Below are 57,671 nucleotides of genomic sequence, written 5' to 3'. Positions count from 1 at the left end.
ACGGATGGATTCTTGGGGTCAGGCTCTATTTTCTTGCGCAGGCGGCTCACCTGATTGTCGATGCTTCTGTCGAAAATATCAGCCGTTCTCCCAACGGTCAGATCGAGAAGCTGTTCGCGGCTCAACACGAGGCCGGGACGTTCGAGAAAGACCTTGAGCAGCCGGAACTCTGCCGTGCTTAGCGGAATGCCGACGCCGTCATCTCCGGAAAGCTCCTGCCTGCCCATATTGACGCGCCAATGCCCGACGCGCACCACCTTCGCCTTCTTCAGCGTTTCCAGCTGCTGCTGTGGCACGCTGTTGACACGGCGCAATACCGCCCTGATCCTCGCCAACAGCTCACGCGGATTGAACGGCTTCACGATATAATCGTCGGCGCCAAGCTCGAGACCGATGATACGGTCGGTATCCTCCGTCATGGCGGTTAGAAATATGATGGGAATATCCGTCGTCGCGCGCAAATGTCGGCAGACGGAAAGGCCGTCCTCGCCCGGCATCATCACGTCCAGAACGACGAGATCGACACCGTTGCGCTCCAGAATCCGCCGGAGAGCCAGCCCGCTATCCGCCACGCTCACCCGGTAGCCCTGCTGCTCAAGATACTGGCCGACCAGGTCTCTTATGTCTGCGTGGTCGTCGACAACGGCGATATGTGCTGCTTTTTGCATTTTGGGTCTGGTCCAGAATAATGCCCTAGTTTACCGAAGCCCAATCCAGCCCGCATCGAAAAAAGTGTATCAAAGTTTCACAGCGGCCGATGAGTTGCAGCGGGTGAATGCTGAATGTCGGTGCGCTCTTAATTTGCACGTCAGTTGTCGTAAAAATATATCGCAGGCCGAGCGTTTCACATCAAATTGTCGCGGCTTTGTCGCAAGGACGAAACCCTTGCGAGGGACGGGAAAACAAGGGTAATCCGCAGATCGGGCCATGACGAAGGCCACAAACCGCCGCTGTGACGCTCGCTTTCTATTTATTCGCCGACTGCGCGCTTACACATCAGATCCGTTTGCGCTCAAAGCGCGATATCCCCATCGCTCGGTGACATGCATTTACATCTTCGGCACAAAGCTGCGACATGCGCCACCTATTCTATACCTCGAAATTCACTCGCCTGGTCGGCGATATCGCGCCCCACTGGAGGATATGGAATTGGCCATCGAGCTTTCGCAAATCGCAATTTTACGCCGGGTGCTGGAAGCGTTCTGCTCCCGCCACGATCTGACATTTTCCGATCGCCCCGCGATTATCGCCGCGCGGGAACTGATGAAATTTGCCGACGAAGGGGAGAACGATCCGGATGTTCTGGAGGAACGCTTGAACGACGTCATGCAGGCGTCCCATCAACGCCAGCCGCCCTTCCAACGAACTGCGGCAATTGGTTAGCACTCGATGGACAAAGGCTCCTTGGAAAAAGAAAGAAGGCGTATGCAACTCTCCCGCCGCACCGTGCTCACCTCAATGGTCGCCGCAGCGACAGTGCCCAGATGGTCCCTGGCTGGGCAAGGGCGCAGGATTCTCGTCGCTCATTACTCCTACATGGGCCACACGAAATCCGTCGCCGAGACGCTAAGCACCGTGGTTGGCGGCGAACTTTTCGAAATCCAGATGGCAGCACCCTACCCCCTTGATCTCGAGCGTATGGCAACGCAGGCAAGGTCCGAACTGGAAACCGGCAAGCTGCCGCCGCTGCTCGGCAAACTCCCGGACATGTCGAACTATGATCTTGTTCTGGTCGGAGGGCCGGTATGGTGGAACACGATCGCGCCGCCGGTGATGCGCTTCCTTGAGGAAACCGATTTCAAAGGGCGGAACGTTGCTGCCTTTGCAGCATATGCATTGGCGCCTGCCCACTACGAACGAAATTTCGCCGCACAGGCCCGCAATGCATCTGTTCTTCCGGGGCTGATGGTCAGTGAATTCGACATCTCGGAGCGACAAGCCGACGGTGCAATATCCTCCTGGGTACGTCAGGTCATGTCCGGACGAGGTCCACAGGCCCTGTAGCGGCAATTAGGCTGCCGCCATCGATCGCGGCGGCCGTCGCCAGACGTCAAACGACGGCACATGGTCGGCTCCTTGACCCTATCGCCAGGCATGCTGTGCACGATTGCTGCCCTTCGCTGCCGCACACTGATCCATGCAATTCGCCTGAAATCTCCGCACGACTAGCATCGATCCCTACTCAAGATCCCTCACATTAAATCTCAGCACCTGGAAATGAACGAGCATCTCGGTCAGTGCATGACGCTCTCTGCTCGGGACGCAAATCCTCAAAGAGCCTGGGTCGGAATCCCATGAAAATCATGCTGCAAAACCGGTAGTTTACGAAAATAATTTACATAATAAGCCGTCCATAAACGAAAAGCCGTTGACAAGGGTCGATGTCATGTCGTTATTAAGAAAAAAAATTACATTACTTAATGTCAACGGGTGAACAGAGCAGCAGCAGGCCTTTTCAAAAAGCGACCGGGGCTGATTGCTGCCGATATTCGATCACATGAGCTGGCGGATCCCGCCGCGACGTGCAGGCAGCGGCTTCGCCCAGGCGAACCGCAAATGCGTTGAACCTGATTTCTGAGCGGATGAAAACCGCTCGGAGGCATGCTGATTGACAAGAGCGACGGCCCACAAGGGCGGCTGACAAAAAAGGGGACGATGATGAAAAGCGCATTCGTTTTGATCACATTGGCGATGCTTGCCGGTACCAGCAATCAGGCAATCGCTCAGTCGTCGGACGGCGTTTTGACCGTCGCCACCATCGGTGAACTGCCAACCCTCGACGCCATGCAGACGCCGACCGATATCGTATTGACAGTCGATCAGCATATTTTCGAGACGCTCTACACCTACGACGGCCAGTGGAAGTCCGTTCCGCTGCTTGCCGCCGGTATGCCAACGATCTCGGATGATGGCCTTACCTATCGCATTCCGCTACGCGAAGGCGTGAAATTCCACGACGGAAGCGATTTTGGCTCGAAGGATGTGGTTGCCTCGCTGAAGCGCTGGATGAATGTCAATTCCAAGGGCAAGCAGGTTGCCACCATCGTCGACAGCCTGACTGCGGATGGCGATCACGCCGTCGTCTTCAAGCTGAAGTCGCGCTATGCACCGCTGCTGGCCACCCTTTCGCAATCTTCGATCATCATGCCTGCGTCCAAGGTGGCCGATACGCTTACCGATTTCATCGGCACCGGTCCTTATATGCTCAAGGAGCGCAAGCCGGATCAGTATACGCAGCTCGTGCGCTTCGACGGCTACAAGTCGCCCGATGGCGAGCCGAACAACTATGCGGGCAAGCGCGAAGCAATCGCCAAGGAAATCCGCTTCGTGCCGGTGCCGGACGCCAATACGCGCGTCGAAGGCCTGATCTCGGGACAGTTCGATTTTGCCGACTCGCTGCCCGTCAGCGCCTATGACCGCATCGAAAAGAGCGGCAACGCCAAGCCCGTCATCTTCCAGGATGCCGGCTGGGTATCGCTCAACATGAACATGAAGCAGGGCCTGCTCGTCAAGAAGCCGCTTCGCCAGGCGGTACAGGCGGCGCTGAACTCCTCCGACATGATGCTGGCCGCCTTCAACGATCAGCGCTTCTTCAGCGTCGATGGCGCCTTCTTCCCGAAAGGCTCGTTCTGGCACACCGAGGACGGCGTCGTGCGCTACGGCGAAGGCGATCCCGACACGGCGGCAAAGCTGTTGAAAGAAGGCGGGTATGACGGCACCCCGATCCGGCTTCTGACCAGCCGCCAGTATGAATTTCACTACAAGATCGGCGAAGTCGCCAAGGCCTATCTGGAAGCTGCAGGCTTCAAGGTCGACATGCAGGTCGTCGATTGGGCGACATTGACCACCCGCCGGGCCGATCCGAAAGAATGGGATATCTTCATCACCCATTCCAATTTCCCCGGCGATCCGACGACGATCAACACGATTACCGACAGCTATCCGGGCTGGTATGTCTCCGACCAGAAGACCAAGGCCGTCTCGGCCTACATGGACGCAACGAGCGACGATGCCAAACAGAAGGCCTGGACCGGCATTCAGACCGTCATCTACGACGATGCTCCGCTCTACAAGGTCGGCAACTTCAACGCACTTTCGGGCATTTCCGCCACGGTCACCGGCTATACGCCGACCTATTGGCCGCACTTCTGGAATGTCTCCCCGAAGAAATAAGGCTTGAAGCATATGGCAAAGATCGCCCAGGCGCTTTTGAGACGTCTCGGAGGCATGGTGATCGTGCTCGCGCTTGTCGTGACGGTCGTCTTCATCATCGTCCGGGTGACCCCGGGCGATCCGGCAGCCGTCATGCTCGGAGCCGACGCCACACCGCAGGACATCGCACAGCTGCGAGCCAAGATGGGGCTCGATGCGCCGCTGCTCGTTCAATATGGCCAGTTCGTGCTGGGTCTGCTGAAGGGCGACCTTGGGCAATCGATCTTTCTCAACCAACCGGTGACGCAGGCACTGGCGGCACGCGCGGAACCGACATTTTTCCTGACGCTGTTCTCAATTCTGATTGCCACGGCAATCGCGCTTCCCGTCGGGATCATCTCGGCGGTCAAACGGGGGACATTCTTCGATCAGGTCGTCGTCGTGCTCACCATGGTGGCTGCAAGCGTTCCGAGCTTCTGGCTTGGCCTGATGCTCATTCAGATCCTCGCCGTTGGGCAGGGGTGGTTTCCGGCCTCGGGTTACGGCGGCCCGGACACGGCCTTCCTTGAGCGCCTGCATCACCTCATTCTCCCGGCCATCACGCTTGGGGTCGTCAATTCGGCGATGATCACCCGCTTTACGCGGGCCGCCATGCTCGACGTGCTCGGCGACGACTATGTGCGCACAGCGCGTGCAAAAGGCGCCAGCGAACGCCGCGTAATCCTGAAGCATGCGCTCAAGAACGCGATGATCCCGATCATCACCGTTATCGGCCTTTCCGTTGCCATGCTGGTCGCCGGCGCCGTTGTAACGGAAACCGTCTTCGGCCTGCCAGGCGTCGGCAATCTGGTCGTCTCCGCTGTTCTGCGCCGCGATTACCCGGTGATCCAGGGCGCCCTATTGGTGGTTGCGGCCATCTATGTCCTCATCAATTTCATTGTCGACATGCTCTATATTCTCGTCGATCCGAGGGTGCGCCTATGACATCAGGCTCTCTCACCCTACCCTTCGCATCGAGCCTGCGGCGTCTCTTCGGCAACCGCGCGATGCTGTTCGGCGCGATCATCCTGCTTGTCGTTGTCCTTGCAGCCATCTTCGCGCCGTGGATCGCGCCCTACGCACCGAACAAGCTCTCGATCATCAACAAGCTGAAACCGCCATCGGCGGCCCACATCTTCGGCACGGATGAATTCGGACGCGACATCTTCTCGCGCGCAATTTATGCTGGACGAATCTCGCTGCTGGTCAGCCTGGGTGTCGTCGGCATTTCCACCGCGCTCGGTGTGTTTCTCGGTGTCATTGCCGGGTATTTTCGCAAGCTCGATGCGCCGATCTCACGCCTGCTCGATGCGATGATGTCCTTTCCCGATATTCTGCTTGCCATCGCGCTGGTGGCAGCCCTCGGCCCATCGCTTGTCACCGTCATCCTGGCACTTGGCATTACCTATGCGCCGCGCCTGGCCCGCATCGTTCGCGGCTCGACGCTAGTCCTGAGGGAAATGCCCTATATCGAGGCTGCCATCTCCATGGGCTTGCCAACCTGGCAAATTCTCGGCCGGCACGTCCTTCTCAATCTGGCATCGCCCATCCTTGTGCAGGCGACCTTCGTCTTTGCCTCCGCCATGCTCGCGGAAGCAAGCCTGTCCTTCCTCGGCGTCGGCGTGTCCTCCGACATGCCGACCTGGGGCACGATGCTCGCCGCCGGCCGCGAATTCATGGACAACGCCCCCTGGCTCATGGTTTTCCCCGGTCTTGCCATCGTCTTCTCGGTCCTGTCGCTGCAGTTGCTGGGCGACGGCCTGCGTGATCTTGTCGATCCGCGCCTTGCAAAGGAGAGCTGATCTTGGCTGACACGATCCAACCGGTTCTCTCGATCGAAAATCTGACGACGTCTTTCAAGACAGCCGAAGGCTGGCGCGCAGTCATTCGAAACATCGATTTGCAGGTCTCCGCCGGAGAGACCGTTGCCATTGTCGGCGAATCCGGATCCGGCAAAAGCGTCACCGCACTCTCGACGATGCGCCTGTTGCCGCCGGGAAAGGCAAAATGCGATGGCAAGATCCTGCTTGAAGGCAAGGATCTGCTGGCCGCTTCTGAAGCTGACATGCGCTCCGTGCGCGGCGGCGCGATCGGCATGATCTTTCAAGAGCCGATGACCTCCCTCAACCCGGTCTTCACGATCGGTAACCAGATCGCGGAAGCTCTGGCTCTGCACCAGAACCTCTCATGGAAAGCCGCTGAGGCCGAAGCCCTGCGCCTGATGGAGCGCGTACGCATTCCCGCGGCAAAGACGCGGCTCCACGAATATCCGCACAAGTTTTCCGGCGGCATGCGCCAGCGCGTGATGATCGCCATGGCGCTCGCCTGTCGCCCAAAGCTCCTGATCGCCGACGAACCGACGACAGCGCTCGACGTGACCATTCAGGCCGAAATCCTCCATCTCATTCGCGAGTTGCAGCGCGAGGAGAACATGGCCGTTCTCTTCATCACGCACGACATGGGTGTCGTGGCAGAGGTGGCCGACCGAACCGTTGTGATGTTCCGAGGCGATATGATCGAGACGGGTATCACAAGCGATATTTTCGCGGCGCCGAAGGAAATCTATACGAAGTCGCTTCTGGCCTCGATCCCACGCCTCGGCGCGATGGGCGAGACGGAGGCGCCGAGACGCTTTCCGGAGGTCGATGCAAAGACCGGTGTAGCGACCGAAGGCCGCGCGATGAAGCCGGTCGCGCAGGAGACCGGTCCTATCCTCAAAGTGGACAATCTCGCCGTGCGCTTCGATCTGCCGAATGGTCGCATCCACGCAGTCGAGGATGTCTCCTTCGATCTTCGCGCCGGCGAAACGCTCTCGCTCGTCGGCGAATCCGGCTGCGGAAAATCAACGACCGGGCGCACGATCATGCGCCTCATCGAGGCAACGGCCGGCTCCGTCGTCATCGATGGCAAGGACGTGACCAAGGCGGGCACCCGCGAGCTGCGCGCCATGCGCCGGATGGCGCAGATCATCTTCCAGGACCCCTTCGCCTCGCTCAATCCGCGGATGACGGTCGGGACAGCCATTGCCGAACCAATGCTGTCGCATGGATTGATGGGCCGCAGGCAGGCAAAGGAACGTGTGGCCGAGCTGCTGGACCAGGTGGGATTGTCGTCAGCGGTGGCCAGCCGCTATCCGCATGAATTTTCTGGCGGTCAGCGGCAACGCATTTCCATCGCCCGTGCCCTTGCCCTCAATCCGAGATTCATCATCGCCGACGAGGCTGTCTCGGCCCTCGATGTGTCCGTGAAAGCCCAAGTCTCCAACCTGCTGCTGGATCTGCAGGATAAGCATGGCCTAGCGTATCTCTTCATCTCGCACGATATGGCCGTCGTTGAGCGGATGAGCCACCGCGTTGCCGTGATGTATCTCGGCGAGATCGTCGAAATCGGTCCCCGTGCGGCAATCTTCGACAATCCGCAGCATCCCTATACACGCCGACTGATCTCGGCCGTCCCGATCCCCGACCCGGCCCGACGCGGCATGCAGCAGCAGGCCCAGCGCGAGGAAATCAAAAGCGCGATCCGACCTCATGACTATGTGCCGCCGAAGCGGACCTATGAGGAAGTTTCGCCTGGTCATTTCGTGCAGGATACCGCCGCGAACTGGACGGACAGCACCTCGGCTTAAGCAGCCCGTCACCCATCACTTTTGCCAACGAGCCCCAGGCTCGGATCCGACATCCGTTTGCCGGCTCACCAAATACAACGCAGGGTCTAAAATCTAGCTTCGTGCAAGCCAGAGAAGATAGATCGCATGTATGGGATGGTGTTCTCGCCGTCTCGGGATTTGGGGGCCTACGCTGTCAGCGCACACCTGAGTGCCCACAGCGCAGATCAGGAGACATCGACATGGTGAACAACATCAATTCACTGCGGCTGCATAACACGCAGCTGGCCTTGCGGACGTTGCGCAGCGCGAACGAAACAAATGAAGACACATCACGGACATCGCGCTCTTCGAGCCTGCTCGTCGGCGGTTCGCTTGGGGCGAGCCATGCAAACAACAAACTCAGCGTTCTGCTCGAAGGCCTGTCGCGAACCAACGGCACAACAAAGGCCACCACGCCACAGGCAGCGCCGAAGGTGGCGGATGACGTTACATCGAGCGACTTCATGAAGGCGCTCGCCGCCAAGCTGAAGGCTTCCGTCAATGACCCGGTCAGCGGCCAACAATCAAAAGCGATGCTGGATGCGCTCAACAAGGGAACACTTTCCATATCCGATCCGACCAAGGGTGTCTCGATCGATGGGTGGAACCCTGACGACAAGACCAGCAAGGCCGCCAAACCCGAAAAGATCGAGAAGGACAACTGGAACGACTTCCTGAAGGATCATCTGAAGCGAAGCGACAAGGGCACGTTCGTCAGAACGCCTGACGGAAGTTACCTCGACAAGCCGACAGGACAGAACGCCTTTTTTGGCTCGCTCAACGGCAAATACTACTATGTCACCTGGCCGACGGATACGACGACCACCACCAAGCCCGTATCTGCGTAAGGCAGCGAGGCCGGTCCCCGATCTCACGATCGGGGACCATGTTTTCGTTCACGTGAATGCGGCCGCCCGCCCGCGCAACAAGGAAAGAGCTATTAACAGCCCTGCGCCCGCGGCAACCATGCCGATCAGGAACACGCTGTCATAGCCGGCCCGATCGGCCAGCAATCCCGCCAGCGGACCAGTCAAGCCATAGGCAAGATCCTGAAAGGCAGAATATCCGCCAAGAGCCGTGCCGCGCAGATGCGGCTCCACAAGGCGCACCACTTCCCGCCCCATGGCCGGATAGATCATCGAGCATCCAAGACCCGTCAGGAATGCACCGGCCAGAGCGAGAGCGGGATCGCTCGCACTCCAGATCAGCAACTGCCCGACGGTTTCCACAGCCAGCGATCCGGCCGCGACGGGCAAGCCGCCGACGCGATCGGGCAGATGGCCGAAAAGCAATCGCACCAGGACGAAGCCGACACCGAAAGCTGTCAGGCCCAGGCCGGCATAGCTCCAGCCCCGGCTGAGAAAATACAACGTGAAAAAAGCACCGATCGCCGCAAAGCCAATGCCTTGAAGGCATACGATGGAACCGTGCAGCCACACTTTGCCGATCACGCTCCAGAACGGCGGACGCGCCGCTCCCGGATGGGCGGCGACACCGGGTAGCCGCCAGATAACCAGTAGTCCGAGGAAGGGCAGGAGAGCGCCGATCGCCATGGTGCCGGCAAACCCGAACCGATCCAGTGACACCAACCCAATCGGGCCACCGACGGCAAGAGCGCCGTAGATGGACGCACCGACCAAGGCCAGGACCCTGCCGGAACGCGCAGGACCGACAAAGCCGATACCCCAGGCGATAACACCGACCGCAACCAGACTTTCGCCCAAGCCCAGAAGAAGCCGTCCCCCCAGAAGCAATAGATACGAGGTCCAGGGTGTTTGCACCAGCAAACCAGCAATGAGGGAGGCCAAGGCTCCAGTGACATAGAGGGAAAGACCCCGCATGACGGCGCTCTTGGCACCGCGATGGTCCGACAGACCGCCGGCATAACCGCGCGTCAGTATGGTCGATAAAAATGCGATACCGACACCGAGCCCTGCCCAGCCGTTGCCCAGCCCGAGTTGCCCTGTCACATAGATCGGCACCACCGGCAGCGACATGCCGATACATAGATAAGAAATGAAAAGAATTGCGCTTAGCAGAAGCAGGCGGCCTTGCGCCGGATCGCGTGTCGATTGGAAAGCCATGATGATCTCCAGGCTTTTCGACGGGCGGAGGCACAAAAAAACGCACTCCGACCGACGAGGATCGTTGAGTGCGTTGCATGACGTCAAACGCTTACGGCCAGTTGGACTGGCTACCCCTCCAATAGGCGTTCAACGGCCAGGTGTCAACACGACGAGGCATCGCTCGAACGCGGGTATTCAAGCCCGCATCAAGCTTTCGAGGTAGGCGCAGAACATATCCGCTACGGCATCCGCATAGTCTTCGATGCTGACGGGGTTTTGCGGCGTTTCCGAAAACTGCTTTCCCACCGCGCCGATGGTGGTGGTGATCAGCTCTGCTGCCAGCGCACACTTCGTCTGTGAAACACCGGGCAGCGCCTCCTGTATGAACGCCAGTACGGTGCTGTCTCCCGAGGCACGAGCCTCATGCGCTTCCGGCGCATCGCGATAAAGAGGCGCGGCATCGTTCAGCGCTATGCGCGTGGCGGCCTCCTCGCATTCCGAGCGGATGAAGGCGTGAACGAGAATGCGCAAGCGCTCGAATGGCGGCCGTGAGCGATCCTCAAGGATGCCACGCAGAAGATCCGTCGTCTGCCGCCATTCATCGCTCTGCAATCGAAAAAGGATCGCCGCCTTGTTGGGAAAATACTGATAGACCGAGCCGACGCTGACGCCAGCCCTCTCGGCGACGCGCGCGGTGGTAAACCGTTGAGCTCCCTCTCTGGCCAGAACTTGAGCCGCAGCACTTAAGATGGCGGACACAAGTTCCGTCGAGCGCGCTTGCTGTGGCTTTTTGCGCGAGGAGATCTGTGCTCTTGGATGGTCTGACATGGGCGCGCCCCGCAATCCGGCTGGCAAAGCTGACGAATTAGTCGTATTTTTATCGCTGTGCAAGAATCCATGCTGCCAACAAGACTTGATCGGGCTAAACGCGATAGAGATCATCAACCCTATCTCGCCCTGCGGATGCGAAAGCCTCCAATCCGTCGTTATAGCAAAGATGCGACACTCCGGGCGTCAGCATGACCAAAACTCCGCTAGAAGAGGTGACATCCATGCGAGCAACTCCAGAATCCGGCTCTCTGGTCGATACGTTGTCACGCGCAACCCAAAGTCTGGTGCAGGCGGCGCTGACCGGAGCAAGCGATTCCGAACTTGTCGTTCTCCTCGGCAATACCTTGAACGATGCCGGCCTCGATATCGCGATGATCGAAGTCGCCTGCGATGTGGTCGACGCCGAGCGTGACCTGCATTTCTTTCGTTGGTTTCCAGGCAGCAATGACACCGAGAGCAATTTCACCAATGTCGCCGTCTTCGAGAGTATGTTGCTGACGGGTCAGACAATGCTTCGCCTCGATGCCGAGAGCGGCGGATTGGGTGATATCTCACGTGACGAGGCAACCGATGCCATCGCGTTTGCCAATCATCTTGCGCCTGACGCAACACTCGGATTTTTCGACGATGTGATGAGCCTGTTCGTAACGGAGCGGCCCGGTGGATTTACGGCGGCGGAGATCGATCTGCTGCATCTGGTAACGCCGGTTTTTGCGCTCGCTCTCGGCGCCCGACTGAATGCAGCGGCAGCACGCGTCCTGCTTCAAACCTACCTCGGAGACAATGCGGCAGCCGCGCTGCTGGATGGTCGGGTCAGTCTCGGCGCCGTCGAGCAAATCCGCGCGATCGTTCTTTATTGCGACCTCTATCAGTTCACGGCTCTCACCGAAGCGCTGGATGCACGCTCGTTGATCGACCATCTCAATCTCTTCTTTGAAACTGTCACGCGCCCCGTATCGCAGGCGGGTGGCCAGGTGTCGGGCCATGTCGGCGACGCCGTCGTCATGTTCTTTCCTGTTGCCGATAAAGACAGCGAGCGCTCGTTGTGCGCGGCTGCGGTCAAGGCCGCCTTGGAGGGATTACAGGCATTGGATCAAATCAATGCCATGTCGTCCCGGCGCGATGCGCCGCCGCTGCGAGCTCGCATCGGCATCGATATAGGTGAAGTCGTCCATGGCAATATCGGCTCGGCCGGCCGATTTTCCTTCACGATCATCGGCACACCCGTCAATCGCTCAGCCCGCCTGCAGGCACTGGCAAAGGAGCTGGACGCCGCCATGCTGATGACAGCCGAAATTGCCGAGGCTGCCGGCATGCGGTGTAGCACGTTCGGAAAGCACGCGTTGCGCGGCTTCGAACAGCCTGTCGAAATTGTTGGATTCGGCATATCCGATGATCTGGAATCCGGGCGCTGAGCACCGGCATCCACGCCGCGCCAAAACGCGAACTCCGGCGCATATCGGCTCACCGGGACACGTGCAGTGCGTTCAAGATTCTTTCTTAAATTCAAACAGATAGGCGATCTTCCGATATCGCATCCTCTAACGCGAATAGCGAATATGACGAATTGTTCGTATTTTTCCGTGAGCCCAGGAGCTCGCTTGAAAACGGAGATATTCATGAACACCCTGACGACTGCGCCGCTTGCAGTTTTGCTTGACCGCCTCTTTGAAGAAGCTGACGCAGCATCGCCCGCAACGACACCTTCGGTCGCTGCCTACTGGACCAGCCTTTCGCCTGAGGAGCGGGCGCGTCTGGTGCGCAGCAAGACAGATTATCTCGATTTCTATAGCCGCATGAAAGACATACCTCTGGCAATCTCGAGGGAGACGGGTGCGTTGCTCTATATGCTCGCAAGAAGCACGGCGGCGCGGACGATCGTCGAATTCGGAACCTCGTTCGGAATCTCGGCCCTCTATCTTTCGGCCGCGCTGCGCGACAATGGCGGCGGGCGGCTCATCACGACGGAATTTGAGCCTTCCAAGGTAGCCAAGGCGCGCGCCAATCTGACAGCTGGCGGCCTCATCGACCTCGTGGAAATCCGGGAAGGCGATGCCTTGCAGACCCTGAGCAGGGACCTTCCCCAATCCATTGACCTGCTGCTGCTCGATGGCGCCAAGGCTCTTTATCCCGACATTCTGAAACTGGTCGAGGGCCATCTGAGGCCGGGAGCACTTGTGGTCGCCGACAACGCGGATTTCTGCCCGGAATATCTGGAATGGGTGCGCTCGCCGGGCAGCGGCTACATGTCGACGCCGTTCGCCGAAGACATCGAGCTATCCATGCGGCTTGGCTGAGCGCTGCCACGAACCCAAAAAAGGGACTGTCGAAACACCCGATTCCCCGCGCTCATTTCAAGGCGCGGGGAATCGGCACTATTCCACGACCGGGCCGCACCAGCCGGGTAGATAATCCGCGTCTTTGCTCCTGGCGAGTTTGAGAGCTCCGGCGAGCGCAGCATCAAAATCCCGTTCTATATCTTTCGGCTTCACGCGACGGCGCAGGAAATCCGCCCATAGAAATTCGCTGAACGGCGTTGTGTCCTTGGCGTAACCGCCCACTTGCCGCAATTCGCCGGCCAGAGAGCGATAGGGATCATCGACCAGACCCTTGATGCTTTTGGGAATATCACTGTAGTCGCGCCGCTTTCCCTCTGCATCGAACGGATGCATCCAGTCGCGACAATCCATGACGAACCAGAAGGACTCTCGATCCAGACGGGAGAGATCGGCGACTGTCGTCACCAGCACGTCTTTCACTCCCTCTTCGAGAAGCGCCAGGCAAAGATGGTGATGATCTATGACGTAATAGCGTTGACGAGGGCCGAGAACCGCAGGCACCATGTGATTGCCGAGAAATTCACCGGCCTTGTCGCCATCGGCATCCGCTTTCGTCCTCCACGACTTTCGCTTGGCCTTGACCTCGCGCATGCCAACCGTGATCTGGGTGGGCCTCAATTCTTCAATCTGAACGGGATGCAGGATCGGTTCACGTGCCATGACCATCAGGAGCCCTCGACAGGGTAAAAGTCACGTCAGATTAGCATAACGGATATATGCGACAAGCTTGGTTGCGCGCGCAAAGCGTCGCCTGCCGGCCACCCCACTTCGATCTCGCCCATCACGCGGCTGTGGTGCAAACCACCTCGAACTGGGAGCGCCGGTAAAATGCCAGCATCTCGCGCTCGAAACTCTCCATGGCGCAAACGATCCACGGTTCATAGTGCCGCTTGCGCACACGCCATCTACATCGGTTCTCCACATCGGCGAAACCGCGAAGCGTCCAATCTACCAGCCCCATCCCGTCACTCTTACCCGAAAGACCCTGCCCAAGCCCTGACTTTCTCCGCATTAGGCTGTGCGGCCAGCGATAAATAGGTAACTCCTAATCAAAGGAAAGGTGAACAAACGTTGTATTAAGGCCTGTAACATCCGTTCGACCGGTGCCGTGGCAAGTTCGAAATAAAGACGACGTTCTAGGGATAACAGCCGAGCAACGGCGGGGCGCTCTAAAACCCTGTCCGGCAGGCCTACTTGACCACCAAGGTGGTAAAAAAGCGATCGATCGCCTTGGCATTCGCGTCCACCCATCGCCAGATCCATACCATAACAAACATCGTCAGGAGCCAGCCGAGCATCACGTCCGACAGGAAGTGCGCGCCGAAAATGACACGGTTGAACGCGACGAACAAAAGGCAAGGTGTCAAGATAAGGGCGGCTGCCCATCGGTATCTTGCAGAGACGAAAACCAATAAGGAAAGAGCGGCTGCCGCAGCTGCGGCCTCGCCTGATGGGAACGAGCAATTGCGACTGCATGCCGCCGAAAATTGCCATACGGGCGTAAAATCCGCCGTGCCGCCAAACTCGACAAGCTCGCGGGGACGGACGCGCCCAATCAATATCTTCAGCGTCTGCACGATGACCAGCGGGCCGGCGGCAAAGCTCAAGAGCACGAACAGAGGCTTGTGCGGCGGGCAGAAACAGAAACGCAACGGCATGAAGGCACGGAGCGCAATCAGCAGAGCCATGAACGGCAGAAGATAGATCTGGCTCTGGCGACTGACATCCCTGACGGCCTGCAAGAAGGGATTCTCCATCAGCCAGAATGCGGAACCATGAACGAACAGGCGCGAGACCGTCAGATCGAGCCGGGGGAACACCACGAAGACAAAGCTTGTCGAAAGGATCAACATGCCGATAAGCGCGACGGCCTTATCCGTATTGAGATCCGCTTCCGAACGCAGACGCGATCCGACGGAAGCAAAACTCCAGGAATGCAACGCGAACTTCCACATGCCATGTCTCCCGCACCTGAACCGGCGGCAAGTTGGATGCCGATTGTCAAGAAATGGCGAAGAAGCGATCAAGGCCATGTTCAGAACCGGCCGCCCGATGGTGAAGACGCGGTTTGGAAATTGCGGAAGTCCTCATTGTCCGCGATAGTGCCCGCCAGGCGGCAAAGCCGGAAGCAAAACACAGAATTATAGGGCGCTAGGGTGGATAATAGTCTCGTTCTCATCGTCGAGGATGAACCGGCAATCGCACAAATACTGGAGGGATATCTGGCGCGTGACGGGTTTCGAACCGTGCGGGCCGGCGACGGCGAAACCGCGCTTCAGCATCACGCACTGCTGAAGCCGGATATCGTTCTTCTTGATGTCCGCCTGCCCAAGCTGGACGGATTTGCAGTGTTGGGACGGCTTCGACAGGTTGGATCCACGCCGGTCATCATGGTCACGGCCATTGCCGACGATATAGACCGCTTGAGCGGCCTGAGGCTCGGCGCCGACGATTACGTCGTCAAACCATTCAATCCACAGGAAGTCGTTGCACGCGTCAGGGCAGTCCTTCGCCGCACGCAGGGAAACCAGGCTGAGTCCGTTCGCCGGTTCGGCGCAATGGAGGTCGACTTCAGCAGCTATACCGTCTTTATCAACAAGGACGAGCGCCGCATTCCACTGTCCCTGACACTCAGCGAATTCCGGATCCTCGCCTACATGATCCGCCATCCGACCCAGGCATTCGCCCGGGCGGATATTCTCGATGCCTGCCTGCCGGAAAGCGATGCCCTGGTGCGCACAGTCGATACCCACATCTCCAACCTGCGACGCAAGCTCGAAGACATGGGGCAGGAAGGCTTTTTTCCCGCCGTGCGTGGCATTGGCTATCGTTTTTCGGATCCAAGATGAAGACGCTGAGAGTTCCCTGCCTGCCGCTTGCGACCCTTACCGCCATTGTCACCGCCATCATGCTGTTGCTCAGCGTCGGCCTGACCTACATGGGCGTCAACTGGTATGCGTCCTACCTGGAAAAGACCATCACCGATGCCCTTCCCCAGAGAGCCGCCGATGCCTACAAAATGCTTAGCGAAGGCAAGGTGCCCGACGGCGATTCACTGACGATGCTGTTCGAGCATCTCAATGCGCTGACGGAGCCAACCGACTTCAAGGTTTTGATGTCTGTTCTGGTTTGCGGCCTTCTCTCGGCGATTGTCTGTGCGCTGATCGGCGTCTACCTCGCAAGACGGCTGGCGGCACCGTTGGAGGAACTCACGTCTGCGGCCGAAGGCTTGAAGTCCGGCGATTTCTCCGCCCGCGTCACGGCCTCGCATCGCAGCACCCGCGAGGTTTCCAGCCTTGTCGAAACCTTCAATGCGCTCGCGACGAGCCTTGAAACCATGGAGGAGCGACTGCGGTTCAACAACATGGCGGTTGCGCATGAACTGCGCACACCGTTGACGGTTCTGCAGGGATCGCTTCAAAGCATGCTCGACGGCGTCTTTCCAATGGAACACAAGATCATTTCCGATCTTCTCCTCCAGGTCGAGGGTCTCGGGAGAATTGTCGAGGATCTGAGAACCCTGTCCCTGGCCATTGGCCAGAAACTCGTGATCGAACGTCAACAGATCGATGTTTCAGATGTGGCGGGCGCCGTACTCGCCGCAGCCAAGCCCATGCTGGAACAGAACGGCCTGCGCGTCGAGACCGACCTGAAACCGGCATGGGTGAATGCGGATTCACCGCGCATTCGACAGGCCATACTGGCGCTTCTGCAAAATGCCTGCCGCTACGCGGCGGATGGCGGCTGGCTGCGGTGCGAGACGGAGCAGCAGATGGATGGGAGCGTCAGCATCCGCATCATCGATCGCGGGCCGGGCTTTCCGGAAGGCATGGACGCAATCGCGACCAATCCCTTCTGGCGTGGCGACCCCTCCCGTTCGCGTGCGACCGGCGGCACCGGGCTGGGACTCTCCGTAGTCCAGGCAATTGCCGTTGCCCATGGCGGGCGCCTGAAGTTTGCAAACCGGCCCGAGGGAGGGGCTGTGGTCGCAATCCATTTGAGCAATAACGCCGCCTGACGGAGCAGACTTGGCAGGCACGGTGTGCTCTGCCTTAATGGAAGAGCTCGCCGATATTGTAGAACCAAAGCTTGCTTCGACTGCGTCTGTCGGCACCACGAACCCCCGAATAAGGAACGCGGAAGCCGAAGGTCTTTTCCGGTTGAGCAGAGCGCTCAGCCCAGAAGGCGTCCAAGTTGGATACCATCATCGACTGGCGGCGACCTCGACGGTAATGGATCGGATGCTTGGCTTGCGAGACGGCGAGAAAATCCTGCATGCCGCCTTCCGCTGCAAGTCCCTGCAGCACGATCAGAAGCGCCTCTTTCGGACGCAGGCCACAGAGATCACGTGTCACTTCGATAGTGCGCTGTTTGGCATTGCGCGGCCCCTGCATGCTGCCAACCACGAACGTGTATCGCCCCTCGGCTCCCTCACGCAGAAACATGAAACGCGCGGTGCAGAGCACAGCCATGTCGCCGAGGCGCAGGAGTTTGACGGCGAAAGCACCTTCGTGACGCCCACCGCTGCGATCCGCGAGCGCTATGAAACATGCATAGGCTTCACTGCGGCCGTCCACCACACCTATCTCGAGCCATTCGCCGCGCCAAAGACGGATCATGCTTTCGCGGGACAATATGCGTTCGGCGATCATGAAATGATCGATGAGAAGCGTAAGACGCCTTTTACTGCCCATGCCGAAGACAAGAAATTTCGATAGAGGCTTCTGCAGCAATTCATCATGCGGCGGTGGGAAATCGCGCTCCGCCGCAAACGACATGATGAAACGCCACCAGCGAACCGTCAAAACCGGGCTGGCCGCAAAACGAAGCCAGAACAGAGTGCCCCGCTTCCATCGCACCCGCAGGGCGAAAGTCAAGATTCGGAAGAGCAGGCGGTATCGGGATTTGCGTGTGCTGCCGGTTGAATGAAACACCGGCAACTGCAATGGCGCGGCTGGAACGTGTTCTGTTACGACGGCGGTCGAAGAGTTCTCAATCATAAAGAGCCCGGCAAACATGGATATGCCGAACTGTGTGCATTGCCATTGTCAAGGCAGCGTCAAGAGCAGGTGCGCCCTTTCATGAGACCTTTTGCGTAAGTTGCGCCTGACAAATGGAGGCGCGCTTCTTCCCGCCCCTGTCAGCTCATGGCAAATGCCCATGCTTTAGAAGAGCGCATCCGCAAAGAGTTCCTCATCGTTCGAGGGAGCGACCGCGTTTTCGACGACAGGGCCCAGGTCACCGAAGATGGAAGCATGGATCTCGCGTTCGTTGGCCATGGTGTAGACCTTGAAAATACGCTCGGAAATGATGCCGAGCGGCTGTTCCAGACCATTCAAGCTCGCAAACCGATGGCGAGAAAGGCTGGCCTCTTCCGTGCACAACGCCAGCGTCTCGCCGATACCGGCCCGGAAATCCAGGCTGTTGACGACTTCGGCCACCTGCGACGTCATCTCGTCGCCACAGCGACGAAGTTCCTTCACGTTTGTATCCATGGAGGCACCCGCTTCGGCAATGTGAAGCAGTGCGGCATCGATATGCGCGCCAAGGCCGGAGGAATTCTCCTGCGACGTGTTTCCGCGCCAACCCTTGAGACCGGTCGACTGCGTCTCGAGTTTGCCGAGGCCTGTGAGGATCTTCTCCGCATCTTCGTCCAGGAGCGATGCAAAGGACCGCAATTCGCCGGCAACCACGTTGATGGCACGCCCCTCTTCCCCAAGCTTGCCGCAACGCAGATTGGTGTTGAGAGCCATATACTGGATATCACGCCGTACGAGCTGGATGGTCTGGATGCTGGTGGTGAGTTCCTTGACCATTTCCGAGGTTTTGTCGGCAAGCCGGTTCGCTCCGGCCGTCGCTGCATCGATACGATCGACGACGCTTCTTGCCGCCGATAGATCGCTGCGCAAAGAATTGATCGGGCTTTTCCCGTCAGCCCCGCTCTGCGCCATCATCGTCTGATAGAGGTCCAGCAGCGTGCGGATATCGCCGCTGAAGCTGCGGATATTGTCAACGATCTTCACCGTCTCGCGGTCGAACCCGCTGGCGGTTTCGCTCAACAGTCCAAAGGCAAGACTCATGGCCAGCTGAGAAATGCGCTCGCGATCCGATGCGGAAAGGGAAGCCGGCGCTTCGGCGGCGAGATAGTTTTCCGTGATGGAATAGACCGCCTGGCAGTGCTCCACCCTCTGTCGGGTGATATCGCCGATCTGCATGGCGGACAGCGTGTGAGCGACCTTGTTTTGAATCTTCCGCGCGAGTCCCGAAACGGTGTCAGCAAGTTCGGACAGGTTGCGACGCTGAACCTGAATTTCATCGGCGTTCGACACAAGGCTGCGTGCGATGGAGGGAATGCTGCCCAGATATTGTCCAAGCGAGCTGTCTTCATTGGCGGCGGCAGATTCGATCTGTTCTTCCATTGAGCGGATCTGCAGCGACAAGGCTCTCACCTCCTTGGCGGCAAATTCGATGCGCTCGACGATTTCGCTGGCAAAGCTTGAGAAATCGGGAATGCGTGCTCCGGCGATCTTGGCCGTTGCCGCAAAGGTCCGCAAATAGCGCAGCGTCTCTTCCATAGACAGAACATGTTCTGAAAGGAGCCGGCCCGTTTGGCCGATCGCAACGACGCAATCCTGACGGCGCACTTCGGCAGGCGGCAACTCGTGGAGCAGGTCAACCGTCTGGAGCAGGCGACCGGTAGCCTCGGCGGCGTTTTCTTCCTTCAGAGAATTGCCAATATGCTCGAGCAAGCCGACGAGTTTGGCGAGCGCCTCGGTGACGGTGATCAGAACAGCGCCGCCATCCAGAAACCGTTGCTCGATCTGCAACCGGGCACTTTCCAGGCGGTCAACAAAACTATCCGAATAAGTTGTAATTTTTCGGCTTGCCGCTGCATACGCCATACTATTTTGGGACCCCGCCTAAGACCGTCTTGCGGAAAGTAAGACGAACTCAAAAACACGGAGTTAACGCGGCACACGAAACTGTGACTGCCATTCATCCCATGAACCGGCCCGGTGTAAAGCTCTGGGCAAGACCGACCCCTTAAAAGCAGCCTTGGGCTCGCAAGTGCCCTTATACAACAAGCCAACGGTTCTATTTGCGATTCGATCGCAACGAGCCCGCTGAAGCTGATTGATTGCTTATGAATATTGCTGTCGATAAATATGCTTGGTCCTCCGACGACCTGGGCGAATTGCGAGAAAAGCTCAAGGTTACCGGCGCATCCGTCGTTTTCCGGAAGACTTCGGAAAGCGCGCATTTCCATCTCGACGTTACGGTTGCGATGATCCGAGAAATGGCGGCGTGGAAGAGCTCGTCCAAGACTGGCTATGAGATCGAGTATCTCTTCAGCCCCTCTGACCGCATCGAGCTGCATTTCGTCGAAAACGGGACGTTTCATGTCGAGACCGACGAACAGGAGTTCACGGCCACGGCAGGGACAACCTTCATGCTGCTGGCACCCAGCGCAACCAGACTTAAGGCGTCTATCGACGCGCGCAAGATCGCTCTCACCATCCCGCGCCTGCTATGCCTTCCATTGATCGACCTTGGAAATGACGACCCCGAGTTGTTTTTTCGTCGCTTCGACATGACGGCGGATATCGACGATAAGGGTGTGCGAACGATCCATCGCATGGCGGCGCTGTTGCTGGAACCGGGCGATCATCCCTTTGCGGAATCTCCGCTTGGGGCCTCGCTCTTTCAGGAAGCGCTCATTACGGCATTCATGCAGTCCTGGCCGAAATCGGCACGCAAGACGAAGGTCCACGCGGCGCATCCACGGAACCTCAAGCGCGCGCTCGACTGGATCCAGGCTCATCTTGGCGAAGAGTTTACAGTCCGCGATATCGCGAGAAACGCCGGACAGAGCGTGCGCAGCCTCCAACTATCCTTCCAGCAGAACGTTGGGATGAACCCGCAGAATTACGTTCAACGTCTGCGCCTGCAACAAATTCATTATGATTTGCTGCGCGGCGACCCCGATGAAAACATATCGGATATAGCGGCGCGGTGGGGTTTCAGCCACATGGGATACTTTGCGGCGCGCTATCGCGCCCTATATGGAGTGTCCCCATCATCGACGCGAATCGGCCGTCGAAATCCCGGCAATCCTGACGGCGTTTGATATCAGGAAAGCGCAATCTTATCATTTTATCGCAGTTAATTTCGAAATAGATCACTGCCGAGAGCAGATTTAACGCGCCGTTAGCCATTTAACGATTTCGTGAAATCAGCCAAGATTCACAATCATTGTGACGCGGCCCTTTCCCAGGAAAGGCCTCCCAAAACATCCAAACCGACAATCGTGAGCCGAGCCGCGTGTGACGTGGACGCTCCGCGGGGTACCTATGCGCGTCTTCGTAATAGATGACAGTCCATCCGTCGTGGCGACACTCCGTCGCGCGGTTGAAGCGATCAGCGGCAGCGAGGTCTTGTCGTTCCTGCACCCTGGCGACGCCCTCGATCGGCTCGAAGACCAGACGCCGGATCTGATCCTCGTCGACTACATGATGCCCGGCATGAATGGCGTCGAGGTCATCAGTCATGTTCGTAAGAATAGGCTTACGGCCCACGTCCCCGCCATCATGATCACTTCCCGCAAGGAAACCGACATCAAGCTGGCGGCGATGGAGGCGGGCGCAACCGAGTTTCTGAACAAGCCGATCGACGAGATGGAATTGACGATCCGCGTCCGCAACATCCTCAGCATCGGCGAGGAGCGCCTGGCGATTGCGGCCAAGGCAACCGCGCTGCAGAACGATTTCGACGCTGCCATGAAAAGGGTCGAGCGGCGCGAGGAGGAGATCATCTGGCGCCTCTCCAAGGCGATCGCCTGCCGTCACGGCGAGACGGCCGATCACTTGGATCGTGTCGCAATCGTTGCACGCATGATTGCCGAGGAAGTCGGCCTCGGTGCCCGCCATTGCCGCACGATCTTTCTTGCGAGCGCATTGCACGATATCGGCAAGATCGGCCTGCCGGATGCCATTCTTTCGAAGCCCGGACCGCTGAGCGTCGAAGAGCGTCGGCAGATGCAGAAGCACACCGATTTCGGTGGGGAAATCCTCGGTGAAAGTTCCAGCGAACTGATCCAGATCGCTCAGAGAATTGCCGAAAGCCATCATGAGAAATGGGACGGAACCGGCTACCCGAGAGGCCTGTCAACCGGCTCCATTCCCATCGAGGCCCGCATCGTCGCGATCGCCGATGTCTTCGATGCGCTGTGCTCGAAGCGCTCCTACAAGGCCGCCTGGCCGATTGCCGATGCCTTCCGCGAAATCGTCAACAGCAGCGGAACCCATTTCGATCCCGCCTGCGTCGCAGCCTTCTGCCGCCGCTGGACGGATATCAAAAGCCTCTTTGAACAACAGCAAGACGACAGTGATCCCATGACGACGGTTCCACCACTTCAGCTATCTCGAGGTCTGGCATGAGCGCACAAGCGGAAATTCTGCAGCTGCATGGTCCTTTGACGATCAAGACCATCGCCAACGTGCGAGATATCCTGCAGGTCTACCTTCAGGAGGCCGCCTCTCTCAGCCGTTCGCTCGTCATCGACGTCGACGGCAACGAGGATATCGATCTCACCTTGCCGCAGCTGCTGCTCTCGGCGCAGCAAACCGCCAATCAGGCAGGCATTCACATCGCACTGAACAAACCCGCGGACGGCAATTTTCTCGCCGTCCTGCAACGCGCCGGACTCCTGAGCGGGGACCGGCACAAAGACAGTTTCTGGCTAGAAGGAAAAGCAGCATGAGCGCCAATATTCTCACCGTCGATGACTCCGCCAGCATTCGGCTGACCACGCGCATTGCCCTGACCAACGCCGGATATACCGTCACGGAAGCAGTCGATGGCGCCGATGGCCTCGCCAAGCTGAAGACCGGCAATTTCGACCTCATCATTACCGATCTGAACATGCCGAATATGGACGGCCTGACGATGATCCGCAGCTTGAGACAACTCCCGGCCTATATGGGAACGCCCGTTATCTTCCTGACGACGGAATCGGACGGCGATCTCAAGCAGCAGGCCAAGGCAGCCGGCGCCACCGGCTGGCTGACGAAGCCTTTCGATCCGGAAAACCTCATCAAGATCGTACGCAAGGTTCTCGGCAGATGAACGATCTCGATCCGATCGCCGTCTTCAGGACGGAGGCCGCCGAGCAGCTCGAACTGATCGAGGCCGGCCTCCTCGATCTGATGCGGGATCTGAGCGACAGGGCTCAGATCGATGCGGTCTTCCGCGGGCTGCACACGCTCAAAGGGTCGGGCTCCATGTTCGGCTTCGATCAACTGGCCGCCTTCACCCATCATTGCGAAACCGCATTCGATCGGGTTCGCAAGGGTGAAGCTCCCGCCACCAAGGAACTGGTGGGCGCCGTTCTCGACGCGCAAGGCCATATGCAGGCTCTGCTGGAGAACCCGAACGGCGATTACGAGGCGATGAGCACAGTCCTTTTGGAAAAACTGCGTCTCGCTGTCGGCTCGAATGGCGCGCCGGTCGCGGCCGCAACGGCAACCGTCGCCATCTCCGAGGCCAATCCGACTGCAAGTGGCGGCGCCAGGACTTGGCTTTTGAAATTCAGCCTGCCGGCCAATTCCATGGCCAATGGCACCAATCCGCTCGGCCTTCTCGACGAACTGCGTGATCTCGGCGAATGCCGCATCGAGGCCGATATCGATGCCGTCCCGCTGCTTCAGGACCTCGATCCGCGCAACCTTCATATCGGCTGGACGGTTCATCTGACGACAGAAAAGCCCCGTTCCGACATCGAAGACGTCTTCATCTTCGTCATGGACGACATGGCCATGGAGCTTCGTGAACTCTCGGTCCAGCAACAGCAGGTCGCTGCACCTTCTGCTGCGAACTTGCAAAAGGCGATTGCGGATGCTCCTTCCAAGATTACCGCCTCGCCAAGTGACGCAGCAAAGGCACAGCCGTCGGACGCGAAGGGCCAAAAACAGGCAGACAATGTCCGCATCCCGGCATTGCGTCTCGACGAGATGATGGATCGGGTCGGCGAGCTGGTCATTGCCCAGTCACGGTTGAGCCAGATGGCGAATTCGGCTGCCGATCTCGGGCTCCGCTCCGTATCCGAAGAGATCGAGCGGCTTGCCGGCGAACTGCGCGACACGATGATGGTCCTGCGCATGATGCCGGTGGCAAGCCTCTTCAGTCGGTTCCGCCGGCTCGTTCACGATCTGGCGCGGGAAACCGGCAAGGATATCGAACTCATTACCGAGGGCGAAGGCACGGAGGTCGACAAGACCGTCATCGATCGCCTCGCCGATCCGCTCGTGCATCTCGTGCGAAACTCTATCGACCATGGGCTTGAAAGCCCGGAAGACCGTATCGCCGCCGGCAAGCCGGTGACGGGACGTGTCATCCTCTCCGCCCACCAGACCGGCAGCGAGGTCATTATCTCGATCAAGGATGACGGACGGGGCATCGACAGGCAGAAGGTGCGGGCGAAGGCGGAAGCCAACGGCCTCATTCAGCCGGGCGCTCAACTGACCGACAAGGAGCTTCTCCAGCTGATCTTCCAGCCGGGCTTCTCGACAGCGGAAAAGGTGACCAACCTGTCCGGTCGCGGCGTCGGTATGGACGTGGTCAAGAAGACGATCGAAACTCTGCGCGGAGCAATCGATATCGCGAGTGATTTCGGCAAGGGATCCGATATCGCCTTGCGGATCCCCTTGACGCTCGCCATCATCGACGGGCTTCTCGTGCGCGTCGGCAATGGCCGCTACGTGATCCCGCTTGCAGCGGTCGAGGAATGCCTGGAGCTTTCGGTCGAACAGGATCTGCGTTCGCGCGGGCGCAGCTTCATATCGCTGCGCGAAGATCTGGTACCCTTCCTCCGGCTTCGCGAGCTGTTCCGAACCGGTACGGAACCGGATCAGTACCAGAAGGTCGTGGTCATCTCTACCGGCAGTCAGCGGGTCGGCCTCGTCGTCGACCAGATCATCGGCGACCATCAGACCGTCATCAAGTCGATGTCGAAGCTCCACGATCACGTCTCCACCTTCTCGGGGGCGACCATTCTCGGTGACGGGAACGTGGCGCTGATCCTCGATGTCGTGAACCTGATCGCCGCCGGACAGCAACAGGAAACACAATTGCGGGCGGCAGGATGATGGAAACAGACGTTAAATCCGATTATCGCGCTGTATGGAACGGCGCCGAGGAACTCTCGGTTCTGACATTCAGCCTCAATGGCGAGACCTTCGCCATCGACGCGGTCGTGGTTCAGGAAATTCTGGACCTTTTGCCGGAAACCAACGTTCCCGGCAGTCTGCCTTTTGTCGGCAGCGTCATCAACTTCCGCGGCAAGGTGATCCCGCTTGCCGACATCCGCGTCGCTTTCGGCATGGAGCCTGGCAATGTGACGATCGACAGTCGCATCGTCGTCACCGCGTTGGAACTTGACGGCGAGACGACGCTGATCGGCATTAGAACCGACAAGGTTCACGAAGTGACGCAGCTGCATCAGTCGGCAAGTGAGCCACCGCCCATCATCGGCATGCGCTGGCGACCGGACTATGTTCACGCGCTGGTCAAGCGCGGGGGCGAATTCATCATCATTCCGAATCTGCGGGCGATCTTCTCATCGCAACGCGCAGGCGCGGTCAGAGCAACAGCATAAATCAGGGCAAAGGGTACCGGATGCGCTTCACGATCAAGCTCAAGCTGCTTTTAACCTTCGCTATCGTCATCGCCATGCTTCTCGGCACGGCGGTCTACAGCGTCAGCACAGTCGGTCAGGTCAACGATACCTGGTCCAGCACGTTGTCAGGCCCGGCCGAACGGCTGCGGCTTGCACAAAATCTCGACATTGCCGTCCTGCAGCAGCTGAGACAACAAAAGAACATCCTCCTGGCGGTAACGACGGATGAGATGAAGGGTTATATCGCAAAGAGCGATACGGCACGCGCGGCTTTTGACGCGGACCTCGCAAAGGTCCTGGCCAACGCGGTCGAGCAGGACATGGCCTACTGGTCGCAGATCAAGGATCTTTCCGTTGGCTGGCGCACCGCGGATGACCGCATTCGTACGCTGATGCTTGCCGGGGACAGTGCAGGCGCTCATCAGATTTCGTCCAACGAGGCCCGCGAGACGAGCACGAAGATCGACAGCGTCCTCGCACAGGTCTTCGATGCTGAGCGCGCCCGACTGAAGCAGGCGGATGCCGACGCAGCCGATGCCTACGTGCAATCACGCTTCATCCTGATCATCGTCGCGGCTGTCGCATCGATCATTGCGATGGTTTCCGCACTCTGGATCGTGATCTCGATCAACAAGGGCGTCAACCGAGCCGTCAAGACGGTGCAGACCGTCGCCGAAGGCGATCTGACCGAATTCGCCGTCATCACCACCAAGGACGAGATCGGCGATCTCCTGAGCCACGTCAATTCGATGATCGAGCGGCTTCGTGGGGTTGTCGCCGATGCACTGTCGGCCTCCGACAACGTGTCGTCGGGCAGCCAGCAGCTGTCGGCCGGCTCCGAACAGCTCTCGCAGGGCGCGACCGAGCAGGCCTCATCCGCCGAAGAAGCTTCCGCCTCGATGGAAGAGATGGCTGCCAACATCAAGCAGAACGCCGACAACGCCGCCCAGACGGAAAAGATCGCTCGCCAGTCCGCCAAGGACGCAGAGATCAGCGGCCAGGCCGTCGATCGCGCCGTCAATGCCATGCGCACCATTGCCGAGAAGATCTCCATCGTTCAGGAAATCGCTCGACAGACCGACCTTCTGGCGCTCAATGCCGCCGTCGAAGCGGCCCGTGCCGGCGAGCATGGCCGAGGCTTTGCCGTCGTCGCCTCCGAAGTGCGAAAGCTGGCCGAACGCAGCCAGGCGGCAGCCGCCGAAATCTCCAGCCTCTCGGGCGAGACCGTCACGGTTGCCACCGAAGCCGGCGACATGCTCTCGCGTCTGGTTCCAGATATCCGCAAGACCGCCGAGCTGGTCGCCGAAATCTCGGCCGCCTGCCGCGAGCAGGATATCGGCGCATCGCAGATCAACGAGGCCATCCAGCAGCTCGACAAGGTGACCCAGCAGAATGCCGGTGCATCCGAAGAGATGTCGGCGACCTCGGAAGAACTTGCAGCACAGGCCGAGGAACTGCAGGCTTCCATCGCCTTCTTCAAGGTCGAACAGCAGAATATTCGCAAGCCGCAGGGTACGCAGAGCCCGATCCATGCTCCTGCGCATCACGCCATGAACCCGGTCAGATCCAAGCCTGCGGCCAAAGCGGCCCCTGCTCGTGCGGCTTCCGCAAGATCGGACAACAGCGTCGCTGCTCAGCAGGCTCGTCTAAAGGGCTTCACCCTGGATATGTCCATGGGCGGCCCTGACGCGGATGATAGTGATTTTCGCCAGAGTGCCTGAACGGCAAGCTGAATCCAACACGATCCGGCGCTGAAAAGCGCCGGATCAAAAGGCCGGCAAATGCTACCGCAGGCCTCAAGAACCGGTTCCGGTTCGCGGAAGGGTGAATGTATCGGTCTTCGCGCATCAAGACGGCTCCCCGTCTGCCTTTTTAACGTTCAAACCTCTCCATCCTCAGGAGCTCCTCAGAGATGCGCTTTACGATCAAACTGAAACTGGCCCTTGCATTCGGCTTTCTCATCCTGCTGTCGAGCGGCATGTCGGTCCTCGCCATCACCAGCCTGTCGTCCCTGAATTCGGCCATCACCGATATCGTTCAGGGTCCGGCCGCCAACCTTCGAAACTCCGGCGATCTTTCCAGCGCCGTGCTGGATGCCATCCAGAATGAGAAGAATGCCATCCTCAATACCGATCCGCAGGCGATCGGCGGCTACATCGATGCCGTTCATGAACGGGAAGCGACGATCGAACAGCTCATACAGAAGCTCTCGGAAGATCCGGCGATTTCGGACAAAGTTGCAATATTTGCAAAGCAATATCCGGTCTGGAAGCAGATCGACGAGCAGATCCTCAAGCTTGCTACGGAAAATACCGACGAAAGCAATCGCAAAGCTGGTGGCCTCTCCATGGGCGAGGGTCGCAAGGCGAGCGACGTGATGCAGGAAGCGCTTGAGACCGTCAACAAGGCAATTCTCGAAGACCTGCACCAGACCGACCTGTCGACCAACGATCAGTATTCCTCTGCACGCAACCTTCTGCTGACGTCGCTTGCGGTCATGTTCCTCGTCTCGATTGCCGTCGCCACCTGGATCGCGCTGGGTATCAACCGCGGCCTGAAGAAGATTCAGTCGGTCGCCGAAGGCGTCGCTATCGGTGATCTCAACCAGAACATCGAGATCAAGACGAACGACGAAATCAAGGATCTCGTCAACACCATCAACGTGATGACCGGCAATCTGCGCAACACTGCGACGATCGCCGACCAGATCGCCAATGGCGATCTGACCGTGAAGCCGAAGCCGATGTCCGAAAAGGACACTCTGGGCATCGCGCTCGAATCCATGGTGGAACGCTTGCGCGGCGTCGTAACCGATGCACTGTCGGCCTCGGACAACGTGTCGTCGGGCAGCCAGCAGCTGTCGGCCGGCTCCGAACAGCTCTCGCAGGGTGCGACCGAACAGGCCTCATCCGCTGAAGAGGCTTCCGCCTCGATGGAGGAAATGGCTGCCAACATCAAGCAGAACGCCGACAACGCCGCCCAGACAGAGAAGATCGCTCGCCAGTCCGCCAAGGACGCAGAGATCAGCGGCCAGGCCGTCGATCGCGCCGTCAATGCCATGCGCACCATTGCCGAGAAGATTTCCATCGTTCAGGAAATCGCTCGACAGACCGACCTTCTCGCCCTCAACGCCGCCGTCGAAGCGGCCCGTGCCGGCGAGCACGGCCGCGGCTTTGCCGTCGTCGCCTCCGAAGTGCGAAAGCTGGCCGAACGGAGCCAAGCAGCAGCCGCCGAAATCTCCAGCCTCTCGGGCGAGACCGTCACGGTTGCGACCGAAGCCGGCGACATGCTCTCGCGGCTGGTTCCAGATATCCGCAAGACCGCCGAACTGGTCGCCGAAATCTCGGCCGCCTGCCGCGAGCAGGATATCGGCGCATCGCAGATCAACGAGGCCATCCAGCAGCTCGACAAGGTGACCCAGCAGAATGCCGGCGCATCCGAAGAGATGTCGGCAACCTCGGAAGAACTTGCAGCGCAGGCCGAGGAACTGCAGGCTTCCATCGCATTCTTCAAGGTCGAACAGGCCAACAACCGCCGGGCTGCGGCTGTTCATAATCCCGTCCATCACGCGATGGGTGCGCCGAAGTCGAAGCCGATTGCCAAGCCGGCTCCGCTCCGTGCGCCGTCCGCTCGCCCGGACAACAGCATCGCCGCCCAGCAGGCCCGTCTCAAGGGCTTCAGCTTGGATATGTCGATGGGCGGACCGGACGCGGATGACGCCGAGTTCAAGGAGAGCGCGTAAATGGTCGCAAGCAGCACCGAAGCTCAGTATGTGACGTTCGGTCTCGGCGATGAATGCTTCGCCGTTCCGGTCGAGGTGGTCCGGGAAATCCTGGACCACCAGGACGCCTTTCGAATTCCGCATGGACCGGACTATCTGCTCGGGCTGCGCGATGTGCGCGGCCAGGGCGTGCCGGTCATCGATCTACGCCTGCGTTTGGGCATGTCGGCAACCACAAAGAGCCCGCACACGCGGATCCTCGTGATCGACATTCCGATTGCGGATAAAGCACTCACGCTCGGTCTCGTCGCCGATCGCGTCTTTGAGGTCACGTCGTTCAAGCATCAGGCTATCGAAAGCGCACCCGATATCGGGGTGCGCTGGCCGTCCGAATACATTGCGGGCGTGGTGCGGCGGGAGAGCGGTTTCGTCGTCATCATCGATCTCGCGAAGCTTTTCTCGTCGTCCGACAAAGTGTCGTTGTTAGGCGTCGGCGCAAGCCGGAACGCTTCAGAGTTTGCCGCTGTTTGAGTGAGACATAACGTGCCAGTGCAGGAAGCGAGAGACTACGGGGACAAAGGTCTAAGCCGGCGCAACTTCGACCAGCTTGCCCGATACATTTACGACTATAGCGGCATCAAGATGCCGCCCGGCAAGCGCACCATGCTTGAGGGGCGGCTGCGGCGCCGGCTGCGGGCCACCGGCATCATCGATCTCGATGACTATTGCGATTATCTCTTCAAGCGCGGCGGTATCGATCGGGAAGCTATTCACCTCATCGATGCCGTCACCACCAACAAAACGGACTTCTTCCGGGAACCAAAGCATTTCGAGCATCTGGAGCGGTCCGCACTGCCGGAGTTGATTGCAGCCGGTCACAATCGGCTACGGATCTGGAGCGCGGCATGCTCCGTCGGCGCGGAACCCTATACGATCGCCATGGTTCTTGAAGATTATCGTGAGGCGCGGGGCGCACCGGATTACAGCATCTTGGCAACGGATCTTTCCACGGACGTTCTCAAGGCGGCGCAGAAAGGCGTCTATCCGGTCGGTATGGTCGATCCGGTCGACCGTCAGAAGCGCAGCCGCTACGTCATGGAAGCCCGCGACCCGGAGCGCGGCGAGGTTCGTATCCATCCGAAGCTGCGCGCCAGGATCGGCTTCGGTCGCCTGAACCTGATGGATCGAGCCTATGATATCGGCGACAAGGTCCACGTCGTCTTCTGCCGCAACGTTCTGATCTATTTCGACAAGCCGACACAGGAGAAGGTCCTGTCCCGGCTTTGCGAAAAGCTGGTCACGGGCGGCTTTCTCTATGTCGGCCACTCCGAAACCATCAGCGGACTCAACCTCCCTGTGAAGCAGGTGGCCAACACCGTTTTCAGAAAGGTGTGACGCGCATGGCCAAGAAAATCCGTGTGCTCATCGTCGATGATTCAGCCAGCGTTCGCCAGGTGATGACGCAGGTCCTGTCGGCCGATCCGGAGATCGAAGTGATGGGCGTTGCCGCCGATCCCTTCATGGCGGCCAAGAAGATCCAGGAAGAAATCCCCGATGTCATCACGCTCGATGTCGAGATGCCGCGGATGGACGGCATCACATTCCTGCGCAAGCTGATGACACAACGACCAATTCCGGTCGTCATGTGCTCGTCCCTGACCGAGGCCGGTTCGGAGACGCTGATGCAGGCGCTGGAAGCCGGTGCCGTCGATATCATCCTGAAGCCGAAGATCGCCGCCGCCGATCACCTGGCCGAAGCGGCGGACGCAATTCGGGAGACGGTCAAGGGCGCGGCCTCGGCCCGATTGGGAAATGCGCGCCGGCGCGTCATCGCCTCGATGGGAACCAGCGCAAAACTGACCGCAGATGTCGTACTGCCCCCGCCTACCGGCAGGGCCATGGCCAAGACAACGGAGATGGTCGTCTGTGTCGGCGCATCTACCGGCGGCACCGAAGCATTGCGCGAACTGCTTGTAGCGCTGCCGGCCAATACGCCCGGCATCGTCATCGTGCAGCATATGCCCGAGAAATTCACTGCCGCATTCGCCAAACGGCTGAACAGTCTCTGCGAAGTGGAGGTGAAAGAAGCGGAGCATGGTGACCCTGTCCTGCGCGGTCATGTCCTGATCGCGCCAGGCGGCAAGCATATGCTATTGGAACGCCAGGGCGCACGCTATGTCGTCGCCATCAAGGATGGTCCCCTCGTCTCCAGACACAAGCCCTCCGTCGACGTGCTCTTCCGCTCCGCGGCCCGCTCTGCAGCAGCCAACGCCATGGGTGTTATCATGACGGGCATGGGCGATGACGGCGCTCGCGGCATGAAGGAAATGCACGAGGCTGGCGCGTTTACCGTGGCCCAGGATGAAGAAACGTCCGTCGTTTTCGGCATGCCGAAGGAAGCAATCGCCCATGGCGGCGTCGACCGCACCGTCTCTCTCGACCAGATCGCCCGCGAGATCCTTGGCGCCGACAAGCGGCGTTGATGTCGGCGTGACACCGGCGATCAAGGCCTTTCAAAATGGTTTGTTAACCATAAATGCGTAACGATCTCCGCGAGCCATGACAGCCCGTCGCCCACCTCATTGCGTTGCCACACCGATCCGCCCAGGGAGTATCATCCATGGCTGTTTTGACCTTTGCCAACACCAAGGGCGGCGCCGGCAAGACCACCGCCGTCGTCATCGTTGCCTGCGAACTCGCCAGAATGGGCTTTTCGGTCGCAGTGCTCGACGCTGATCCGCAGCTCTGGATATCCAAATGGCATGAACGATTGGGCGACAGGGCGCCTGCTGCGCTCTCGGTCGTGCGCTATGTGACGGCTGCCAATCTTGGTCAGCATGCGCGCAAGCTGCGCGAGGAAGTCGATTTTCTACTGATCGATCTGCCCGGCGCTCGCAGTCCGCTTCTGGCGCAGGCAATCGGCTATTCGAACTATGTGCTGATCCCGGTGCAGGGCTCCGCCATGGATGCCGAAGGCGCGACCAATGTCATCGAACTCCTGCAATATCTGGACGACCGGGCCGCAATCCGCATTCCACACTCCGTGGTCCTCACCCGCGTCAATCCGATGGTGACGACCCGTGCGCTGCATTCGGTGAAAGAGCTTTTGTCCAGCCGCCGCGTGCATGTGCTATCCACGCCGATTATCGAGCGTGCGGCCTATCGCGAGGTCTTCGGCTACGGGCAAACCCTTTACTCGATCGATCCCGAGAGCGTCAGCAATCTCGACAAGGCGCAGCAGAATGCCCAGGCCCTGGCACAGGAAGTTCTGCGCCGCATCCTGCCCTATAGCGGCCGTGCAGATCAGGTAAAAGGCGAGCATCACAAGCTGTCGGCCTAACTTATCCGCGATGACGGTCAAGCCTCTCCACGCCCAGCTGTGGGAAGGACGACGCAGCTGATGCTGCAGGCGCAAGTGGTGAGCGCGTCGACTGAGCCCGCACGCACCGGCGCAATGCGTGCGCAGATAAAGCGCGTTTCCTGCAGCAGAGAGCGCAGGCCGCGCGATCACCGGATATTTTTGAACGTCGAAGTTGTCTTCGACGAAAATGCCGCTACTTCTACCGCGCGACGAAACTTACTTCACAATCCCGCCTCGACTGACATCAGGATATCAGGACTGCCAAATGCTTCGAGCCACGTTCAGCGCGCATGCCGCCGTTTTCGCCCTCATCGCTCTTTCCCCCCCAAGTTGCCTTTGCAGGCACGAAGCCTTCGTTCAATTGCGCCAAGGCGGACTCCGCGGCGGAAAAGGCCATTTGCAAGAACAACGGGCTGGCTGCGTCCGATGCCGCGATTGCCATAGCGTATAAAAAGCTTCAAACAACACTCGATCAAAAGGCTGCAGCCGCTCTTGCGGAAGATGAACGCTGGTTCGTCAGCACGCGCGACGCGATAGCCGAGGCTGCGGAGGGAATGGCGCGCTCGGATCTTGACAGTATCCTCAAGGATCGGCTTAAATTTCTGAAAGCCATCAACCCGCATCCACCCGTCGATTTCGCCGGCTCGTGGCATAATATTGCGGGCGGCTTCGACATCACATCGGCACCCGATGGAACGCTTGCTGTAAGCGGCAACGCCGCGCATCCGGTGACTGGCAACTGGGTCTGCGAATTCAACGGAAGCGCCAAACCGGACGGCGCCACGCTCGTCGTCAAAGACGAGAGTGACAAGGGCAACGATAAAGCTGCCGCCCTGAGGCTCACGCGGGATGGCGGTGCCTTGAAAGTGGAAACGATCCCTGCAGCGAATGCCGACGACGGCACATCGCCTTATTGCGGTGTGAACGGCTCCTTTGACGGTTCCTATTTCTCCGTTCCCGTCGGCTATAATTAGAGCACCGCCGAGACGCCTCGTCGAAAAGGTATGTCGTCCGTGGGAGGATATGCCATTTAATTTTGAAGCAAACACCTTGCCATGCCGCAATGCTGGCCCAGCTTGGTATCACACCCTTCCCTCAATCGATCGATGTTCAAATGCGCCCCTTGCTGCTTTTACCTCTTCTGCTCGCTTTCACCCCTCTCACCGTTGCCGCGGCGGAAACGCCATGTGCAGATCTCGTGGAGAGTAGCTCCGTCATCCAACATGCCGACGGCTTTGCCGTCTCGGAATTGCATGACGGCTGCGCAGTCACCAACGGACTTTTTAAATCCGACAGCAGAATTGGCTGGACATTCGACCGCGCTGAGTTGAAGGGCGACAATCTGGTTCAGATCCTCAAGTCCCTGCCGAACAAGCCCGATCATTTGCCGACGTGGGGACGACTCTCGGTGGAAGGCGCCCGGCTGACGCCGATCACAGATAATCCTCTCTCAAATTACATTGCCACCATTCAGCAATGGCCGATGGATATTTCTGGGTCCTTTCACTTCGATCCGAAGGACGGATATCTCGATATTCAGGAGCTACAGCTCACCAATCTGCGTGTCGGCAAGGCTTCGATCTCCGCCGAGCTGAGCCTGCCGAAGAATGCCAGCGCCTCCGCGCTGACACAGGAAGGTGCCGTCGGTCTGTCCCATATCCGGCTGAGGCTCGACAATCAGGGCCTGTTTGAGGGCATGGCCGTACCGTCGCTTGCCGCATTCACACAACAGATGACAGGCTCGGACGATCCGGCGCAAGGGCTCAATCACTTGCGCGATACGGCGATCACGGCACTGCAAGCGCTGCCTGATGCGAGAATCGATGCCGAATCGAAGACGGCGCTGCTCCGCTTCCTCCAGGATCTGCCGCACCCAACCGGCTTCTTCACCCTCGACCTTTCTTTCGACAAGCCGTTGAAGGTCGGCTCCAGCGATCTCGATGCCGCGCAACTTGCCCAAGCCGCGCTGGCAAGCGCAAAGATCGCCGTCAGCTACAAAGCCCGCTGATCCAAGACGTTCGAGGTGGGGATCAGATGGACTTCACCTCGCCTCCATCCATGCGCAAGGCTGAGCCGGTCATCCAATGGGCGCCCGGCGACACCAGAAACGCCATCAGTTCGGCAACTTCTTCCGGCTCGCCATAACGGGCGATCCCTGCCTCCTGCGGGAACTTGGCCGTGGCATCTTCGACCGTCATGCCATGAAGGGGCGCCCAATGCTCCAAGTAGGAGCGCCGCCGTCCGGTCATGACCGGACCGGGCAACACGCTGTTCACCTGGACGCCATCGGTAATACCGCGATCGGAGAAAGCCTTCGCCAAGGCGGTGATGGCGGCGTTTATGGTGCCAACGGCCGCATAAGGCGCCTTGGGAAAAACGGCCGAATTGCCGGACATGAGCACAACCGATCCCCTCGCCTCCTTCAAAGCCGGCCAGGCGGCGATCGTAAGCCTTCGTGCGCCATGCAGCTTCAGGGCCAGGCCATCCTCCCATTGTTGATCGGTCATGTCGAACAGGTCTACCTGCGGTACGGCACCGGCGATATTGAGTAAGGCATCGATCCGACCGAACGCTGCCAGCGTCCGCTCGACGACGATATCTGCCGTTGCGGGCTCCGCCAAATCGGCATCGATGATCAGCGCTCTCGCGCCGGCGGTCTCGACGGCCATGGCCGTCTCCTCCAGCTTCACCTTGTTGCGCGCGACGAGAACCAATGCGGAAAAATCTCTCGCAAGGCGGATGGCGGCCGCCTTGCCGATACCTTGGCTGGCGCCCGTGATGATGGCGACGGAAGTGGACATGGTTTGTCTCCGCTGTGTGAGAAAGAAATGGTGCACCCGGACCCGCCCGCTGCGATGCCGGCGGATCCGGCTCTTCAATCAACCAAGGAACTTACGGATTTCAGACGCGATCTCGGCAGCGTGTGTTTCGAGCGCGAAGTGACCGGTATCGAGGAATTTGACCACGGCTTCCGGAATATCCCGACGGAAAGCCTCCGCGCCTGGTGGCAGGAAGAATGGATCGTTCTTGCCCCAGACGGCGAGGAAACGCGGCTTGTGCGTGCGGAAATAGTTTTGGAACGTCGGGTAGAGCGCGACGTTGCTCTTGTAGTCGCCGAACAGGTCAAGCTGGATCGCTTCCGCACCGGGTCGCGCGGTATAGAAGCTGTCGAGCATATAGCCGTCTGGAGAAATACGAGAGACATCCACGACGCCGTGGGTATATTGCCAGGTGATTGCGTCCTGCTGCAGGAAAGGCTTCAGCGCATTTCGGTTTTCGTCCGAGGGATACTGCCAATAAGCCTGGATCGGGTTCCAGCCCTCGCTCAGACCTTCTTCATAGGCATTGCCGTTTTGTGAAATGATCGCGGTAATGCGCTCCGGATGCTTGACGGCCAGACGGAACCCCGTCGGAGCGCCATAATCGAAGACATAGACGGCGTAACGATCAAAGCCCACGATCTCGGTAAAGCGATCGATTGTTGCAGCGATACTGTCGAAGCTGTTGCTGCTTTTCGGCGCATCCGACTGCCCGAAGCCCGGCAGATCTGGCGCGATAATGTGGTAGCGATCGGCGAGAAGCGGGATGAGATCGCGGAACATATGACCCGAGCTCGGGAAGCCGTGAAGCAAGAGCAGTTTCGGCGCACCCGCCAAACCCGCCTCGCGATAAAAGACTTTCACCCCATCGACGTTGATCGAACGGTAACTGACATTGGTCATAGCAAGGTCCTTTCATTAACCTCTAAGACAGAATTTTCCAGGTTACATATCGCTCAGCTTTGAGCACCGGCTCTTGCCGCTTTTGTCCAAAAATTGGCAAAGCAAGGCGTTTTTCCGTGAATTCCTCAACTCACACTGTCATTTTGTAACCTATCCAAATGCATTAATAAGGTTACTCAAAAGACGGGTAACTTGTCAAGCGCCATTTAACAGGTTATAGGTCTGGCAATTTTCCGAGACCGACGGCGCTCCTCTTTCATCCGCGGCTCAACAGGAGGCACGATGGATAACCACTCTCCCGCAATTTTTGTCGCTGACACGCTGGGATTGGATTTTCTGAATTCCGTGGCAACGCCTGCCGACGTGCCCGTCGAGTGGATCGGGGATGGCGAAGGTTTGCTTCGCTGGCTTGAACAGACATCCCTGGTGCCGGCTGAAGCGCTGGCCGCGATACGCAAGCTGGCCCTCCCGGGTGAACTCGACAAGGTCGCCGACCAGGCGCGCACTCTGCGTGAATGGTTCAGGAGTTTCGTGAACGCCCACAAGGGCCGCCCACTGACACGGGATGCGATCCACGAGCTCGAACCGCTGAACCGGCTGCTTGCGCGGGACGAAAGCTTCAATCGCCTCGTGTCAAGGGAAGACGGGACCGGCCTGGATTTTCAGCCGGCGCGCAAATGGCGGACACCCGACTCCCTACTACTCCCGATCGGCGAGGCGCTGGGGCGTTTTGTCTGCACTGAGGATTTTTCGGATGTTAAGGCCTGCGAAGGCCATGCCTGCACGCTGCTCTTTGTCGATCACACGCGCGGTCATCGCCGCCGCTGGTGCAGCATGGCGATGTGCGGCAACCGCGCTAAACAGGCGGCTCACCGTCATCGGCTTAAACAGGGATAAAATACGCCGGCGCACCGCGCGTGGTGCATGGCAAGAATTTGCCGGCGGGGACAATATCCGCGCCGGCATCTGTCTATTCGGCAGCCGAAACTCGGCGACTTAGACCGGATCCTCGCGATGCAGGTCGTGTATGGCAACGGCATCGTCGCTGAAGGGCGGCAGCAGCCATTCGGTGTGGCGCAAAGTACGCTTGGTGTCCTCAAGGCCCATATCCCAATGCTCGCGCATCGAAGTGCCGGAGAACTCATAGTCCTTGGCATGGCCTTCGTAGTTCTTATGCTGATAGATCAGGTGGACGATATTGACGACGCCAGCGTCGGAGTAATCGGCAATCAGCTCTTCCTCTTCCGGCGTCAGCTGCTCCTTTGGAACGCGCTTCAGCGCATTCAAAAGCTTCATCTTCAACCCGTGAATGCGCCTGAAATTATCGGTATTCTGCCTGGTACGGCTCGAATACATGATATCCTTATGCCGAGACAGGACGTCGGGCATGCTTCGCGGCAGAACACCACGGGCGCTGAAGAGGTCGACCTGGAAAACCAGCGAGCTGCGATCCTCCTCCTGATCGAGCAGATATTGCAGCGGCGTATTGGAAACGATGCCGCCATCCCAGTAATATTCGCCTTCGATACGGATAGCCGGCAGGGCCGGCGGCAAGGCACCGCTTGCCATGATGTGCTCCGGACCAATGCGGATATTGTCGGTATCGAAATAGACGAAGTTGCCGGTGCGGACATTGACGGCGCCGACGCTAAAGCGCTTCTTGCCATCGTTCAGCACATCGAAGTCGATCAGCATTTCCAGCGTGTTCTTCAACTCCGAAGAATCGTAGAAACTGGTCGCGCCTTCCGCTCCCGGCAGTTCGAACCATGGATTGGGAAAACGCGGCTTGAAGAAGCCGGGTTGGCCCATGGTCATCGTCATCCAGGAGCTGGTCCGGTTGCGAATATCGCGAAAAATATCGCCTTCCGGCGTGTAGGCCCAGATCTTGCGGCCGGAAATGATCTGCCAGAACTGCTCAAGGCGCTGCAGGCGGCGGCTCGGCTCGTTGCCGGCAATGATCGCGGCATTGACAGCTCCAATCGACACGCCGGAAAGCCAGGTCGGCTCGCATCCTTCGTCGGCCAGCGCCTGATAGACGCCTGCCTGATAGGCGCCAAGCGCGCCGCCGCCCTGGAAAACCAGGGCGACACGATCATATTGCGTTGCAATTTCCGAGATGGTCGGCACAGCGGCCTTGGCGTTTCTCTCAAGCACGATCAGTCTCCAGCAAAGGGCAGAAATGAGGCTCTATTACTTGCGTTCGGCAAGGTAGTCGTAGACGACTTCACCCAGCCCGAGCGTCAGGTTGGCGGTGAAATGGACGGCCGAAACCACGTCCAGAACGGGAAGACGCGCAACGTCGGCCATGACATGCGGACGCAAATCGAGAGCCGCGGGCGACGTCCAGGCCTCCTTGATCGTGATGTCGGTGAGGTAGTAGCGCACCAGCTCGCAGATCCGTGGCGTCGCATCCACATGCGGAATGATCTTGATCAGGAAATTGGGCTCAGACAGGGCAGCAAGGAGCGGAGCCTGCTCGATCGGCTTATGCTTGTAGCCCATCGTCCCGGTCGCGCAGAGAACACTGCCATAATGCAGCGTGCCGACGATGACTTCGCCTTCGTTGACGATCTTCGGACGCGCCAGCTTCTTGGGGAAGCCCCAGATCTCGCGGCCGCCGGTGATCGGCGCATCGTCGTCGAGATACATGGAATGGACGTAGCCGCCCGCTTCGCCCTTATATTTGACCGGGATAACCTGTCCCGTTTCCGTATAATCGCCGAAGCCGGTGGAGTCCGGCATGCGAATGAATTCGTATTTCACCAACGGTTCGTCGATCTCGAGTGGCTCCGGCACAATGGCTTCGAGAGCCTCGCGCGACGTGCGATACGTGATGACGATGTACTCGCGATCGAAGAACCGATAAGGTCCCGGAGGATAGGAGGGATTGTTCAGCGGCATCGCATAGGCATGCTTGAGAATGTCTTCGACCTTCATCGTATTTTCCGTTGTTAGAGAAAACAGCCGGGCGCCCGCGACGGAAACTTGCACGGTTGCATGACACGCAAGTGTCAGTGTCGTATTGCGACCGCCGATCCTCGATACGCCTGTAATCAAAGCGACATATGACGCTGGCAGTGTGCGCTCATCTCGGCATTTTCCATCTACTCAACCTGTCACAGAGATTGCGGGAGTTGCATTATGGGTTCGTTGACTTCGAAGAATGCGCTGGTCACTGGTTCGACGAGCGGTATCGGGCTTGCCATTGCGCGCGCCTTTGCCGCCGAAGGCGCCAATGTGACAATCAACGGTCTCGGCGATGCCGCCGCGATCGAAAAGGAGCGCGCTGCCATCGAAGCGGATTTCGGCGTGAAATGCCGTTACTCCGGCGCCAACATGATGAACGGCGAGGAAGTGACCTCGATGGTGCGTGAAGCCGAGGAAGCCTTCGGCAGCCTCGACGTTCTTGTCAACAATGCAGGCATCCAGTTCGTCGCTCCGATCGAGGAATTCCCGGATGACAAGTGGGAAGCCATCATCCGCATCAATCTCCTTGCCGCTTTCTACGCAATCAAGGCGGTCATCCCCGGCATGAAAGCTCGCAAGTGGGGCCGCATTATCAACACGTCCTCGGCGCACGCGCTGGTCGCCTCACCGTTCAAGTCGGCCTATGTTTCGGCCAAACACGGCATCACCGGCCTCACCAAGACCATCGCACTCGAAGCCGCGCAGGACGGCGTGACCGTCAACTCCATCGCGCCTGGCTATGTATGGACGCCATTGGTTGAAAAGCAAATCCCAGAGACGATGAAGGCCCGCAACATGACGGAGGAGCAGGTCAAGCATGACGTGCTGCTCGCCGCCCAGCCGACGAAAGAATTCGTCACTGTCGACGAAGTCGCGGCCATCGCCGTGTTCCTCTGCAGCGACGCTGCCAAGCAGATCACGGGCACGACGCTATCCGTGGATGGCGGTTGGACTGCCGAGTAAATCCAGCAGCGACAACCGGCCGTATAACGGCCGGTTTTGGCCGTTTGAAATATCAGTATCAATACGCAACAGAGCAGGAGGCTTAAAATGACCGACGAAACCCAGGACCCGCTCAGCCGCATCAAGGACGAGATCGTCGACAGCTTCGACGAAGAGCTGGAGATGCAGCTCGAGGAAGACCGTCTGGACGAATTGGTTGCCGAGGGCTTGATCGGTGAAGGGGAAGCGGCGCTCGACCGCCGTGTCTATTTCCGTGAGCTCTTTCGTCTCCAGCACGAACTGGTCCGCCTGCAGGACTGGGTTCAATACAAGAAGCTCAAGGTCGTCGTCCTGTTCGAAGGCCGTGATTCCGCCGGCAAGGGCGGCGCTATCAAGCGCGTGACCCAGCGCCTCAATCCGCGCGTTTGCCGCGTCGTTGCACTGCCGGCTCCGACCGAGCGCGAGCGGCATCAGTGGTATTTCCAGCGCTATGCGGCACACCTGCCGACGGCCGGTGAAATGGTTCTCTTCGACCGCAGCTGGTATAATCGCGCCGGTGTCGAGCGCGTCATGGGCTTCTGCACACCGGATGAGCTGGAAGAATTCTTCCGCTCGGTGCCGGATTTCGAACGCATGCTGGTTCGCTCCGGCATCATTCTCCTCAAATACTGGTTCTCGATCACCGACGAGGAGCAGGAGTTCCGCTTCAACATGCGTATCCAGGATCCGTTGAAGCAGTGGAAGCTCTCGCCGATGGACCTGCAGAGCCGCGTTCATTGGGAAGAGTATACCAAGGCCAAGGAAGAAATGCTGGACCGCACCCATATTCCGGAAGCACCGTGGTGGGTCGTCCATGCCGTCGACAAGAAGAAGGCGCGCCTCAACTGCATCGCGCACCTGCTGCAGCAGATCCCTTATGAAGCAGTGCCGAAGCCGGAAATCATCCTTCCGGAGCGCATGCGCAACGCCGACTATCATCGCACGCCGGTTCCCCCGGAAATGTATGTGCCGGAAATTTACTGATCAAACTGGCGGGCCTGTCCATGATAGGTCCGCCAGCCTCACGGCTTGCCGCCAAGCGGCCAAATCTCAGCCGGGGCGATAAGCCCACTCCGAGAGACCACCCATGCCCAGTCGTTGCATGACTTCGTAAGCAACTCTGCGATTAAGCGGATTGTGCAGCCTGACGACCTTGGATCCGAGAAAATCCATGTCGGCATGCTCGAAAGGTTTCAGATGCTGGGCCTCGCAGATCGCGGCGCGATAAAAGTCATGATACTCCCGCCGGCACACATAGGTCTTGTATTTCGTCATGCAGAAGGCAACGAACCTGTCGCTGTTCCTGCGTAGAAAGTCCGAGACGCCGATCGTCACCTCCGGCCACGCGGGATTGAAGGTATCGTCGAACGCAATGATGCCGTGATCGGCCAGAACGCTTCCGGCGAGATGACTATCGGCAACCACGTGACGAAGCAGATGACCGCCGTCGATGCTGAAGAAACGCACTTTGCCGATCTTGTCGATAATCGCCTGCGGATCGAGCCGCGTGCTGTCGCCGGAAATCACAAGCTCTTCGTCGACTGGAATCCCCATTGACCTGCCATTGTCGAGGAAGCGCTGATATTGCGCATCACCCGCTTCGATGTCGAAAAGATCGATCGCAAGAACGTTGTTGTCGGGAGCGCTGATCTTGCGCAGCAGGAAATAAGAGCGCCCGTAATAGACGCCGATTTCGGCAAGGCCGCCAAGCAGGTTTTCCTGCTGCTGCTTTTCGATCAGCGACAAGAAGACAAGCGCATCCGGCGGATCGATGTAACCATCTATTTTCTGGAGATCGCGGAACACGAACTTTCGGACGCTTGAATTCAAATTCGAACCTCATTGCTCTTCATCGTGCATTTCGACAGCGTCCGCTCTTGGGTTATCGGCCGGACGAAAAAACATCGATTGGCTGCCCTGATGCGCGCGAACCATGTGACCGCGAGCCTTCGGGAATTGGGACGGCGACTGGACAAGGCGAGAACTGCCCATAATCATTCAGGCCTTTCTGTCGTGTATCGGACAATGCTGCGCTGGCTGGATACATCCAAACCGAGAGCATGACGCCATCATGCGCGGTGATGGCGAAACGCACGTCTGCACCCTAAATAATATATAACAGAAGTCTAAAATTCAATTCATCAGCCGAGGAGACCACGATGACTGCGCCACACCCGTCCAAGACGCATATCGGCAATCATGCCTTGCATCCGGAAACTCAGATGTTGAATTACGGCTATGACCCTGAATTGTCCGAGGGTGCGGTCAAGCCTCCGGTCTTCCTGACGTCCACCTTCGTTTTTAAATCGGCGGAAGATGGGCGCGATTTCTTCAACTATATCTCCGGCCGCAGCGAGCCGCCGAAAGGTGCCGGTGTCGGCCTCGTCTATTCGCGATTCAACCATCCAAACAGCGAGATCGTCGAAGACCGGCTTGCCGTTTACGAGCGTACGGAAAGCTGCGCGCTCTTCTCCTCCGGCATGTCGGCCATTGCCACGACGCTTCTTTCCTTCGTGCGGCCCGGCGATGCCATATTGCATTCCCAGCCGCTCTATGGAGGCACGGAAACGCTGATCGCCAAGACGTTTCTCAATCTGGACGTCTCGGCAGTTGGCTTTGCGGATGGCGTGAGCGAGGCATCTGTGATGGCGAGCGCGGAAACTGCCATGGCGAAGGGTCGGGTTTCAATCATTCTCGTGGAAACGCCCGCCAACCCGACGAACAGCCTCGTCGATGTCGCCATGATCCGTCGCGTCGCCGATGCCATCGGCAAGAAGCAGGGCCACACACCGATCGTCGCCTGCGACAACACCTTGCTGGGTCCGGTGTTCCAGCGACCGATCGAGCACGGAGCCGATATCTCGCTCTATTCGCTGACCAAATATGTCGGCGGCCATTCAGATCTGATCGCCGGCGCGGCGCTTGGCTCGAAAGCCGTGATGAAGCAGGTGAAGGCCTTGCGCGGCGCGATCGGTACACAGCTCGATCCGCACTCCTGCTGGATGCTCGGGCGCTCCCTCGAGACGCTGCAGATCCGCATGGAACGGGCAAACAGCAATGCCCAGGCCGTCGCCGGCTTTCTCCGGGATCATCCGAAAGTCGAGCAGATTCACTATCTCGCCTACTCGGATCCGACATCGCCGACAGGCAAGACATTTGCCGCCCAATGCAGCGGTGCCGGCTCGACCTTTTCCTTCGATATAAAGGGCGGACAGCCGGCATCGTTCAAGTTCCTGAACGCACTTCAGATCTTCAAGTTGGCCGTCAGTCTAGGCGGCACGGAGTCGCTTGCTTCCCACCCGGCAACAACCACACATTCGGGTGTGCCTATCGATGTTCGCCATCGCATCGGCGTGTTGGAATCGACGATCCGTCTGTCGATCGGAATAGAACATCCCGACGACCTGATCGCGGATCTAGCTTCAGCGCTCGACGCGGCTTGAGGACTTTGCGGGCGACAGCATCACGGTGAAAACGCTGTTGCTCAGTTGCGCACCGTCACAAGGTTCGCATCGCGCGCAAGGCGCCATTGACCATCATCCTCCTTGCGCAGAAGCGTGAGGGTATAGCCGGATCGTCGAACGGTATCGCCGCCAGGTGATGTCACAGCGACATCGATGCGATTGCGGATGAAGGCCCAGTCGCCCAGCACCTGCAGCTCGACGATCTCACTGGTGCCGTCAATCGCCATGCCAGCCATGGCCTTGGAAGCATCGGCAAAAGCCTGCTTGCCGAAGGGCTCCTGGCCAGGCACCGTGAAGACAACATCCTCCGTCATCAAGTCGAGTACGGCGGATGTGTTTCCTGCCTTGCTTGCGGACATCCAGGTTTCCACGACCTGGCGGATTGCTTGTTCGTCGTCGGTCATTTCCATGTCCTTCCGGGGCCGGAGCTCACAAGAAGAATGTCGATGCAGATGGCACCGCTATCGACCGGAACAAATCGCTTGCCCGCGCGTCTGGGTGACGATGCAATCCGGTCAAAACCTCGACATCCAGATCGACCATATAGGGCGATCTGCCGTCACCGACATGGCAAACGGGAAATACGACCCTACCGCGACTTCAACTGGGCGATCGACAGCATCAGATCTCCATTTATGCCGATACCACCCCCTCGGCTCAAGATCGATGATGCAGGTGACGAGGTATTGACGCCGCTCGTCGCGTCGTAGACGGCCGAGAAACGCTTCAGCAGATTATCGACCTTACCGGCATCGTGCATATCCTTGATCGGAACCAGCTTCTCCAGCATTTTTGCCTGGCGCGTCACATCCATGTTGGACATGGAAGATGGCAAGGAGAACGTGGTTTTGATCACGTTGTAGAGCGCGGGATCAGACATGATGTCGTAGACGGAGTTGATCTGCGGCGCCTTTCGCTGGAAATACAGCGCGAGGCGGACACCATCGTTTGAAGCGCCTTGCTGGGTTTCCAAGGTCTGATGGAGATAGAGGTTATCGGTTGCAAGACGCGCGCCCTTGTTCTGGCTCGCCTCAATCTTCGTATTCGTCAGATTACCCTTGGTGTCGAAATTGAAGACGCTGACCATCGCCTTGAATTTCTGGCCATCCGGCGTGTTCAGAAAGCTTTTGGCATCCTCCGGATCGGCCGCAAAGGCCTTTTTCAGCGTCGCCTTGTCGACCGTCTTGGGATCGATATTGTTGGCGACGAGAATGAAATCCGTCAGCTTCTTGTCGGCCAGAATGTCATCGACGCTTGTGACCTTGGCGATCGACTTGCTGAAATCGGTAGCCGCGTCTTTCGCGTCCTTGACAGCTTTCTCTCGCATCTGGCCGGTCAACCCGAATGTCTTCGCCTTGGAATAGGCGGAGATGAAGCTGTTGATCGAGGCCTGCGGCAGCGCTTCGACCGACGAACGGAGGTTGCCCTTGCTGTCGAAGTTGAAAGCCTTTGCAAGCTCGACGAAGCGTTCGTCCTTTAGCGATCCGACGTAACTTTTGCTGTCATATGGATCGCTCTCCAGAATTTTCCGGAGCTTGTCTCGCGATATCTCGCTCCTGTCGATCCCGTAGGCCCGAAGCGCCATATCCTCTATCGTCGGCAGATCGCGCGTCGCCCTGTCATTGGCGGCGAAGAAATCGTCGATGGTTTTGATCTTGCCGACGACGGTCTTGTAGTGCGCCTCTGCATCCTTGAACAAGGCGGTCCGCGCATCACCATAGTGCGCCATGTAGGTCTTGGAGACGTCCTCGGTCTGAGCGGTCGTTTGCGCCGTCGCGCCAGCAGGCAGCGTTCCGTCGGGCGAGAAATTGAACTTGGAAACCATTTCCGCCATGCCGGTAATGGCAGCGTAGGTCTTGTCGGTAAAGGCCAGATTGAATTGCGAAGCGGTCAGTTTCGAGCTTAAACCGTAGGCGCTCTTGAGATAGGAAAACAGCCGGCTGTCACCGGTGATATCGCTGAGCGACTGCACATTGGCTATCTGCTGGCGGTAATATTGATCGTTGCTTTTGGCCGCGGCCGACGTGAGCAGCGTCGGCACCGTGTTATCGTAGCGCGATACCAGCGCCCCTTTCTGTTGCTCCGTCTGAGCCGTGGCCCCGGCCAGCGTTCCATCCGGATTGAAGCTGAACTGCGAGGCGATCAGCTTATATGTCGCCTGCACGGACGCAGATGAAAAATTGCTCGCCGTGTTGACGAAACTGCTGGGGTCATCGGGGTCGCTGGTCAGGACCGACTTCAGGAAGCTTTTCGAGATATTGTCCGGATTAACGCCATGCGCCGTCAGGATATAATCCCGCATCCTGGAGCTGTTGACGATATCGTCGACATTCGCCACCTTGTCGATCCATTTGGTATAAAACGCGCTTTCCTTCTTCGCGAGCGTCGCTTCGTTGGCGAAGGAGCGCTCGTAAAGCCCGATCGTGTCGGTCTTCTGCGCGTCGCTCTGGGCCGAGTTCTTGGTGGAATTGGCGCCGAAGTTAAAGGCGGCCGCAAACTGCCGGTATCGGGCATCGGTCAGCTTATTGGCAAAGCTGCTGCTGTTGCTGAGATCGCTCGTCAGCACCTTCTTCATGAAGGCTTTGGCATAGGTCATATCTTCGAGACCGTAAGCCTTCATCGCATAGCTGTAGAGCTTGTGATCGCTCAGGAACTCGTCGACGTTTTTGACCTTGCCGATATGGGAATCATAATATTCCTGATCGCTTTTAACGGTATTTTGCCGTGCGATGCGCGCGAGCGTTGATGCCATGTCCTTTGTCGCGGTGACATAGCCAAGATACGTAGAAATCATCGATCGTCCCCCACAGACGCGCGGTTCACCACAATAGCCCCACAGCTACAGTCGCAACCAGACCTTGCGCGAAGCTAGACCAACAATCTTTAGGCCGCTTTAACAGCAACATGAGGACGTGGAAGTGGATGGTGGGGCCGATTTGTCGGGTGCGAAAGCAGTCAAAGCTTGGCGATATGGCCTCAACGATAATGCGCTTTCGAAAGTTTCAGGCCAGAATGCATTCGGAACAAGCGTGCTGCGCCAAACCGATCGATTGGCCTGGATGGATTGCAGGCCAAAATGAGAAGCCCGCAGATCAGCTTGCGTCGGCAGTCACGCACTTAGGTAGCAGACGCAGAGACGTCGCCTATTTTTTCTTCGGTGTCTGGGCCCACCAGCTCTGGGTATTTCCCATAAAGCGCCGATCGCCCTTGTAATAAGTCACCATGCCTTTTCGGTCGACCTTGATGGAAGTCGACGCCACGGGTGTCGCAGACTTGAGCCGCTCGACCATATCGAGTGCCTCCTGCCGCTTGCCTGCGCGGATCAACGCCATCAGCTTGGACTCTTGAGTCATCATTTATACTCCACAGTTCGCCGGCTGGGGGATGCCGGAGTTCAGTCGGTCATTCGTATTTCGCATCGGTCAGCTCGCCCCACGCTGCGTCATCAGCGAACGAAGGGCCACGGCCACCACGCACACGCTGGAGACAAGAAAGATCGCGCCGGACATCGCGTAGATCGTCGGTGAGGCGCCCGCATTCATCTTGCCGAACAACACCACCGGCAACGTGTTCTGCCGGCCTGCCAGATAGAAGGCGCGCGTGAACTCGTTGAGCGACAGCAGAAACGAAAAGATGAACGCGCTGATGAGACCCGGTCGGATGAGCGGCAGGGTAATATCCCTGAACTGCCTGAGGCGGGAGGCCCCGAGATCATCGGCAGCCATCAGATAGGTCCGCTTGACCGCCGCAAAGCTTGTCAGGATAACGATGAAGGCAAACGGCATGGCCCATAAGAGGTGACCGGCGATGACGGTCAGCGCGGAGGCCTTCACACCGGCACGCGTGATCACGGTCGAAAGCGCCAACCCTTGAATGACGCCAGGCACGAACATCGGCAGGAGCACCGTCAGGAACCATAGGCTGCGGCCCCGATGCAGCTCGCGATATGCAAGTGCCGCCACAAGCGACAGGATGGTGGCAACAATTGCGGTCGCCAAGGCAATGACGAGAGATTGCCAAAGGGCCGCAACAAGCGCGGTCTCGCCGCCAAGGGCGATGTACCATTTGAGGGTCAGATCCGAGATGTGCGGCAGCCCCGGCTGCAAGGCCGGATTGAACGAGACGCCCAGCAGGTAAAGCGGCGGCGCGTAGATGGCCGCCAGCCCGATAATCGTCAGCGTCCAGATAACAATGCGCGGACCCGTTCCTTCCCTGACAATCATTGGCTTCGATCCTCAAACAGGGAGGAGAGCCCGAATATGGCATCGCCGATCAAGACCAGACCGAAGACGATGACCAGCATCAGCGTCGAAATCGCAAAGGCGAGCGGAAAATTGGCAACCCGCATGACATCGTTGATCATCACGGAAACGATCGATGCACCCGCCCCGCCAAGCATCTGCACCTCGGTCGAGGAGCCCGCAACCATGACGAAGACGAACAGGAATCCCGCAAAAACACCAGAATAGGTCAAGGGCAGAAGCACGGTGCGCGCCATGGTCCAGAAGCCGGCGCCAAGATCGCGTGACGCCGCCATCGCGACTGGATCGACCCGACGCATCGACAACAAAACCGGGAATGTCGCAAACGGCAGGTAGGAAGCGATCAATCCGACGATGACGGCGAAATCGCTAAACAGCAGCCAATCCAGCGGCGCATCCGTTATTCCGGCTTGCTGGAGCAGCGTGTTGATGACGCCGGTACGCCCAAGCAGCAACCGCCAGGAAAAGGAGCGGATGAGATAGGATGTGAAGAAGGGAATGGTGAGCAGCGCCGCAAGCACGGTCGATAACGTTCGCCCGGCAATGAAATACATCGCATAAGCGGTCGGATAAGCAATGAGCAGGCAAATGGCCGATGTCAGAAACGCCTTGCCGAGCGTGGACAGGAAGACGCTCCAGCGACCGGCCTCCAGAATGGAACCATAGGCGGCAAGACTGAATTCGGGCTTGATCCAATAGGTTGACGGGTCCCAGGCGCAGAAGCTCCAGACCACGACGAGCACGAGCGGCGCAAGGCCGAGCACGAGGATCGTCGCAAGCGGAACAATCAGCAATGGAACAGATGTCTTCATGGTCTCCTATCGCTTTTAAAAGCGTTCATCCGCATTCATCCTTGTCGGTCTCGGGGCCAGCCAGAGCCAGCCCCGATCCATCACGTCACATCAGGCGTTGCGCAGCTTCTGCCACCATTCTTCGTAGAGTTGGAAATTGTCCGGCCGGCAATTCTGCCAGTAGACCTTCCCGGAGAACTTGGCCTTCACATGATCGGCAAGCTTGGCGACATCGTCGGCCTTGTACTCGTCGGCATGGGCCTTCGCATAAGTAAGGTTGTTGTCGGTGGGCACGAGATAGCCACGCGCCTTGCCGAGCTCGCAGCCGTAAAAGCCTGCCAGCAGCCCGTCGACGAATTTGTGGGCGACATCGGCCTTCCCGCGCTCGCTTGCTCCCTTGAGCAACACGGTATTGTTGCCCCAACCTTCATAGCCTTCCACGGGAGCCGCATACTCCACCTGAAGCCCGCGCTTGCGGCCTTCATAGACGATCGGCTCCCAGCCGGTCATCGCATCGACTTCCTCGTTGGCAACCAGCTGAACGCCCTGTTCCCAACCATTCCAGAACGTACGGAACTGACCGTCCTTCTTGTGCTTGATCAGGAATTCCATCACGAGGCCAAGCTCGGATTCGGTCAGATTGCCCGGCTCCTTGATCGGCTTGTTCTCGGCTTCCTTCAGATAGATGGCGGTGAAGATGGCGCTGTTGATCCAGGCATCTTCCATCGCGACCCGGCCTTTGAGCTTCGGGTCGAAGATGACGCCGTAGCTGTCGACCTTGCCGAGCTTGTCGGGACGATAGATGATGGAGTCGGCATTCACGACCGTCGGAATGCCATATTGCTTGCCCTCGTAGGTCAGGGTCGGAATGTCCTTGGCCCATTGCCAGATGCCGGCAAAGTTCGGGATCTTGGAAACATCCCAGGGAGCGATCAGCCCCTGTTTGGCAAGTTCGCGTTCAGCGCCACCCTGAAAGCCGCCGACGTCGAAAAGATCATTGGCGTTGCCGGCGGCAAGACGTGCAACCACCGGGCCGACGTCATTGCCGTTATCGGTAAATTCAGGCGAAACACCGCTCTGGCTTGCAAACTCCTGCCACTTGTCGCCGATATCGAGCGTCGCCGTACCCCAGAAGGCTACGGTTGCGTCATCGGCCATGGCACGTGTCGCGCCAAGCCCGCCCACGGAGAGCGCGGCTGCACCCGCACCCATGAGTTTCAGCATGTCGCGGCGCTGTATGTTGCTCCTCAAGGCGGAGGAGACGAGATCCTTGTTCCTGCTCATCGTATCATTCCCTTCCCTTATTTTCGCTTGTCTCAGCTCTTTCGGGTCTACTCGTCGCCTCCAACCGCGGTTGGTATTCCAGATCGTTCAATCAAGAGCGCGGCACCCGGCTTCAAACGGACGCGAACGCTCTCGCCCGGTGAGGGTGGAGCTGCGTCCGCGCCGGTCGTCACCACCAAACGCTGGTTGTCGGCGAAAGTCAGCGTAACGTCATGGCTGAGTCCGCGATAGGTACTTTCGACAACCTTAAGTTCAATTGTATCGGCAGCCGCCTCGACCGACGGTACGAGCTCGATTCGGTCTGGACGGATAGCGACCAGAGCATCCGCCGGTGCAGCGCCTGAAACCGTCGCGACCAATTGCTGTCCGGCGATCGCAACCGTGGCCCTATCGCCGGAAACCGTGATTTTCTCGGGCTTGAGCAAGGTATCGATACCAACGAAACGAGCGACAAAAGCGTTGGCCGGAGCCTCGAAAAACCGCTGTGGAACATCGGTCTGTTCAATACGTCCCCTATGCATGACAGCCATACGGTCGGAGAGGCTCAGCGCTTCGTCCTGGTTGTGGGTCACGAGAATGAATGTCGCGCCTGTTCGCTTGTGCAGCCGTCCGAATTCGTCGCGCATCTGCTGGCGCAGGCGTTCATCCAGCCCGGTCAGCGGCTCGTCCAGCAGCAGAATGCCGGGCTCCATGACAAGAGCGCGAGCGAGCGCCACACGCTGCCTTTGTCCGCCGGATAGAAGGTTGACATCGCGATCGGCAAAACCTGCAAGCTCGACAAGCTCAAGCGCGCCCTCGACCTTCGCCCTCAGTGTGACGCCGGAAAGTCCACGCAGCTTCAGGCCATAGCCGACATTCTCAGCGACATTCATATGCGGGAAGAGCCCGAGGGACTGGAATACGGTGTTGACCGGTCGCCGATTGGCGGGAACTCCAGCCATATCCCTCCCGTCGAAGAGCACACGTCCACCGGTTGGTTTGTCGAAGCCGCCGACCAATTTCAACAACGAGCTCTTGCCGCAACCCGACGATCCGAGAAGAGTAAAGAATTCGCCGGCCCTGATATCGAGCGTGACATCGTCGACGGCACGCGTCGTGCCGTAGCTTCTGACGATATGGTCGAGACCGATCGCTATCGCCATATCAGACGTGTCTCCCGTCTGATTCACGAATGAGCAACAGGCCTTCTTCGGTAATTTCCAGTTCCTGGCCGGCAACGACCAGCGATGTTGCCGTCGCCTCCTCGATGATAAGCGGGCCTGCTACACCCTTGACGGATGGCAGTTTCGTGCGCTCGTAGACGGGGCAAGATACCCAGCCCGTCTCTCCGCCGAAATAAACTCGGCGATGGCCCTTCGAGGCCGCCTCCAGCGAACGCTCGGCGGGGTTCAGCTTGGGGATGGCGATGACCGGCCCATGCAACACGGCTTCGAGATGGATCATCGTGATCTCGATGGGCGAAGCATGCAGGCAAAACGCATAAGCACGCTCATGCACGGTGTGGAAGCGCTCCGCAAAGCTTTCGACATCGTCGTCGAGTTCGAAACGCGCAAAAACACCATGTTCCTGCCCGCGATAGCGGGCCTCCACCTGGCAGGCATAGCGGATATCGGCACCGTTACCCTTGGCAAAATAGGTGACAGCCTCGCGCTTCAGGTCTGCGAAGCGGCGCTTCAGATCATTGATCGCGTCCGCTACGAGCGGCGAAAACCACGTGCTGCGGAAATCGGCGCGCGGTTCTGCCGCCAGCATCCCCCAAGCCGAGAAGATGCCCGGATGCGGCGGCACGACGGTCGCTTTCACGCCAAGATCGCGACCGAGGCGAGCAGCAAGCGCCGGCCCGGCGCCACCGGAAATGACGAAAGCGGCATCGCGCGGATCGTGGCCGCGCTGAACCGTGACCAGTTTCAATGCATTGATCATCGACGCATGCGCGATCTCGACGATCGCAAGCGCAGCATCCTCGACGGACAGGCCAAGCGGCTTGGCGACCGTTGCGATCGCTGTGACCGCCCTGTCTTTATCGAGCTGCATCTGGCCACCGGCAAAGCTTGCGGGATCGAAGATGCCGAGCGCCAACAATGCGTCGGAAAGCGTCGGCTTTTCGCCACCCCGACCATAGCAGGCAGGGCCGGGCGTGGAGCCAGCGCTCTCCGGTCCGACGCGCAGCGCGCCGCGCTCGTCAATGCGGGCGATAGAGCCGCCGCCCGCCCCGATTTCAACGATATCGACAACCGGCACCTGCACAGGATAGCCGGGGACGATACGGGTATGTTCCAGCTTATACTCGCTATCGAGCGTCGGGCGGCTATCGTGGATCAAGGAGCACTTTGCCGTCGTGCCGCCCACATCGAGCGACAGCACTTCGGATTCTCCGAGAACCCCGCCGATCCGCGCAGCACCTGCGACACCACCGGCCGGGCCGGATTCAACCAGCGTCAGCGGGCTCATCTGCGCCTGATCGAACGTCGAGATGCCCCCGTTCGACTGCATTGCATAATAGGGGCAGGACAGATCACGTTCCGTCAAAGCGCTTTCGAGCCGCGCGAAATAGCGCTTGATGATGGGCTGCACGTAAGCGTTGAGCACCGCCGTGTTGGAGCGCTCATATTCCCGCCACTGACGGGAGACCTCGTGGCTAGCGCAGACCGTAACATCCGGCAGTGCTTCAGCCAGCGCCTTCGCGCAGGCGATTTCATGATCGGGGTTGACGTAGCTGTGCAGGAAAACAACGGCCACGGCCTCGACACCGCGCGCCCGGCACTCGCCGATGATCGCCTCGAGGTCGCCGAGTTCGATCGGGGTCAATACGCGCCCCTTGGCATCCATTCTCTCACGCACTTCGAAGCGAAGATTGCGGGGAACGAAGGGCTCCGGGCTCTTGAACTGAAGATTGTAGAGATCGGGTCGATTTCCGCGGCCGATTTCCAGCACGTCGCGAAAGCCCGCTGTGGTCACCAGCGCGGTTTTAACGCCTTTACGCTCGGTAATGGCGTTGATGACGGTCGTGCCGCCATGGGCGAAGAAGATGACGTCGCGCGTCGACAGCCCATCCTTCTTTTCGGCAAGCTCGATGGCTGAGAGAACGCCTTCCGATTGATCGTGAACGGTCGTCAGGCTCTTGGCCGTAAAAATATCGCCGGTGCGCTCGTCATAGCCGACGAGGTCGGTAAACGTACCGCCTACATCCGTCGCCAGCCTGATCATCCTGCCATCCTCTCTTCAAATCCATAAATCTCGCGCGCCGTCTCCTTCGAGATGTAACCATTCTCGACGTCGCGCCGGACATGCTCGGCAGACCGGGCGCTTGCTTCGCCCCAGCCGCCCCCGCCGCCGGTAATGATGCGCACCAGATCACCGCTCTTCAGCGCGATATGCGGCTCGCGGCCAAAATTTCTCACCTGACCGGCAGCATCTTCTACCTGCAACAGATTGGCCGTACCTGGAGTTCCGCCCTCGATACCCCAGGGCGGCGTCTGCGTACGGCCGAAGCTGCAATAGGCCGAAGCGCCGTCTTCAAGGATTTCATAATCGCGGATAACGCCGAAACCGCCGCGGCGACGGCCGGCGCCCGAACCACCTTCGGTGTTGAGCTGATATCGGCGCACCAACAGCGGAAAGCGCGCCTCTATGACTTCGACCGAATAATTATAGGTATCGCCGTCGGTAAGCGCGATCACGGCACTGGCACCGTCCGCCTCGTTGCTCGCGCCCCAGCCGCCATGCTGCGGCTCGATATGAATGAACGGTTGGCCTGCCGAATCCTTGCCTGAGATATAGACGACGCAAAGGCTGGTATAGGAACCCGCTGAAAAGCGCTCCGGCATCAGCCGGGCAAGCGCCTTCCAGACCAGTTCCGACGCATGGACCGAGCCTTCGTAATACCAGCCCGTCGGAGACGGCTTTTCTGCGGTAAAGACGGATCCCTGCGGTGCAATCACCGCGAGGGGCCTGAACCAGCCCTCATTGGACGGCGCCTGCGGAGCCACCAATGCCTTGAAAATCGTGCGCACGGCCGATTGCAGCGCACCCGCCGCGCAATTGATAGGCCCGGCAACGGCCGGCGGGCAGCCGGTGAAATCGGCAGTCAACCGATCACCGTCGATGGTGACGGCCACCTTGACCGCGATCGGATCGGTGGTCACGCCATCGCCGTCGATGATGTCCTGTGCCTCGTAGACACCGTCGGGCAAGGCGGCAATCGCGGCACGAGCCTGCTTTTCACTGGTTGCGAGCAGATGATCGAATGCAGCCTCGACGATATCCGTGCCGTATTTCCGCGCAAGTTCGCCCATGCGGCGGGCGGCCACTCTAACGGTTGCCACTTGAGCCGTCAGATCGCCGATCGCGATTTCAGGCAGGCGAACGTTTTCGCGGATGATGCGAAGCACTTCGCCGGCAAAACGGTCATTGCGCACGACTTTGACGCCCGGCAACCGCAAGCCCTCCTGGAATACGGAGGTGGCATTAGGGGCAAGCGAGCCGGGAACGGAGCCGCCGACATCAAGATAGTGAGCGACATTGATGGCATAGGCCAAAATCCGCCCGTCGAAGAAGATCGGCTTGACGATCGCAAAGTCGCAAGCGTGCGTGCCGCCCGAATAAGGGTCGTTCGTCAGCAGAATATCGCCATCCTCCAGATCGTCGCCGTAAAGCGCAATCAGAGATTTGACCTGGGTACCGAACGTGCCCGTGAACAAGGTGATGCCGTTCATCTGCGCCACCAACTCCCCTTCACGGGTTAGCAGGCCGCAGGCGAAATCCAGCACCTCATAGATGACCGGGCTCATCGAGGTACGCGCCATGACTACGCCCATCTCGTCGACGGTGGCAGCCAGCTTGCCCTCGATAATCTCCTGCGTCACCGGATCAACGACGATCACGAATCCACCCTCATTTATTATATTCGCACGGGCGCAGATTAGGTGTTTTTTCGTCCCCCGAAAGCCTTCCCGATGGGTGGGTGGGCAAAAGCGACCCTACCCGAATGGGTAGGTTATCGATTGAGCATGCCCTTTTGCCGGGCCGCCGTTACCGCTGCCGTCCTAGTCGAGACGTTGAGCTTGGTAAAAATGTTGCGGAGATGGAACTTGATCGTGTTGTCGGATAGCGAGAGCGTGCGACCGATTTCCTTGTTGGACAGTCCGGAACTGAGCAATTCCATCACCATCTGCTCGCGTCCGGTGAAGCTGGAGGGATCGTCGCCTGCGGATTGGGGCGCTGCCTCCGCGTTGTTCAGCAAGGCCTGAAGCCGCCTGCGAGTGACATTGGCAACGGCAGGATGATTGGCGAGCTCGCGAAGTTCGCCAAGGCCGGCTGCGTAATCAAGATGAAGGAGGGCGCGATAGTCGCCAAGCGGCATGGTGACCACAAGATCGGAAAGCCGAGCCGCAGCAAGGTCGGTGCTGCCTTCGGCCATCAGGATGCCTATGTCCATGAGCGCAAGCTCGATCGTGCGCGGAACATGGGGGCGCTGCGCCTGACGTGTGGTCAGCCGATCGAAAACCTCTCGCGCCTTTTCAGGTTCTCCGAGCGCCAGATAGGCGCGTGTCCAGAAAATTGCCGGTGTCGCGCCGCGCAGATTGATCGACAAGAGGTTGGCGCGATCAGAGGTAATCGTCTGCGCACCGAACCCATTGGCCTCGGCATGGCGGATCGCCTGGTCGAGATCGCCGGATGCCATCAGCAGGATGCCCCGTTCGCGATCGATCAGGCGGGTGAGCCGATCAAAACCGCGCCGTCGCGCAACCGCGCGAATACGATCCATGGCCGCATGCGCGGCGAGCGTATCATCGCTCATGCGCAGCGTGCGCTGTTCGGCCATGAAGCCGGCCGCCAACAGATCGAACCACGTATCGTGACGCTCGAGATGCGGCAACGCCCATCCAAGCATCTCGGCGGCGGCCTCCGTCTCTCCCCGCATCGACAGAATTTCTGCCTTCAGCACTTGCCCGACGGCGTCAAAATCGCTGCCGGCGGCAATGTTGGTCTGTGCTTCGCAAATCAACTCGTCATACGCAGACAGGGCGCTTGCGCTGTCACCCGACAGAAAGAAAGCCTGGCCGATATGAGTGTAAAGGTGCATCGCACCGAAATCGGCACCGCCATCTCGAAATGCCCGGAGCGCAAGATGCCCATAATGCAAGGCGCGATCGAGCTCGCTCCGGATCAGGAAATTATAGGAGAGCATGTTGAGCGCGAGTGCCCGATGGATGAGCTCCATTCCATCGGGTTGCTGAAGGTCGTTTTCCAGCGCGGAGAGATCAGCAGCACTTGCCCAGTGATCCGTGTAGAGTGCCAGAAGAATGCGCACTACACGCAGGTCTTTCGCCAGAATCTCGTCGCCGGCGGCAGCACGTTCCGCAATGACCAGATAATGATTGGCAGCCGCCAGCTGCGCCGCCTTGGCATTGAAGATTGACAGGCCGAGCGTCGCGAGCGGAAACCGTCCAAGGTCAATTTCGGAGGCTCGACCACTCAAGGCCTGAAAGAGCGTCGTGCCGCCACGCGTCGTCGCGTAGACGCGCCGCCAGCCCCCGGCACTTTCCACCATGCGCGCGGCAAGATTGGCGTCCCCGGCCGAGATCGCATGCTGAACGGCGCGATCGATATCCCCGTTGGCCTCAAACCACTGCGCGGCTCTCGTTAAAACACGATTGGCATCGACACCGCGCCTGCTGGCAGTCTGCTTGAGAAACTCATTGAAGACCGGGTGATAGCGCATCCAGTTTCCCGGGCCGGCAAGCAATGTCACGGGAAGCGCATATTCGTTGAGGCGCTCGATCACATCGGCGTTGCCGCTGCCGGCGAGAACGGCTTCCAGCAACGAATGGTTGAACGCAGGAAGTGCTGCGGTCTCCGTCAGAAACTGACGAATATCCTCGGGCAAATGTTCGAAAACCTGCTCCGAAAGATAGGAGCCCATATCCGCTCCGCCGCCATCGAAAGAGGCGAGAATCCTATCGCTTTCCTCGGATTCCGAGACAAGCAGGCTCACCATCTGCAGCGCAACTGCCCAGCCTTCGGTTCGGCGATTGAACGAACCAACCTGCTCCTCGGTCAGTTGTGTACCTTTGCCCGCGAATAATTCTCGCGCTTCGGCATCGGAAAAGCCCAATTCGGCCACGCCGAACTGCTTGAACTCGCCACGCAGCCGCAGTGCCGACAGTGGAAAGCGCGGCGGGCTGCGACTGACAACCACCAGCTTCACATGATCGAGAGACAAATCCGCAAGGATCTTCGCCATCAGCGCTTCGGTGGCATCCGTCTGTGCGAAGTGATAGTCGTCAAGGAAGATCGCGAGCGGTCCCGGTATCTTGCGCAGGCGCGTTGCAAGAACGGAGAGAAGCGCTGCCGCCGGTAAATTGCC

At 58.9% G+C, this 57,671-nt stretch carries 51 protein-coding genes (2 of these 51 only partly in view); 29 read left to right on the top strand and 22 right to left on the bottom strand.

Features of this window, described 5'->3' with window-relative positions:
• Positions 1–668, bottom strand: partial view of a response regulator gene (locus tag HGP17_RS15705; protein ID WP_168810505.1) — the 5' portion only. Its footprint begins 58 nt before the window's first position; 668 of the gene's 726 nt are visible here — the first part of the coding sequence; its start codon is at positions 666–668; its stop codon lies off the left edge, out of view.
• 481 nt (positions 669–1,149) lie between these two features.
• Here HGP17_RS15705 and HGP17_RS15700 point away from each other — a divergent pair, with 481 nt between their 5' ends.
• From HGP17_RS15700 to HGP17_RS15670, 7 genes are all read left to right on the top strand, one after another.
• Positions 1,150–1,383, top strand: coding sequence for a hypothetical protein (locus HGP17_RS15700; protein ID WP_168810502.1), 234 nt, complete (start codon positions 1,150–1,152; stop codon positions 1,381–1,383).
• Between the two features lie 6 nt (positions 1,384–1,389).
• On the top strand, positions 1,390–2,004 hold the full coding sequence (locus HGP17_RS15695; protein WP_246704116.1) for a flavodoxin: 615 nt from the start codon (positions 1,390–1,392) through the stop codon (positions 2,002–2,004).
• Between the two features lie 654 nt (positions 2,005–2,658).
• A complete protein-coding gene (locus tag HGP17_RS15690) occupies positions 2,659–4,173 on the top strand; it encodes an ABC transporter substrate-binding protein (RefSeq protein ID WP_205926000.1) in 1,515 nt (504 codons plus the stop codon).
• A gap of 21 nt (positions 4,174–4,194) precedes the next feature.
• The gene (locus HGP17_RS15685) at positions 4,195–5,136 is read left to right on the top strand and encodes an ABC transporter permease (RefSeq protein WP_168810915.1); all 942 of its coding nucleotides are present in this window, start codon (positions 4,195–4,197) and stop codon (positions 5,134–5,136) included.
• On the top strand, positions 5,133–5,993 hold the full coding sequence (locus HGP17_RS15680; protein WP_168810500.1) for an ABC transporter permease: 861 nt from the start codon (positions 5,133–5,135) through the stop codon (positions 5,991–5,993). The genes HGP17_RS15685 and HGP17_RS15680 overlap by 4 nt, the downstream gene beginning before the upstream one ends.
• 2 nt (positions 5,994–5,995) lie before the next feature.
• Complete coding sequence (locus tag HGP17_RS15675; protein ID WP_168810498.1) at positions 5,996–7,819, top strand: ABC transporter ATP-binding protein; 1,824 nt, start codon at positions 5,996–5,998, stop codon at positions 7,817–7,819.
• A 221-nt stretch (positions 7,820–8,040) separates the two neighbouring features.
• Positions 8,041–8,688, top strand: a complete 648-nt coding sequence (locus HGP17_RS15670) for a hypothetical protein (RefSeq protein ID WP_168810496.1) — start codon at positions 8,041–8,043, stop codon at positions 8,686–8,688.
• A 48-nt stretch (positions 8,689–8,736) separates the two neighbouring features.
• Here the strand turns inward: HGP17_RS15670 and HGP17_RS15665 are convergent, their stop codons facing one another.
• A complete protein-coding gene (locus HGP17_RS15665; protein WP_168810494.1) occupies positions 8,737–9,924 on the bottom strand; it encodes an MFS transporter in 1,188 nt (395 codons plus the stop codon).
• Between the two features lie 177 nt (positions 9,925–10,101).
• Positions 10,102–10,734 (bottom strand): TetR family transcriptional regulator, encoded by a 633-nt coding sequence (locus tag HGP17_RS15660; protein WP_168810492.1) that lies wholly within the window; start codon positions 10,732–10,734, stop codon positions 10,102–10,104.
• A gap of 224 nt (positions 10,735–10,958) precedes the next feature.
• On the opposite strand from HGP17_RS15660, the gene HGP17_RS15655 reads away from it, so the two are divergent.
• Positions 10,959–12,152, top strand: coding sequence for an adenylate/guanylate cyclase domain-containing protein (locus HGP17_RS15655; RefSeq protein WP_168810490.1), 1,194 nt, complete (start codon positions 10,959–10,961; stop codon positions 12,150–12,152).
• Positions 12,153–12,356: 204 nt separating this feature from the next.
• Positions 12,357–13,034, top strand: coding sequence for an O-methyltransferase (locus HGP17_RS15650; protein WP_168810488.1), 678 nt, complete (start codon positions 12,357–12,359; stop codon positions 13,032–13,034).
• A 78-nt stretch (positions 13,035–13,112) separates the two neighbouring features.
• Here the strand turns inward: HGP17_RS15650 and HGP17_RS15645 are convergent, their stop codons facing one another.
• Together HGP17_RS15645 and HGP17_RS15640 are read right to left on the bottom strand one after the other, a co-directional pair.
• Entirely contained in the window at positions 13,113–13,742 is a 630-nt protein-coding gene (locus HGP17_RS15645) for a ParB-like protein (protein WP_168810486.1), read from the bottom strand.
• Between the two features lie 524 nt (positions 13,743–14,266).
• Complete coding sequence (locus tag HGP17_RS15640) at positions 14,267–15,031, bottom strand: phosphatase PAP2 family protein (RefSeq protein WP_168810484.1); 765 nt, start codon at positions 15,029–15,031, stop codon at positions 14,267–14,269.
• A 201-nt stretch (positions 15,032–15,232) separates the two neighbouring features.
• Between HGP17_RS15640 and HGP17_RS15635 the strand changes: the two genes are divergently transcribed.
• Both HGP17_RS15635 and HGP17_RS15630 read left to right on the top strand, forming a co-directional pair.
• Complete coding sequence (locus HGP17_RS15635) at positions 15,233–15,925, top strand: response regulator (protein WP_168810482.1); 693 nt, start codon at positions 15,233–15,235, stop codon at positions 15,923–15,925.
• Complete coding sequence (locus HGP17_RS15630) at positions 15,922–17,094, top strand: ATP-binding protein (protein WP_205925998.1); 1,173 nt, start codon at positions 15,922–15,924, stop codon at positions 17,092–17,094. Before HGP17_RS15635 ends, HGP17_RS15630 begins: the two co-directional genes overlap by 4 nt.
• 34 nt (positions 17,095–17,128) lie before the next feature.
• On the opposite strand, the gene HGP17_RS15625 is transcribed toward HGP17_RS15630, so the two are convergent.
• Together HGP17_RS15625 and HGP17_RS15620 are read right to left on the bottom strand one after the other, a co-directional pair.
• Complete coding sequence (locus HGP17_RS15625; protein ID WP_246704115.1) at positions 17,129–18,076, bottom strand: DUF535 family protein; 948 nt, start codon at positions 18,074–18,076, stop codon at positions 17,129–17,131.
• A gap of 165 nt (positions 18,077–18,241) precedes the next feature.
• Positions 18,242–19,903 carry a hypothetical protein gene (locus tag HGP17_RS15620; protein ID WP_168810478.1) on the bottom strand — a complete coding sequence of 554 codons (1,662 nt, stop codon included), beginning with the start codon at positions 19,901–19,903 and terminating at the stop codon, positions 18,242–18,244.
• A gap of 317 nt (positions 19,904–20,220) precedes the next feature.
• Here HGP17_RS15620 and HGP17_RS15615 point away from each other — a divergent pair, with 317 nt between their 5' ends.
• The 14 genes from HGP17_RS15615 to HGP17_RS15550 all read left to right on the top strand — a co-directional run bounded on the left by HGP17_RS15615 (position 20,221) and on the right by HGP17_RS15550 (position 34,839).
• Complete coding sequence (locus tag HGP17_RS15615; protein WP_168810476.1) at positions 20,221–21,204, top strand: AraC family transcriptional regulator; 984 nt, start codon at positions 20,221–20,223, stop codon at positions 21,202–21,204.
• A 223-nt stretch (positions 21,205–21,427) separates the two neighbouring features.
• Positions 21,428–22,513 (top strand): HD domain-containing phosphohydrolase, encoded by a 1,086-nt coding sequence (locus HGP17_RS15610; protein ID WP_168810474.1) that lies wholly within the window; start codon positions 21,428–21,430, stop codon positions 22,511–22,513.
• Complete coding sequence (locus tag HGP17_RS15605) at positions 22,510–22,836, top strand: STAS domain-containing protein (RefSeq protein ID WP_168810472.1); 327 nt, start codon at positions 22,510–22,512, stop codon at positions 22,834–22,836. Before HGP17_RS15610 ends, HGP17_RS15605 begins: the two co-directional genes overlap by 4 nt.
• The gene (locus HGP17_RS15600) at positions 22,833–23,201 is read left to right on the top strand and encodes a response regulator (protein ID WP_168810470.1); all 369 of its coding nucleotides are present in this window, start codon (positions 22,833–22,835) and stop codon (positions 23,199–23,201) included. Before HGP17_RS15605 ends, HGP17_RS15600 begins: the two co-directional genes overlap by 4 nt.
• Positions 23,198–25,219, top strand: a complete 2,022-nt coding sequence (locus HGP17_RS15595; protein WP_168810468.1) for a chemotaxis protein CheA — start codon at positions 23,198–23,200, stop codon at positions 25,217–25,219. Before HGP17_RS15600 ends, HGP17_RS15595 begins: the two co-directional genes overlap by 4 nt.
• Complete coding sequence (locus tag HGP17_RS15590) at positions 25,219–25,728, top strand: chemotaxis protein CheW (protein WP_246704114.1); 510 nt, start codon at positions 25,219–25,221, stop codon at positions 25,726–25,728. Before HGP17_RS15595 ends, HGP17_RS15590 begins: the two co-directional genes overlap by 1 nt.
• 20 nt (positions 25,729–25,748) lie before the next feature.
• The gene (locus HGP17_RS15585; RefSeq protein ID WP_168810463.1) at positions 25,749–27,470 is read left to right on the top strand and encodes a methyl-accepting chemotaxis protein; all 1,722 of its coding nucleotides are present in this window, start codon (positions 25,749–25,751) and stop codon (positions 27,468–27,470) included.
• Between the two features lie 191 nt (positions 27,471–27,661).
• Positions 27,662–29,491 (top strand): methyl-accepting chemotaxis protein, encoded by a 1,830-nt coding sequence (locus tag HGP17_RS15580; RefSeq protein ID WP_168810461.1) that lies wholly within the window; start codon positions 27,662–27,664, stop codon positions 29,489–29,491.
• Positions 29,492–30,001 carry a chemotaxis protein CheW gene (locus HGP17_RS15575; RefSeq protein WP_168810459.1) on the top strand — a complete coding sequence of 170 codons (510 nt, stop codon included), beginning with the start codon at positions 29,492–29,494 and terminating at the stop codon, positions 29,999–30,001.
• Between the two features lie 12 nt (positions 30,002–30,013).
• On the top strand, positions 30,014–30,865 hold the full coding sequence (locus HGP17_RS15570; RefSeq protein WP_348648947.1) for a CheR family methyltransferase: 852 nt from the start codon (positions 30,014–30,016) through the stop codon (positions 30,863–30,865).
• A 5-nt stretch (positions 30,866–30,870) separates the two neighbouring features.
• Positions 30,871–31,953 (top strand): chemotaxis response regulator protein-glutamate methylesterase, encoded by a 1,083-nt coding sequence (locus HGP17_RS15565; RefSeq protein ID WP_168810455.1) that lies wholly within the window; start codon positions 30,871–30,873, stop codon positions 31,951–31,953.
• A gap of 137 nt (positions 31,954–32,090) precedes the next feature.
• Positions 32,091–32,810 (top strand): ParA family protein, encoded by a 720-nt coding sequence (locus tag HGP17_RS15560; RefSeq protein WP_168810453.1) that lies wholly within the window; start codon positions 32,091–32,093, stop codon positions 32,808–32,810.
• Positions 32,811–33,121: 311 nt separating this feature from the next.
• Positions 33,122–33,805, top strand: coding sequence for a hypothetical protein (locus tag HGP17_RS15555; RefSeq protein WP_168810451.1), 684 nt, complete (start codon positions 33,122–33,124; stop codon positions 33,803–33,805).
• 140 nt (positions 33,806–33,945) lie between these two features.
• Complete coding sequence (locus HGP17_RS15550) at positions 33,946–34,839, top strand: hypothetical protein (protein ID WP_168810449.1); 894 nt, start codon at positions 33,946–33,948, stop codon at positions 34,837–34,839.
• Positions 34,840–34,861: 22 nt separating this feature from the next.
• On the opposite strand, the gene HGP17_RS15545 is transcribed toward HGP17_RS15550, so the two are convergent.
• Positions 34,862–35,632, bottom strand: coding sequence for an SDR family oxidoreductase (locus HGP17_RS15545; protein ID WP_168810447.1), 771 nt, complete (start codon positions 35,630–35,632; stop codon positions 34,862–34,864).
• Positions 35,633–35,710: 78 nt separating this feature from the next.
• On the bottom strand, positions 35,711–36,553 hold the full coding sequence (locus HGP17_RS15540; RefSeq protein ID WP_168810445.1) for an alpha/beta hydrolase: 843 nt from the start codon (positions 36,551–36,553) through the stop codon (positions 35,711–35,713).
• A gap of 282 nt (positions 36,554–36,835) precedes the next feature.
• Here HGP17_RS15540 and HGP17_RS15535 point away from each other — a divergent pair, with 282 nt between their 5' ends.
• Positions 36,836–37,450 (top strand): ABATE domain-containing protein, encoded by a 615-nt coding sequence (locus tag HGP17_RS15535; RefSeq protein WP_168810443.1) that lies wholly within the window; start codon positions 36,836–36,838, stop codon positions 37,448–37,450.
• Positions 37,451–37,549: 99 nt separating this feature from the next.
• Here HGP17_RS15535 and HGP17_RS15530 read toward each other — a convergent pair whose 3' ends face one another.
• Positions 37,550–38,707 carry a patatin-like phospholipase family protein gene (locus HGP17_RS15530; RefSeq protein WP_168810441.1) on the bottom strand — a complete coding sequence of 386 codons (1,158 nt, stop codon included), beginning with the start codon at positions 38,705–38,707 and terminating at the stop codon, positions 37,550–37,552.
• A 36-nt stretch (positions 38,708–38,743) separates the two neighbouring features.
• Positions 38,744–39,490, bottom strand: a complete 747-nt coding sequence (locus HGP17_RS15525; protein ID WP_168810439.1) for an acetoacetate decarboxylase — start codon at positions 39,488–39,490, stop codon at positions 38,744–38,746.
• A 204-nt stretch (positions 39,491–39,694) separates the two neighbouring features.
• Here HGP17_RS15525 and HGP17_RS15520 point away from each other — a divergent pair, with 204 nt between their 5' ends.
• Together HGP17_RS15520 and ppk2 are read left to right on the top strand one after the other, a co-directional pair.
• On the top strand, positions 39,695–40,483 hold the full coding sequence (locus HGP17_RS15520) for a 3-hydroxybutyrate dehydrogenase (protein ID WP_168810437.1): 789 nt from the start codon (positions 39,695–39,697) through the stop codon (positions 40,481–40,483).
• 87 nt (positions 40,484–40,570) lie between these two features.
• Entirely contained in the window at positions 40,571–41,485 is a 915-nt protein-coding gene (ppk2, locus tag HGP17_RS15515) for a polyphosphate kinase 2 (RefSeq protein ID WP_168810435.1), read from the top strand.
• A gap of 66 nt (positions 41,486–41,551) precedes the next feature.
• Here ppk2 and HGP17_RS15510 read toward each other — a convergent pair whose 3' ends face one another.
• On the bottom strand, positions 41,552–42,331 hold the full coding sequence (locus HGP17_RS15510; RefSeq protein ID WP_168810433.1) for a class I SAM-dependent methyltransferase: 780 nt from the start codon (positions 42,329–42,331) through the stop codon (positions 41,552–41,554).
• Positions 42,332–42,660: 329 nt separating this feature from the next.
• Here HGP17_RS15510 and HGP17_RS15505 point away from each other — a divergent pair, with 329 nt between their 5' ends.
• Positions 42,661–43,944, top strand: coding sequence for a cystathionine gamma-synthase family protein (locus HGP17_RS15505; RefSeq protein WP_168810431.1), 1,284 nt, complete (start codon positions 42,661–42,663; stop codon positions 43,942–43,944).
• Between the two features lie 41 nt (positions 43,945–43,985).
• Here the strand turns inward: HGP17_RS15505 and HGP17_RS15500 are convergent, their stop codons facing one another.
• From HGP17_RS15500 to HGP17_RS15455, 10 genes are all read right to left on the bottom strand, one after another.
• Positions 43,986–44,369, bottom strand: coding sequence for an SgcJ/EcaC family oxidoreductase (locus HGP17_RS15500; protein ID WP_168810429.1), 384 nt, complete (start codon positions 44,367–44,369; stop codon positions 43,986–43,988).
• Positions 44,370–44,554: 185 nt separating this feature from the next.
• Entirely contained in the window at positions 44,555–46,759 is a 2,205-nt protein-coding gene (locus tag HGP17_RS15495) for a DUF1217 domain-containing protein (protein ID WP_168810427.1), read from the bottom strand.
• A 349-nt stretch (positions 46,760–47,108) separates the two neighbouring features.
• Positions 47,109–47,321: a hypothetical protein gene (locus HGP17_RS15490; protein ID WP_246704113.1), complete on the bottom strand. Its 213-nt coding sequence runs from the start codon at positions 47,319–47,321 to the stop codon at positions 47,109–47,111.
• Between the two features lie 66 nt (positions 47,322–47,387).
• Complete coding sequence (locus HGP17_RS15485) at positions 47,388–48,188, bottom strand: ABC transporter permease (RefSeq protein ID WP_168810425.1); 801 nt, start codon at positions 48,186–48,188, stop codon at positions 47,388–47,390.
• A complete protein-coding gene (locus HGP17_RS15480; protein WP_168810424.1) occupies positions 48,185–49,039 on the bottom strand; it encodes an ABC transporter permease in 855 nt (284 codons plus the stop codon). The genes HGP17_RS15485 and HGP17_RS15480 overlap by 4 nt, the downstream gene beginning before the upstream one ends.
• 90 nt (positions 49,040–49,129) lie before the next feature.
• Positions 49,130–50,302, bottom strand: a complete 1,173-nt coding sequence (locus HGP17_RS15475) for a substrate-binding domain-containing protein (protein ID WP_168810422.1) — start codon at positions 50,300–50,302, stop codon at positions 49,130–49,132.
• Between the two features lie 47 nt (positions 50,303–50,349).
• A complete protein-coding gene (locus tag HGP17_RS15470) occupies positions 50,350–51,444 on the bottom strand; it encodes an ABC transporter ATP-binding protein (RefSeq protein WP_168810420.1) in 1,095 nt (364 codons plus the stop codon).
• A gap of 1 nt (position 51,445) precedes the next feature.
• Complete coding sequence (locus HGP17_RS15465) at positions 51,446–53,509, bottom strand: hydantoinase/oxoprolinase family protein (protein ID WP_168810418.1); 2,064 nt, start codon at positions 53,507–53,509, stop codon at positions 51,446–51,448.
• Positions 53,506–55,185: a hydantoinase B/oxoprolinase family protein gene (locus HGP17_RS15460; RefSeq protein ID WP_168810416.1), complete on the bottom strand. Its 1,680-nt coding sequence runs from the start codon at positions 55,183–55,185 to the stop codon at positions 53,506–53,508. Before HGP17_RS15460 ends, HGP17_RS15465 begins: the two co-directional genes overlap by 4 nt.
• A gap of 113 nt (positions 55,186–55,298) precedes the next feature.
• A protein-coding gene (locus tag HGP17_RS15455; protein WP_168810414.1) for a LuxR C-terminal-related transcriptional regulator crosses the window boundary here: on the bottom strand, positions 55,299–57,671 show its 3' portion. 291 nt of this gene lie beyond the right edge of the window; the window shows 2,373 of its 2,664 coding nt (coding positions 292–2,664); the start codon falls outside the window, past its right edge; the stop codon is at positions 55,299–55,301.

It is taken from the genome of Rhizobium sp. P38BS-XIX (genome assembly GCF_012641435.1).
In the GTDB taxonomy this organism is placed as follows: domain Bacteria; phylum Pseudomonadota; class Alphaproteobacteria; order Rhizobiales; family Rhizobiaceae; genus Rhizobium.
This window is presented reverse-complemented; position numbering and strand designations above follow the sequence as displayed.

Excerpts from the sequence above, each read along its gene's own strand:
- HGP17_RS15695 (WP_246704116.1), top strand. The coding sequence starts at position 1,390 with ATGGACAAAGGCTCCTTGGAAAAAGAAAGAAGGCGTATGCAACTCTCC.
- HGP17_RS15690 (WP_205926000.1), top strand. The coding sequence starts at position 2,659 with ATGAAAAGCGCATTCGTTTTGATCACATTGGCGATGCTTGCCGGTACC.
- HGP17_RS15680 (WP_168810500.1), top strand. The coding sequence starts at position 5,133 with ATGACATCAGGCTCTCTCACCCTACCCTTCGCATCGAGCCTGCGGCGT.
- HGP17_RS15670 (WP_168810496.1), top strand. The coding sequence starts at position 8,041 with ATGGTGAACAACATCAATTCACTGCGGCTGCATAACACGCAGCTGGCC.
- HGP17_RS15665 (WP_168810494.1), bottom strand. The coding sequence starts at position 9,924 with ATGGCTTTCCAATCGACACGCGATCCGGCGCAAGGCCGCCTGCTTCTG.
- HGP17_RS15660 (WP_168810492.1), bottom strand. The coding sequence starts at position 10,734 with ATGTCAGACCATCCAAGAGCACAGATCTCCTCGCGCAAAAAGCCACAG.
- HGP17_RS15655 (WP_168810490.1), top strand. The coding sequence starts at position 10,959 with ATGCGAGCAACTCCAGAATCCGGCTCTCTGGTCGATACGTTGTCACGC.
- HGP17_RS15650 (WP_168810488.1), top strand. The coding sequence starts at position 12,357 with ATGAACACCCTGACGACTGCGCCGCTTGCAGTTTTGCTTGACCGCCTC.
- HGP17_RS15645 (WP_168810486.1), bottom strand. The coding sequence starts at position 13,742 with ATGGTCATGGCACGTGAACCGATCCTGCATCCCGTTCAGATTGAAGAA.
- HGP17_RS15640 (WP_168810484.1), bottom strand. The coding sequence starts at position 15,031 with ATGTGGAAGTTCGCGTTGCATTCCTGGAGTTTTGCTTCCGTCGGATCG.
- HGP17_RS15630 (WP_205925998.1), top strand. The coding sequence starts at position 15,922 with ATGAAGACGCTGAGAGTTCCCTGCCTGCCGCTTGCGACCCTTACCGCC.
- HGP17_RS15625 (WP_246704115.1), bottom strand. The coding sequence starts at position 18,076 with ATGATTGAGAACTCTTCGACCGCCGTCGTAACAGAACACGTTCCAGCC.
- HGP17_RS15615 (WP_168810476.1), top strand. The coding sequence starts at position 20,221 with ATGAATATTGCTGTCGATAAATATGCTTGGTCCTCCGACGACCTGGGC.
- HGP17_RS15610 (WP_168810474.1), top strand. The coding sequence starts at position 21,428 with ATGCGCGTCTTCGTAATAGATGACAGTCCATCCGTCGTGGCGACACTC.
- HGP17_RS15605 (WP_168810472.1), top strand. The coding sequence starts at position 22,510 with ATGAGCGCACAAGCGGAAATTCTGCAGCTGCATGGTCCTTTGACGATC.
- HGP17_RS15600 (WP_168810470.1), top strand. The coding sequence starts at position 22,833 with ATGAGCGCCAATATTCTCACCGTCGATGACTCCGCCAGCATTCGGCTG.
- HGP17_RS15595 (WP_168810468.1), top strand. The coding sequence starts at position 23,198 with ATGAACGATCTCGATCCGATCGCCGTCTTCAGGACGGAGGCCGCCGAG.
- HGP17_RS15590 (WP_246704114.1), top strand. The coding sequence starts at position 25,219 with ATGGAAACAGACGTTAAATCCGATTATCGCGCTGTATGGAACGGCGCC.
- HGP17_RS15585 (WP_168810463.1), top strand. The coding sequence starts at position 25,749 with ATGCGCTTCACGATCAAGCTCAAGCTGCTTTTAACCTTCGCTATCGTC.
- HGP17_RS15580 (WP_168810461.1), top strand. The coding sequence starts at position 27,662 with ATGCGCTTTACGATCAAACTGAAACTGGCCCTTGCATTCGGCTTTCTC.
- HGP17_RS15575 (WP_168810459.1), top strand. The coding sequence starts at position 29,492 with ATGGTCGCAAGCAGCACCGAAGCTCAGTATGTGACGTTCGGTCTCGGC.
- HGP17_RS15565 (WP_168810455.1), top strand. The coding sequence starts at position 30,871 with ATGGCCAAGAAAATCCGTGTGCTCATCGTCGATGATTCAGCCAGCGTT.
- HGP17_RS15560 (WP_168810453.1), top strand. The coding sequence starts at position 32,091 with ATGGCTGTTTTGACCTTTGCCAACACCAAGGGCGGCGCCGGCAAGACC.
- HGP17_RS15555 (WP_168810451.1), top strand. The coding sequence starts at position 33,122 with ATGCCGCCGTTTTCGCCCTCATCGCTCTTTCCCCCCCAAGTTGCCTTT.
- HGP17_RS15550 (WP_168810449.1), top strand. The coding sequence starts at position 33,946 with ATGCGCCCCTTGCTGCTTTTACCTCTTCTGCTCGCTTTCACCCCTCTC.
- HGP17_RS15545 (WP_168810447.1), bottom strand. The coding sequence starts at position 35,632 with ATGTCCACTTCCGTCGCCATCATCACGGGCGCCAGCCAAGGTATCGGC.
- HGP17_RS15540 (WP_168810445.1), bottom strand. The coding sequence starts at position 36,553 with ATGACCAATGTCAGTTACCGTTCGATCAACGTCGATGGGGTGAAAGTC.
- HGP17_RS15535 (WP_168810443.1), top strand. The coding sequence starts at position 36,836 with ATGGATAACCACTCTCCCGCAATTTTTGTCGCTGACACGCTGGGATTG.
- HGP17_RS15525 (WP_168810439.1), bottom strand. The coding sequence starts at position 39,490 with ATGAAGGTCGAAGACATTCTCAAGCATGCCTATGCGATGCCGCTGAAC.
- HGP17_RS15520 (WP_168810437.1), top strand. The coding sequence starts at position 39,695 with ATGGGTTCGTTGACTTCGAAGAATGCGCTGGTCACTGGTTCGACGAGC.
- ppk2 (WP_168810435.1), top strand. The coding sequence starts at position 40,571 with ATGACCGACGAAACCCAGGACCCGCTCAGCCGCATCAAGGACGAGATC.
- HGP17_RS15505 (WP_168810431.1), top strand. The coding sequence starts at position 42,661 with ATGACTGCGCCACACCCGTCCAAGACGCATATCGGCAATCATGCCTTG.
- HGP17_RS15500 (WP_168810429.1), bottom strand. The coding sequence starts at position 44,369 with ATGACCGACGACGAACAAGCAATCCGCCAGGTCGTGGAAACCTGGATG.
- HGP17_RS15495 (WP_168810427.1), bottom strand. The coding sequence starts at position 46,759 with ATGATTTCTACGTATCTTGGCTATGTCACCGCGACAAAGGACATGGCA.
- HGP17_RS15490 (WP_246704113.1), bottom strand. The coding sequence starts at position 47,321 with ATGATGACTCAAGAGTCCAAGCTGATGGCGTTGATCCGCGCAGGCAAG.
- HGP17_RS15485 (WP_168810425.1), bottom strand. The coding sequence starts at position 48,188 with ATGATTGTCAGGGAAGGAACGGGTCCGCGCATTGTTATCTGGACGCTG.
- HGP17_RS15480 (WP_168810424.1), bottom strand. The coding sequence starts at position 49,039 with ATGAAGACATCTGTTCCATTGCTGATTGTTCCGCTTGCGACGATCCTC.
- HGP17_RS15475 (WP_168810422.1), bottom strand. The coding sequence starts at position 50,302 with ATGAGCAGGAACAAGGATCTCGTCTCCTCCGCCTTGAGGAGCAACATA.
- HGP17_RS15470 (WP_168810420.1), bottom strand. The coding sequence starts at position 51,444 with ATGGCGATAGCGATCGGTCTCGACCATATCGTCAGAAGCTACGGCACG.
- HGP17_RS15465 (WP_168810418.1), bottom strand. The coding sequence starts at position 53,509 with ATGATCAGGCTGGCGACGGATGTAGGCGGTACGTTTACCGACCTCGTC.